Raw genomic sequence first — 57,671 nt, 5'->3', positions numbered from 1 at the left:
AGGTGCTGATGGAGATCGCGGGCGATGCGGCCTCGATCCTGATGGGTGAACGGGTGGCGCTCAATTTCGCGGGGCGGCTCTCGGGCATCGCCAGCCAGACCGCCGATTTCGTGGCCGAGACAAGGGGCACGCGGGCGCGCATCACCTGCACCCGCAAGACCACGCCCGGTCTGCGCCTCGTCGAGAAGCAGGCCGTGCTGCACGGCGGCGGCTTCAACCACCGCTTCTCGCTGTCCGACGCGATCCTGATCAAGGACAACCACATCGCCGCCGCTGGCGGTATTGCGCCGGCGCTCACGGCGGCGAAGGCCAGCGCCTCGCACATGATGCGGGTGGAGATCGAGGTCGACCGTCTCGACCAGCTCGCCGAGGTGCTGGAGGTCGGCGGCGCCGACGCGGTCCTCCTCGACAACATGGAGACCGCGACGCTCACCGAGGCGGTCAGGATGGTCGCCGGCCGGCTGATCACCGAGGCCTCGGGCAACATGGCGCTCGGCCGCATCGCCGAGGTCGCGGCGACCGGCGTCGATTACATCTCGGTCGGCGCGCTCACCCATTCGGCGCGCACGCTCGACCTCGGCCTCGACTTCTGAGCCTCAGCCGACCGCGATCCGCGGCCGGCCCTGCGCGGTGACGCGGAGCCGCGCTTCGATGAACATCGGCTGGCCCTCGACCTCGATCTCGGAAAGCTCGCGGTCGACGGTGATCCGCATCTTCTCGACCCCGGCAAGCCGGGCGCGGCCCTCGGCATCCTCGGTCAGCGCGGCTTCGAGGACGGCAAGCGCGGTGTCGCGGTCGTTGAAGCGTTTCGGCCCCTCGGCCAGGTGGGCGGAGAAGAGGCCGGGGCCGGGGCTCGTCACGATGCCCTCGGCATGCATGGCGATCTGCCCGACGACGGCGCCGATCGCGTTCGCGACGCCGGCATGTTCAGGCAGCACCATCCGCGTGCCGACCCGGTCGCCCACCGCACCGTAATAGGACGGCGCGGAGGCGCCGAGGCCGATCACCGGCACGCCGAGACTCGCCTGCAGCTTCACGATGCCGGAATGACCGTCGAGCCCGGCGCGCATCAGCGGATGGCGGGCGAGCCCCTCGGGCACCTCGCCCCAGTCGCGGCTGTCCTCGGCGAAGGCGGCCTCCAGAAGGCAGTCGACGGTCTGCGCGGTGAGCTGGTCGATGACCGCCTCGGCCAAGGCCTCCGGACCCGCCGCGATCCGGTCGCCGCGCCCGTTGCGGCGCCGGGCAAAGAGCGTCACTGCCTTGCGCGCGGCGCCGGCATCCCAGCTGTCGAGCCGGCCCAGAACATGCGCCGCGTCCGAGGGCGTGACGCCCGCGATCATCACATGGCCGCGCGCCACGAGCCGGTTCAAGGCTGGCAGTTCCAGCCGCGTCCGCACGCAGTCGGTCACCCGGCGCGGCCCGGCCAGCAGCCGCTCCACCACCGCGCCCTCGCGCCCCGTCAGCCCTTCGGGCGGCGAGTCGCGCCACATCGGGATCGCGAAGCGCCCGTCATGCTCTCCGACCGCGTCGAGCGCGAGCCAGCCATCGAGCGCGTCATGGACGATCCCGGGGTAGTCCCGCGCCGCGAGCGAGACCGGCACCAGCCGCCTCGGTCCGAGCCTGAGGCTGGTCACCAGCCCTTCGATCAGGTGCAGTTCGCTGTCGCCGCCAAGACCGGTCGTGCGCATCGCCACCGCCTCGACCATGGTGCGGAACTCGCCAACCCGCGCGCCCATCGGGTCGATCATCGGCTTGCCGTCCTTGAGAAGGCAGACATCCGTCGTCGTGCCGCCGATGTCCGACACCAGGGCGTCGGTCTCGCCCGTGAGCCAGCTCGCCCCGGCGATCGAGGCGGCGGGACCGGAAAGGATCGTCTCGATCGGCCGGTCGCGGGCAAGGTCCGCGGAAACCAGCGCGCCGTCGCCGCGCACCACCATCAGGGGCGCGTCGATGCCGAGGCTTGCCATATGCGCCTCGCAGGCGGTGATGAGCCGGTCGATCATGCCGATGAGGCGGGCATTCAGCACCGCCGTCAGCGCCCGGCGCGGACCGTTGAGCCCGGCGGAAAGCTCGTTCGAACAGGTCACCGGCTTGCCGGTTTTTTCACGAATCAGTTCACGCGCCGCGTTCTCATGCGCGGGGTTGCGGGTGGCAAAGCTCGCGGCGACGGCGAAACCGGTGATGTCGGCGCCTAGGGTGGCGATTTCAGTCTCTAACCTTGCCAGATCGAGCGGTGCGACCTCGCCGCCGCCATGATTGTGCCCGCCCGCGAGGCGGATCACCGGATCGCCCTTCAGCGCGTCGGTCAGCCCGGCGCGGGCCAGCTCGGATTCCTCGAAGCCGATGAAGACCAAGGCCACGCGCCCGCCCTGCCCCTCGACGAGCGCGTTGGTGGCGAGCGTGGTCGAGAGCGAGACCATTGCGACCTGCGCGGCCTTCACCCCGGCCTTCTCGATCGCCGCGTCGATGGCGCGGCCGACGCCAAGTGAGAGATCGGGCCGCGTGGTCAGCGATTTTGCCGAGGCGATGACGCGGTCCTCGCGCTCGTCGAGGATCACCGCGTCGGTATACGTGCCGCCGGTATCGACGCCGAGAAGGTAAGCCATGATCGTCCCCTAGTTCCGGCCCGACAGGATGCGTTCGGCGCCCATCCAGCCCATGAGAATGCTCGGCGCATTGGTATTGCCGCCGATCAGCGTTGGAAAGGCCGAAGCGTCGCAGACCCGGAGCCCCTCGACGCCGCGCACCTTCAGATCCGGGTCCGCCGCCGAGGTCGCGGGGTCCGCGCCCATCCGGACCGTGCAGGACGGGTGGAACACGGTGCCCGACCGGGCGCGGAAGTCAGCGATGAGGTCTTCGTCGGACTTGACCTCCGGCCCCGGACGCAGCTCCTCGGCGATGAGCGAGCGCATCGGCTCCTCGGCGGCGATCCGGCGCAGGTACTTCACCGCCGCCAGCATCTCCTGGACGTCGTGGTCGGTGGAAAACGCGTTCGCCACGATCCGCGGGGCGGCGAAGGGATCGGCGGAGTGAAGCGTGATCTCGCCCCGGCTGGTCGGGCGGCAGTTCGACAGTCCGATGGAGAGGCCCGAGAACGGGTCGGGGGTCAGCAAGGGCCGCTCGCCCTCGCGCGGGATCAGCGTCGAAAACGCCTGGAAGTAGAGCTGCATGTTCGGGCGCGCGAGCTCCGGCGCGGTGCGGAAGAAGCCGCCGCCGTGGTTGATCGACTTCGCAAGCGGCCCCTTGCCGCCCATGAAGTACCTCATGCCGACGATCATCTTGCCCCACCAGGGCCGCAGGATGTCGTTGTAGGTCGGCACGTTCATCCGCCAGGTGTAGTTGACGCCCTGATGGTCGTTGAGGTTCCGTCCGACCTGCGCGTTGTCGGCCACGACCTCGATCCCGTGGCGCTTCAGATGCTCCGCCGGGCCGATGCCCGAGAGCATCAGAAGCTGTGGGCTGTTGATCGCGCCGCCCGCGAGGATGACCTCGGAAAAGGCTCTGACCCGGCTCAAAACGCCCTTCCGGGAATATTCGACCCCGACTGCTCGGCGGCCCTCGAACAGAACACGGGTCACATGGGCATGGGTCAGAACGGTGACGTTCGGCCGTTTCATCGCGGGCCTCAGGAAGGCGCGGGCGGCGGAGTTTCGGCGCGCACCCTTGATCGTCATCTGGTAGACGCCGACGCCTTCCTGCTCGGCGCCGTTGAAATCGGCGTTGCGGGGCAGGCCGGTCGCTTCGGCCGCGCCGATATAGCTCTCGACCAGAGGATGGAGGTCGCGGCCGTTGGCCGAGATGAAGAGCGGGCCGCCGGTGCCGCGCAGGTCGTTGCCGCCCGCCTCGTTGTCCTCGATCGCCCGGTAAGCCGCGCGCGCGGCCTCCCAGCCCCAACCCGGTCCGGCCTCGGCTTCCCAATCGTGATAATCGCTCTCGTGGCCCCGGATCCAGACCATCGCGTTGATCGAGCTCGACCCGCCGAGGATCTTGCCGCGGGGCCAGAAATCGCGACTTCCGGCAAGGCCCGGATCGGGCTCTGTCCGGTACATCCAGTTCACCGCCGGATCGAAGAAGAGCTTGCCGTATCCGAGCGGCAGATGGACGTAGAAGCGCCGGTCGGTTCCGCCCGCCTCCAGCACCAGAACCCGGTGCCGGCCGCTGGCCGAAAGCCGCTCCGCCAGCACGCAGCCTGCGGATCCCGCGCCGACGATGATGTAGTCGTATCCGTCCATGCCGCCCTCATGAAAAGCGCCCCGCCCTGATGCCTCAGGCGGGGCGCGTCGTCAGCCCGTTCCGCGACGGAATGCGTCGTTTCGGGACTATTCCAGCCGCGCCGGGAAGCCCGGCGCGCGCAGATCGGTGCCGAGCTGGTCTTCGAGAAGCTTGGCGATCATCGGCGACTGCGCGTCGCCGCCATAGGCGGCCTTCGCGGCGACATAGGTCTGGTTGGTCATCGAGGCGAGCTCCAGCGGCACGCCGAACTCCTTGCCGAAGTTCAGCGCGAAGCCGAGATCCTTCAGCGCGAGGTCGATGTTGAAGGCAATGTCGTAGGAGCCGTTGAGGATCAGGGCACCTTCCGTCTCATGGACGAAGGAATTGCCCGACGAAGCGGCAATAGCGTGCCAGGCCTGCCCGAGGTCGAGCCCGCCGCGTTTCGCGAGCATCAGCGCCTCGCCGCAGGCCTTGAGATGGATGAAGGCCAGCATGTTGGTGATGACCTTGATGATCGAGGACGACCCCAGAGGCCCCATGTGGAACACCCGGTTGCCCATCGCCTCGAAGGCCTTCCAGTGCAGGTCCACGGTCTCCTTGTCGCCACCCGGCAGCATGGTGATCTCGCCCCGATAGGCGAGGTGGACGCCGCCGGTGACCGGCAGTTCCAGCATGTGGATGCCGTGGGCCTCGGCGACCTTGGCGAAGGCCAGCACGTCGTCGCGGCCAAGCGTCGACATCTCGATCCAGGTCGCGCCCTTCTTCATCTTCGGCAGGATCTGCGCCAGCACCTTTTCGGTGACCGCCGGCGAGGGCAGGCAGGTGATGACGTGATCGACCGAGGCCGCGACCTCCTCGGCGCTGTCCGACCAGGTCGCGCCCGCCGCGATCAGGGGTTCGGCCAGCTCTTTCTTGAGGTCCGTGACCGTGACCTTGAAGCCCGCCTTCAGAAGGCAGCCCGCGCAGGCCGCCCCGAGATTGCCGAGGCCGATGTAACCGTAATGCATGGAGAGTCTCCCTTGGCGCCTCAGGCGCCGTATCCGATGATGCCCTTGGTCTCGCAGAAGTCGTGGATGCCCCAGTCGGCATATTCACGGCCATTGCCAGATTGCTTGTAACCGCCGAACGGGGCGAAGGTGTCCCAGTCGGGGTAGTTGATCTGCACCTGCCCGGTGCGCAGGCGCCGCGCCACCGCGCGGGCCTCGGTGATCTCGCCCTGCACATAGCCGCCGAGACCGTAGACGCTGTCATTGGCCATCGCGACGGCCTCGTCCACGCTGTCATAGGGCATGATCGCGAGCACGGGCCCGAAGATCTCCTCGCGCGCGATGGTCATGCCGGGTGTGACATTGCCGAAGATGGTGGGGCGCACGAAATGGCCCCGGTTGAGGCCATCCGGCCGGCCGAGCCCGCCCGCGACCAGAACCGCGCCCTCGTCGATGCCGGTCCGGATCAGCCCCTGGATCTTCTCGTATTGCGCCCGGCTGACGACCGGGCCGATCCCGGTCTCCGGATCGGTCGGATCGCCGACGCGGAGGCTCGCGGCCTTAGTCCCGGCGATGCCCAGCGCCGCCTCCTGCACCGCGCGCGGCACGAACATTCGCGTCGGCGCGTCGCAGCTCTGGCCGGTGTTCGACATGCAGGCCTCGACACCGCCCTCGACCGCCGCCTTCAGATCGGCGGAGGCGAGGATGATGTTGGCCGACTTGCCGCCCAGTTCCTGCGCCACCCGCTTGACCGTCGGCGCGGCGGCCTGAGCCACGAGGATCCCGGCCCGGGTCGAGCCGGTGAAGGAGACCATGTCGACCTCGGGATGCGAGGAAAGCCGCGACCCCACGCCCGGCCCGTCGCCGTTCACGAGGTTGAAGACCCCGGCCGGAACGCCCGCCGCGTCCATGATCTCGGCGAAGATGAGCCCCGACAGCGGCGCGATCTCGGAGGGCTTCAGAACCATCGTGCAGCCCGCCGCGAGCGCCGGGGCGACCTTGCAGACGATCTGGTTCATCGGCCAGTTCCAGGGCGTGATCAGCCCGACGACGCCGATCGCCTCGCGCTGAATGAGCGTGGTGCCGCGCAGCTCCTCCCAGGGGAACCGCTCGGCCGCCTCGATGGTGGCGGCGAGATGCACGTCGCCCGCCCAGACCTGCGCCTCGCGGGAAAAGCCGATCGGCGCCCCCATCTCGACCGACATCGCCTGCGCGAGGTCCTCGGCGCGGCTGAGATAAACTTCGCGCACCCGCTTCAGGAGCGCGATGCGTTCGGAGGCGGGCTTGACCGAGAAGGCGGGAAACGCCGCCCGTGCGGCGAGGATCGCCCGGTCGGCATCCTCCGCCGAGCCGATGGCGACCTCGCCCACGATCTCCTCGGTCGCCGGGTTCTCGACCGGCATGGTTCTCGCCCCGGCGCCCGGGCCGACCCAGGCGCCATTGATGTAGAACTGCCCCAGACGCGCAAGAACAGACACTATTTCAGCCCGAAATAGATGTTGTAGTCCTTGCGGATCGCCGCATCGAGCTGCGGGTCGACCTGGATCCCGGCCTTGGACAGGATCTCGTTCTTGCGCGCGATCGCCTTGTCGAGAAGCATCGGCCGGTCGGCCTCGACCCATTCCTTCGGGCTCATCCGGTTGCCGAGCGTCGGGTAGACATATTCCGTCTGCATCAGCTGCAGCGTCTGGTCCGAGCCAAGGTAATGGCCGGGACCGCCAAGGCACACCGCCTTCATCGCCTCGATCGAGGTCGAATCCTCGGTCACGTCGATGCCGCGCACGGTGCGCAGCACCTGGCCGAGGATATCGTCGCCAAGCACGAGGCTTTCGAGACAGAAGCCGAGAAGCGAGGCATGCATCCCCACCGATTCATAGACCATGTTGAGGCCCGACAGCCCGGCCAGCACGTTGGTGATGCCCTGCTCCCACCCGGCCTGCATGTCCGGCAGCTTGGCATCCGAGATCCCCGCCGCCGCGCCGCCGGGCAGGTTGTAGAACTTGTGCATCTGCGAGCAGCCCGCCGTCAGCAGCGCCTGCTCGGCCGAGCCGCCCGACATCGCCCCGGTGCGCAGGTCCGACACGAAGGGCCAGGTGCCGAAGATCGCCGGATGACCCGGCTTCATCGCGTTGACGTAGACGACGCCCGCAAGGCATTCCGCCACCGCCTGCACGATGGCGAGCGCGATCGGCGCCGGTGCGGTCGCGCCCGCCTGCCCGGCCGACAGGAGGAGAACCGGCATCCCGGCGCGGATGCAGTGCTCCATCGCCACGCAGCTCTCCTCGGCGAACTTCATCGGCGGCACGACGAAGCAGTTGGAGTTCGAGATGAAGGGCCGCGCCCGCCACGCCTCCTCGCCGCCCGCGAGCCGGTGAATGAGACCCATGCAGGGCTCGACATGGCTCGGGTCGGAGAAGGAGGTGCCGATATGCTTGGTCGTCGCCGAGACGCAGGCATAGATCGTGTTGAGGTCCATCTCGAGATTGTCCAGCACGTCCCGGCAGACCATCGCCCGCTGGAAGAAGTGCACGTTGTCGAGATTGTGGGTGATCCGCGCCGCGTCGAAGAGGTCCTGCGCGGTCGAATCGCGGTAGGTGTTGGTCTCCAGATCGACGATGTGAACCGCCGCCCCGGCCGTGCCGAAATGCACATTGGTCCCGGTCAGGTGCAGGTCGTGCTTCGGATCGCGGCCGCAGAGCGTGATGTCGCGCGCCGCCTTCGCCAGCATGTCCTCGACCAGCGCGCGCGGGAACCGGAGGCGCCCATCATCGCCCTGTATCGCGCCAGCCTTGGTCATGATCTCGACGCCGGATGCCGGCGCCTGCGAAAGCCCGATCACCTCCAGCGCGTCGAGCGCCGCCTGATGGATCTTCGCCATCCCCGCCTCGGTCAGCGGCTTGTATTGCCCGCCCGGCAACCCGGCCCGGATCGGCCGCATACCCTCGGCCAGGGGCGCCGCCCGCGCTGCCCGGCGCGCCTCGCGCCCGCCGGCCCGTGCCGCCCGCCGCGGTTCGCAGTTCGTGGATTCGTCAGACATGCCGTCTCTCCTGAAATGCCAATTGGCATCTTCTTTTCAGAAATATCCTCGGGGGGTCCGGGGGGCAGACAGCCCCCCGGCGCTCACTCACATGCGCACGCGTTCCGATTTCGGGTCATACATCGGCGCCAGCGACGCCTCTGCCTTCACCCGCCGACCGGCCACCTCGACCTCATAGGCCGATCCCAGCACGTCCGCGGCCGTCTCGCCCTTGCAGGGCACATAGCCCATGCCGATCGCGGCACCCAGATGATGACCATAGGCGCCCGACGAGAGATAGCTCACGATCTTGCCGTCGCGGATCAGCGGCTCGTTGTGATAGACCATCACCCCGGGATCGGAGAGCCTGAACTGCAGAAGCCGCTTCTCCAGCCCCGCCTCCTTCTTCCGCAACACCGCGTCGCGGCCGATGAAGCCGGGTTTCGCGGTCTTGACCGCAAAGCCAAGCCCCGCCTCCAGCACATGGTCCTCGCAGGTGATGTCATGGCCGAAATGGCGGAACGCCTTCTCGATCCGGCACGAGTCCATCATGTGCATGCCGCAGAGCTTCAGCCCCATGCCCTGACCGGCCTCCCACAGCGTCTCGAAGACGTGGCCCGCCATGTCGGAGGACACATAGACCTCCCAGCCGAGCTCGCCGACATAGGAGACGCGATGCGCCCGCGCGAGGCCCATGCCGATCTCGATCTCCTGCGCGGTGCCGAAGGGGTTCGCCTCGTTCGAGAAGTCGTTCGGGCTCACCGCCTGCATCAGCTTGCGCGCATTCGGCCCCATCACCGCCAGCACGCCCTCGCCCGCCGTCACATCGGTGAGGACGACGTTGAACACGCCGATGTGCCGGCGCATCCAGACCTGGTCCTTGAGCCGCGTCACCGCCGGCGTCACCACCAGATAGGCGGTCTCGGAGAGCCGCGTGACGGTCACGTCGGCCTCGATCCCGCCCGCCCTGTTCAGGAACTGGGTATAGACGATCTTGCCGGGCGCCACCGACATGTCCGCGCCCGAGATATGGTTGAGATAGGCCTCGGCATCGCGCCCCTCGACCCGGATCTTGCCGAAGGACGACATGTCGTACATGCCGACATTGGTTCGGACCGCCCTGTGCTCGGCGGCCTGGTTGGAAAACCAGTTCTGCGGCCCCCAGCTGTACTGGTAGTCCCGCTCCTGGCCCTCGTTCGCGAACCAGTTCGCCCGCTCCCAGCCGCCGATCTCGCCGAAGACCGCGCCGTTGGCCTCCAGATGCGCATGGAACGGCGTCCGCCGCACCCCGCGCGCGGTCGCCTTCTGGCGGTACGGATAGTGGTCGGCATAAAGCAGGCCGAGCGTTTCCTTCGACCGTTCGAAGAGGTAGTGCCTGTTGCCCTGGAACGGCTGGTTGCGACCGACATCGACATCGCCGAGATCGAACGGCTTCTCGCCCGTCTCCATCCACTGGGCAAGCGCCATGCCCGCGCCGCCGGCCGACTGGATGCCGATCGAGTTGAACCCGGCCGCGACCCAGTAATTGTCGACCTCGAGCGAGAGCCCGAGATTGTAGGCATCGTCCGGCGTGAAGCTCTCCGGCCCGTTGAAGAAGGTATGGATGCCAGCCTCGGCCAGCATCGGCAGCCGGTTCACCGCGCGTTCGAGAATCGGCTCGAAATGATCGAAATCCTCCGGAAGCTGGTCGAAGCAGAAATCCTCCGGGATGCCCTTCATGCCCCAGGGCTTGGCGTTCGGCTCGAAGGCGCCGAGAAGGTACTTGCCCGCATCCTCCTTGTAATAGGCGCATTCGTCCGGCACCCGCAGCACCGGCATCTGCGTCAGGCCCGGGATCGGCTCGGTCACGATGTAGAAATGCTCGCAGGCATGCAGCGGCACATTGACGCCCGCCATGCGGCCGACCTCGTGGCCCCACATGCCGGCGCAGTTGACCACGTGATCGGCCTCGATGACACCCTGTTCGCCGTTCTGCTCCCACGAGACCGACTTAGCCCGACGGCCTTCCACCGCGATGCCCGTCACCTTTACGCCCTCGGCCACGACCGCGCCGCGCTGGCGGGCGCCCTTGGCCAAGGCCAGAGCGATGTTGGCCGGATCTCCCTGCCCGTCCGTCGGCAGCCAGACACCCGCCTTGACACCCTCGATGTTGAGATGCGGATAGCGTTCCTTCACCTCCTGGGGCGAGATCTCCTCCACCGGCACGCCGAAGGCCCGCGCCATGGAGGCGCCGCGATAAAGCTCCTCCTTGCGCGCCTCGGTCAGCGCCACGGAGATCGAGCCGACCTGCTTCATCCCGGTCGCAAGCCCCGTCTCCGCCTCGAGCCCGCGGTAGAGATCGGCGGAGTACTTCGCGAGCCGCGTCATGTTGGCCGAGGCGCGGAGCTGGCCGATCAGCCCCGCCGCATGCCAGGTCGTGCCGCAGGTGAGCTGCTTGCGCTCCAGCAGAACGACGTCCTTCCAGCCGAGCTTGGTCAGGTGATAGGCGACCGAACACCCGACCACGCCCCCTCCGACGATCACGACCCGAGCTTTTTTTGGCAGGTTAGTCACTGTTCTGACCCTTCATCTTGCTGAAAATATCCTGGGGGTCCGGGGGTGAAACCCCCGGCCTCCGCCCGTCACGCGCGGATCCGCGCGTTTTCCGGATCCCAGAGCGGCTGGTCTTCCTCGACCACCGCGCGGCACCTATCGCCATAGATCTCGACCTCGATCTCGGTGCCGGGCACCGCGAGATCGCTCCGCAGCATCCCGAGCGCGATCGACTTTCCGACCCGGTAGCCCCAGGCGCCCGACGTGGTCTCGCCCACGACCTGGCCATCGTGCCAGAGCGTCGACATGTAGGGCGCATCCGCCTCGCCGGCCTCGACGGTCAGCGTCACGAACCGCTTCTTCGATCCTTGCTGCTTCTCGGCCAGCAGGGCCGCCTTGCCGGGGAAGTCCTGCGGCTTGTCGAACTTGACGAACCGCTCCAGCCCGCCTTCCAAGAGCGAGTAATCGGTCGAAAGATCGCCCTTCCAGGCCCGGTAGCCCTTCTCCAGCCGGAGCGAGTTCAGCGCCCACATGCCGAAGGGCTTCGCACCGGCGCCGAGCACCGCGTCATAGATCGCCGGCATGTCGGCGACCTTGGCATGAACCTCCCAGCCAAGCTCGCCCGCGAAGCTCACCCGCGCCAGCATCGCCGGCTTGCCCGCGACGCTGCCGGTCTGGATCGACAGCCACGGCAGCGTCAGATCGGCCTCGCCGATCGCGGCGAAGAGATCGCGCGCCTTCGGACCGGTGACGATCAGCGTGTCGTATTCGGTGGTGTGGTCGGTCAGCGTCAGGCCGGGCGCGAGGTTCTTTCTCAGATGCTCGCCGTCATGCCACTGGGCGGTGGCGGCGGTGATCAGCGTGAATTCCTCCTCGCCGTGGCGCAGGATCGACATCTCGGTCAGGATCCGACCGCGATTGTCGGGGAAATAGCCGAGGTTCATGCGCCCGACCTTCGGCAGCGCGCCCGAGATCATGCCGCGCAGCCAGTCGGCCGCGCCCGTCCCGGAGAGGTTGAAGCGCGAGAAGCCTGGCAGGTCGAGCACGCCGACCCCGTCGCGCACCGCCTCGCATTCTTCCTTGATCCGCTGTTCCCACGGGCCGGAGCGGCCCCAGGTATGCGTCGCCTCCTCCGAGGTGTCGTCGCCGGGTCTGGCGAACCAGGTCGCGCGTTCCCAGCCGTTGTAGACCCCGAACTGCCCGCCAAGCGCCTTGACCCTGTCATGCACCGGCGAGAGCTTGCGGTCCGGCGCGGCCGGCCAGCGGTGCCAGGGGAAATGCATCGCGTATTCGTGGCCGTAGGTCTCCATGCCCTTGGCAACGCAGTAGTCGCGGTCGGTGTAGTCGGTATAGCGGCGCGGATCGACCGCCCACATGTCCCATTCGGTCGCGCCTTCGGTGATCCATTCCGCCATCACCTTGCCGGCGCCGCCCGACTGGGCGATGCCGAAGGTGAAGACGCAGGCCTCGAAGGCGTTCGGCACGCCCGGCATCGGCCCCATCAGCGGCAGACCGTCCGGCGCATAGGGAATCGGCCCGTTGATGACCCGGCTGATGCCCGACGAGCCCAGAAGCGGCACCCGCGCCATCGCGTCCTCGATATACCATTCCAGCCGGTCGAGATCGTCCGGGTAGAGCTGGAACGAGAAATCCTCCGGGAACGGGTCGTTCGGCGTCACCCAATGCGCCTTGCAGTTGCGCTCATAAGGGCCAAGGTTGAAGCCGGTCTTCTCCTGCCGCAGGTAGTAGGAGGTGTCGACGTCGCGCAGGAGCGGCAGCTTGCGGCCGTTCTCCTTCGACCAGGCCTCGAGCTCGGCCACCGGCTCCGAGAGCAGGTACTGGTGGCTCATCACCATCATCGGCACGGTGCGCCCGCCATAGGGCTTGAACCACTCGCCGACCTTCTGGGCGTAGTAGCCGGCGGCGTTGACGACGTATTCGCAGCGGATGTCGCCCTTCTCGGTATGGATGATCCATTCGCCGTTCTCGCGGCTCACGCCCGTCGCCGGGGTGAAGCGCAGGATCGTCGCGCCGAGGTCGCGGGCGCCCTTGGCCAGCGCCTGCGTCAGCTGCGCGGGGTCGATGTCGCCGTCGGTCGGATCGTAGAGCGCGCCTTTCAGGTCATGCAATTCGATGAACGGATACTTGCCCTGGATCTCGTCCACCCCGAGCATCTCCATGTCGATGCCCTGGTAGCGGCCCATGCCCTTCGCGCGCTCGAATTCCTGCATCCGCTCCTTGGAATGGGCAAGCCGGATCGAGCCGGTGACATGGTAGTTCATCGGATAGTCGACCGCCTCGCCGAGGCCGCGATAGAGCTCGGTCGAATAGCGCTGCATGTTCATGATCGACCACGACGTCGAGAAGGTCGGCACGTTGCCCGCCGCATGCCAGGTCGATCCGGCGGTCAGCTCGTTCTTCTCCAGCAGCACGCAGTCGGTCCAGCCCGCCTTGGCCAGATGATAGAGGGTCGAGACGCCGACGGCGCCGCCCCCGATGATGACCACGCGCGCTGTTGTCGGAATCTCGGCCATGACGCCCCCCAAGGTGATTTGCGGCCGGAGTATCGGGGCAGTTCACCCTGCTTTCAATTCGTCAGGTGTCGTATTATTGATCGGAAATATCGATTAGCGGAATCACATCATGTCCGATCCCCTGTTCCACCGATCGAAGTCGTTTCTCGCGGTGATCGACGTGCAGAAGCTCTTTGTCGACAAGCTCGCACCCGAGGCGCGCGCGCCTCTCGTGGACCGGATCCGCTGGCTGATCGGCACCGCCCGGCGACTCGGCATCCCGGTTCTGGCCATGGCCGAGGATATCGCCCGGAACGGCCCGCCCCTGCCCGAGATCGTCGCGGCGCTCGGTGCGGACGTACCGGTCCACGACAAGCGGGTCTTCGGCCTCGCCGGCCAGCCCGACATCCTCGCCGGCGCCCGCGCCTTCCAGCGACCGCAGGCGGTGCTTGTGGGGCTCGAGACGGATGTCTGCGTCGCACAGTCGGCGCTCGGGCTTCTCGCGGCCGGGTTCCGGGTCGCGGTGCTGGTCGACGCGACCGGATCGCCGGGCGATTGCCACGGGGCCGGGCTCGACCGGATGCGCGATGCCGGGATCACCGTGACGACCGTGAAGGGCATCTTCTACGAATGGGTGCGCGATCTCGACACGCTCGCGACGGTCCGCGCGGATCTCGGCCCCCTTCCCGACGGGATGACGCTCTGATGCAGATCGAGCTCATCGAGACCTTCCTCGACCTCTGCACCACCCGGAGCTTCAATCGCACCGCCGACCGGCTCGGCATCACCCAGTCCACCGTGTCGGGACGCGTCCGTTCGCTCGAGGCGACGCTCGGCCACCGGCTCTTCATCCGCTCGCGTTCGGGCACCGAGCTCACGACCGAGGGGTTGCGCTTCGCGCCGCACGCGCGGGCGCTGCTGCACGGCTGGACCGAGGCGCGCCACGCGATCGGTGAAACCGGCTCTGGCGCGGTGACGATGCGGATCGGCATCCAGCATGACCTCGTCGGCATCCACTTCTCCGAACTGATCAAGGATTTCCGCGCCGCGCTGCCCGGCACGTCCTTCCTCTTCGAGGCCGATTATTCGGCGCAGATGAGTTCCGACCTCTCCACCGGTGTCGAGGATTTCGCGATCCTCTTCACCCCGCGCTTCCACCCCGACCTCTATTTCGAGACGCTGGGCGAGATCACCTATCTCATGGTCTCGACCGAGACCGACCGGCTCGGCGAGGTGAACGCCGAGACCTACATCATGCCGCATTACTCCGACGCTATGCCGCAGATTCATGCGCAGATGCATCCGCGGCTGGCCTCCGCGAGCCTGTCGATCGGCCAGAACGCGGCGATGGTCGCGCTTCTGGGGTCGCTCGGCGGGACGGCCTATGTATTGCGCCAGTCGGCCACCGACCTCATCCGCGCCGGCACCTGCCGCTTGGTCGGTGATGCGCCGCCGATTCCGCAGCCGATCTATGCCGGCCTGCATATCCGCAACCGGCACCGCTCGATGCATCGCCGGCTCTTGCAGATCCTGCGCAACCGCTTCGGACCCTCGGGGCCGAGCCTCGCCCGCCGCCGGGTCGGCTGAGGCGCCGGGTCTCAGAACCCCGGCAACGGCAGCCCCTCGCCGAGCGCGAAGACGAGAATTGGCACCGGTGCGACCGCGAGCGCCACGGTCAGAAGCGTCACCGGCGCCGCGAAGAGGCGGCTGCATCCCGCGACCATGAGGATGCCGCCGCCGCCGCCGATCACCGAATTGCCCGGCAGGTTGATCAGAAGCGCCAGCAGGAGATAGCGGTAGTTCCGCGCCAGCGGCGCCAGCCAGCCCGGCAGGTGGCTTCGCAAGTGGTCAAGCCGCGCCTCGCGGTCCAGGGGCTCGATCTGCGCCACGAGCTCGGCCGCGCGGCAGAGGCGGAGATCGGCGAGCGTGCGGCGCAGGGCCGGGTAGGGCAGGGCCAGCCCCACCAGGAACGAGAGCATCAGCCCGGCGAGCGTCGCCCCCCAGATGAAGGGCGCGATCCAGCCGCCCTCGACCATCAAGAGCGTCAAGCCAAGCTCCACCCCCGGCACGAACGGCAGCGCGATGAGGAGCGCATAGGCGACGAGCAGAAGCACCAGCACCCACAGAGCCGGGATCTCGCCGCCCTTGAGGGCCTGCGATTCCGCCATCGTCCAGCCGATCAGCCCATGCGCGACCCAGACGAGGAGCAGAAGCACCGCGATACGCCGGCCGAGCCGCGCGCTCCGCCCGCCAATGCGGCCGGCCCGCTCACCGTTGCCGGGGCGGTCTGGCACGATCTCCCGGTCGTCACTCACGTCATTTCCTTCCGGCGCTCCCGGTTTCCGATCCAAGGTCCGCTTCAACCGGCTCGCTGCGAGTTGAGGCCAGTTGATGACCACGAACCTGCCACGCATCATATCCTATTCCAGACCCCGGTAAGGAGGAATCCCGGTGGCAGACCCAAGCGCCACCGGGCGATCAGTGCGACCTGAGCCCGGATCAGGATGCGGAGGCGGCGATGAATGACACGTTTTTGGCTGGAACAGACACAATTCTGGATCGTCTCGGCCGCGCGATGGCGCGGCGGCTGACCAAGCAGGTCTCCGGCTACGAACCTTACACGCCGTCCGACTTCGGCAGCCTCTGCCGCACCCTCGTTCCCGGTGATGTTCTGCTCATTGAGGGGTCCGAGCGGGTGGCGACCGCGATCAAGTACCTCACCCAGTCGACCTGGAGCCATGCCGCGCTCTATGTCGGAGACGTGCTGCCGAAGCCGGAGGAAGGCGGCGAACGGCCGCGGCTGATCGAGGTCAACCTCGGCGAGGGCTGCGTCGCGCGGCCGCTCAGCAAGTACGCGAGCTACAATACGCGGATCTGCCGCGCCGTCGGGCTGAATGCGGACGAACGCGCGAAGGTGGTGGACTACATGCGCCACCATCTCGGCCTGCGCTACGACATGCACCACATCTTTGATCTCTTGCGCTACTTCTTCCCGACCCCGCCGGTGCCGGTGCGCTGGCGGCGGCGGATGATCGCCTTCGGCTCGGGCGACCCGACGCGGGCGATCTGTTCCTCGCTCATCGCCCAGGCCTTCCAGTCGATCCGCTACCCGATCCTGCCCGAGGTCGAGGTCAGGACCGGAAGCGCCTATGCGCGGCGCGAGATCTACCACATCCGCCACCATTCGCTGTTCACGCCGCGCGACTTCGACCTGTCGCCCTATTTCGCGGTGGTCAAACCGCATCTCCAGGGCGGTTTCGACCACCGGCTTCTGCGCTGGAGCGACGACGCGCCTTCCGGGGAGGAGGCTACAGGCTGACCACCGGGCCGCCGGCGGCTTCTGCATCGGCGGCGTCGTGGGTGACCATCAGCACGGGAATGTCGCGGTCGCGGACATGGTCGAAGACGAAGCGCCGCAGTTCTTCGCGCAGCGCCGGGTCGAGCTTCGCGAAGGGCTCATCGAGCAACAGCGCGCATGGCTCGGCCAGAAGCGTCCGCATCAGCGCCACCCGGGCGCGCTGGCCGCCCGAGAGCGTCGCGGGATCGCGTGCCGCGAAGCCCGGAAGCCCGGCCTGATCGAGAGCCATTGCCACCGCGGCAGTACGCGCCGCGCGGCCCCTGACATGCGCGGCGAGCCCGAAGGCGAGGTTGTCGCCGACCGAGAGATGCGGAAAGAGCGCCGCGTCCTGAAACAGGATGCCGATCCGCCGCGCCTCGGCCGGCAGGCGGGTGACGTTGCGGCCGTCGAGGATCACATCGCCCGAGGCGCGAAAGCCGCGCGGCAGATGGCCGCCGATGAACTCCATCAGCGTCGACTTGCCGATGCCCGAGGGGCCGACAATGGTCGTGACGCTGCCCGGCGCGACCGCGAGTGAGAGCGGCGAAAAGAGCGGTTCTGCGCCATTTTCCGCCTGAATAGATACTGATTTAAGCATCAGACCCCTCACGCGGCACCCCCTGACAGCCCGGCCCGGTGGCGGTGTAGAATCGCCGGTACGCCAAGCGCGGCGAGATAGGCGAGGAACGGCAGCGCCGCCTGCAGAACGGCATAGACGCCGGTGACCCGGCGGTCGGAGCCTGACGAAAGCGTCACCGCCTCGGTCGTCAGCGTTGCGACCCGGCCTGCGCCCATGAAGAGCGTCGGCAGGTATTGCGCGACCGAAACCGCGAAGCCGATCGCCGCGGCGGTCAACAGCGGGCGCAGCAGGATCGGCAGCTTGACCGCGAAGAGCCGTCGAACCGGTCCGGCGCCGAGCGCCGCCGCCGCACGTATGTACGCCGGATCGAGCGCACGCCACGGATCGGAGAGCGCGATCATCACATAGGGAAAGACGAAAAGCGCATGCGCCCAGATCACTGCACCGATCCCGCCGCCGATCCCGGCTTTGAGGAAGACGACGTGGAGCCCGTAGAGGAAGGCGATCTGCGGCACGAGCAGCGGGAGGTAGATCAGCGCCTCGGCCCAAGTGGCGCGGGGCAGGTGGTCGCGGTCCTCGCCCTCGAGCCAGGCCACGGCGAGGATCAGCGCCAGCGCGGTCGTCGCGACGCCGATGATCACCGTGCTTTCGACCGCCGTTCCCCAGCCTGCGGCCGAACGGCCCCAGGCGGCGAGGCTCCAGCTTTCCGGCAGGGCGCGCGGATAGGACCAGCGCCAGGCGACCGACCAGACGGCGAGTGCCATCAAGGCGCCCGCGCCGAGCGCCATCAGCCCGGTGACCGCCGCCCCGGCCGCGACGAGCCCCGGTTCGGCCGAGACCCCGCGCCCGCCGCGCCGGATCCAGACCCGGCCGATCCGCGCGAGCGCCCGTTCCGCGGCCCACCAGAGGCCGATGCCGCCCGCCACCACCGCGCTTTGCAGGAGGGCCGCCGCCGAGGCGGGCAGGATCAGCGTCGTCTCGGCGGCGAGGAACCAGCGCGTGACCGCCACCGCCAGCACCGGCGGGTTCGAGGGGCCGAGCACGATCGCCATGTCGACGATCGAGAGCGCGAACGAGAGGACCACGTAGACCGGCAGCCGGATCAACGGGTAGAGCTGTGGGCCGATCACTTTGATCCAGACCACGCCGTGCCCGTAGCCGAGCGCGCGGCCCGCCTCGAGGTGGCGGCGCACCGGCAGTTGCGACAGTGCCGCAAGGATTACCAGGAGGAAGAACGGCACCTCCTTGACCAGGAGCCCGAGGATCAGCGCGAGTCCCGCCGGATCGTTGACCGTGGCGAGGTCGGGCGGCAGGTCCCAGCCGGTCGCCCAAGGGCTGAGGAGGCGGGAGATCCAGCCAGAAGGCGCAATGAGGAAGGCAAGGCCGATCGCCAGCGCCGCATGCGGCGTCGCGAGAAAGGGCGCCAGCAGCCGGGCGCCGCCGCGAAAGCCCGCCCGGTCGTACATCGCCGCGGCTAAGCCGACCGCGAGCACCAGCGCCAGCGCGGTCGAGGCAAAGCCGGTCCAGAGCGTCAGCGTCAGGCTGGTGCCGAAGCCCGGCAGGTCGAAGAGTCGTCGCCAGGGGTCGAGCGAAAGCCCATCTGCCCCGATGGCCGGCAAATGGCCGAAGGCCGCCCGCGCGGTCTCCCAGAGCCCGGCGAGGATCGGCAGCACGAGGCCGCCCGCAACCGCACCGAGCACCAGAAGCCGGAGCAGGCGGCCTTCGGGCGCCGTCATTCGGTGTAGCGCCGCGCCCAGTCCTCGGCGAGACGGGTCATCCAGCTCGGATGCGGCTCGCCGAGGGTCGGGCCGAGGGCCTCGTTTGAGGGCAGGGCAGGGGAGTCGGGCAGGGCGTCGAAGGCCGCCTTCGCCGCGGCGTCGAGCTTCGCGGGGTCGAGCACCGAGTAGCTGCCGAGGACGGTGATGTCCTGCGCCCGCGCCTGCACCGCGGGGTCGAGGAGGAAGTTCGCCACCACCATCGCGCCCTCCTTGTGGGCGGCGTTGAACGGAATCGCGACGAAGCTGATGTTGCCGATCGAGCCCGCCTCGGGCGCGTAGCTCCGCACCGTCTCGGGCAGAAGGCCGCGTTCGACCGCCGCCGCCGCCGCCGCCGGGTCGAAGGCCATCGCGAAATCGACCTCGCCGTCGTTCAGCATCTGCTGCAGCACGCTCTCGTTCTCGGGGAAGGTCACGCCCTCGCGCCAGAGATTGGGACGAAGCGCGTCGTACCAAGTCCAAAGCGGCTCTGTTGCGGCCGAAAACGCCTCATCCGTGGCTTCGGCCTGCAGTACCGAAGGGTCCGGTGCAAGCTCGATCAGCGCCTGCTTGAGGAAGGTGGAGCCCATGAAGTTCGTCACCGCCGGGTGGGTGAAGCGGCCGGGATTGGCCTTGGCCCAGTCAAGGAGCGCCGCCATCGAGCGCGGCGGCTCGGCCACCCGTGCGCTGTCACGGGTCAGGACGAACTTCGCGAGCCGCCAGGGGCTCTCGTAGCCCTCGGTCGGGATCGTGAAATCCACCACCGCCGCGGAGCCCTCCGAGAGGTCGAGATAGCGCGCGTTCGGCAGGTTCTGGAGGAACGGGCCGTGCAGCAGACCCTGCTCCTTCATCGACAGGAAGTTCGCCCCGTTGATCCAGATGAGGTCGACCGAGCCGTCCTCTGCCTGCCCGGCCGCCTTCTCGGCGATCACCCGCGTCACCGCCTCGGCTGTGTCGGAGAGCTTCACGTGGTTGATGGTCACGCCGTACTGCGTCTGAAGCGCGCCGCTCGCCCAGGCGATGAAGTCGTTGGTGCGCTCGTCGCCGCCCCAGGCGTTCCAATAGACGGTCTGGCCACGCGCGGCGGCGACGGTGTCGTCCCAGCCGCCGGCGAGGGCGGGGGCGGCGAGGCCGAAGGCCAGCGTTGCGAGTAGGGGAAGGCGCATGTTGGTTCCTGTTCTGAGTCAGCTTGGTTCGGTCGGGGAAAAGGCGGTCCAGCCCTGGTGCCAGCGGCTGAGCGTGGTGATGGCGCAGAGCGCGGCGAAGCTCCAGGCGAGCGTCGGGAAGGCGGCGGGCCAGAGACACATCGCGGCGAAGACCGCGATGGTTTCGGCGCCTTCGGTCAGGCCGCCGAGGTAATAGATGCCCTTCGCCGGATAGGCATCGGCGGAAAGCCCGCGCCGCGCCGCGATGGCGGCGAAGGCGAGGAAGCTCGATCCGGTGCCGACGAAGGCGGCGATGAGTGCCGCCGCCGCTAGCGCATTGGCGCCGGGGTCGACGAGCGCGAAGCCGAGCGGCACCAGCGCGTAGAAGACGAAGTCGAGCGCGACGTCGAGAAAGGCGCCGCGCTCGGTCGGACCCACCTCGCGCGCGACCGCGCCGTCGAGCCCGTCGGCGAGCCGGTTCATCGCGATAAGAAGGAGCGCCAGTCCGAACCATCCCGCCACCAGCGCGCCCACCGCGAGGAGCCCGGCCGCGAAGCCCGCGAGCGTCACCTGATCGGCGCCGACACCGCGCCGGACGAGCGCCCGCGCCGGGCGGATAAGCGCCGCGCGCTGCAGCGGCAGGAGGTAGCGGTCGATCATTCAGCCTCTCCGCCAGGCATGGAACCGCTCCAGAAGCCGCAGCGCGGTCGGGTTAACATGCGCCTTGCGCCACTCCCCGGCGGCAAACTTGTTCGCCTCTGCCAGGGTCGGATAGATGTGGATCGTCGAGAGGATCTTGCCGAGCCCGTGGCCCTGCTTCATCGCGAAGACGAACTCGGCGATGAGGTCGCCCGCATGTTCGCCGGCGATGGTGACGCCGAGGATCTCGTCCTTTCCCGGACGGGTCAGCACCTTGACGAAGCCCTGCGCCGCCGCATCCGCGATCGCCCGGTCAAGGTCGTCGATGCCGTAGCGCGTGATCTCGTAGGGGATCTTCCGCTCGCGCGCCTCCGCCTCGTTCAGCCCGACGCGGGCAATCTCGGGGTCGGTGAAGGTGGCCCAGGGAATCACCCGGTAATCGGCGCGGAACCGCTTGAACTTGCCGAAGAGCGCGTTGACGGTCGCGAACCAGGCCTGATGCGCGGCGGTATGGGTGAACTGGAAGGGTCCCGCCGCGTCGCCCGCAGCGAGGATGTTGGGGTAGAGCGTCTCCAGGTATTCGTTCGTCTCGATGACCTTCCCGGTCGGGATGCCCAGTTCCTCGAGCCCGTAGCCGTCGAGCCGCGCCGCGCGCCCGACCGCGACGAGGAGATCGTCGAAGGCGATGCGCCGGGTCTTTCCCCCGGCCTCGACCTCGATCCACTTCTCGCCATCGGTGATGCCGCAGGCCCGCGCCCGGTGCCCGGTCAGCACGGTGACCCCGTCGGCCTCCATCGACGCCTTGACCAGCGCCGAAACCTCCTCGTCCTCGCGGATCAGAAGGCGCGGCAGCATCTCGACCTGTGTGACCTCGGAGCCGAGCCGCGCGAAGCTCTGCGCCAGCTCGCAGCCGATCGGCCCGCCGCCGAGCACCACGAGCCGCTTCGGCCCGGCCTCTCGCTGCGCCATCTCCTCCCAGAGCGTGTCCGAGGTGAGATAGCCGACCGCGTCGAGCCCCGGCAAGGGCGGCACGAAGGGCGCGGCGCCGGTGGCGAGGATCACTGCGCGGGTCGTGAGCCGTTCGGCATTGCCGGCGTCATCGGTGATCTGGACCGTCCAGGGGTCGATCAGTCGGGCATGGCCGCGCCGCACGTCGACGCCTAGACCTTCGTAACGCGCGACGCTGTCATGAGGCTCGATCGCGGCGATCACCGCCTGGATACGTTCGAAGATGCCACGGAAGGAGAATTCCGGCCGCGTCGCCGCCAGCCCGTAGCGGTCGGCATGGCGCATCTGATGCGCGAGCTTGGCCGAACGGATCAGCGCCTTCGAGGGCACACAGCCGTAGTTCAGGCAGTCGCCACCCATCTTGTGGGACTCGACCAGCGTCACCTTCGCCTTCACCGCCGCCGCGATATAGGCGGAGACCAGACCGGCGGCACCGGCGCCGATCACCACGAGGTTGCGGTCGTAGCGCGCGGGGCGGCTCCAGCCGGCATGGGCGCGCCGCCGCTTCACGAGCCGCAGGGCGAATTTCGCGATCCAGGGAAAGAAGCCAAGCAGCAGGAACGACAGGATCAGCGGCGGCGACAGGATGCCCGACAGGCTTTCGAGTTGGGCAAGCTGGGTGCCCGCGTTCACATAGACCGCGGTGCCGGCGAGCATGCCGATCTGGCTGACGAGGTAGAAGACCCAGGCCTTGATCGGCGTCAGTCCCATCAGGAGGTTGATGGCGAAGAACGGCACCGCCGGGATCAGCCTGAGCGTGAAGAGGTAGAAGGCGCCGTCGCGCGTCATCCCCTCGTCGATGGCCTGCAGGCGGTTGCCGAATCTTCCATGCACCCAGTCAGAGAGGAGATAACGGGCAGCAAGGAAAGCGAGCGTCGCGCCGATCGTCGAGGCGAAGGAGACGAGAACGAGCCCCCAGCCGAAGCCGAACAGCGCGCCCGCCGCGAGCGTCATCCACACCGCGAGCGGCAGCGACAGCGCGGTGACCGCGACATAGGCTGCGAAAAAGAGTGCGGCGACGAGCAGGGGCCGCTCGACGCGCCAGGCGTCGAGGTCGATCAACTGTTCACGCAGCATGTCGAGATCGGGCGGATTGCGGCCGATCAGCCAGATCAGGGCGGCGATGACGACGGCGAGAGCGAGAAAGAGCGCCGGCTTTCTCATGTGCGCCGGGCCCGGTCGTTGCTGCCGGTGGCCGGTGCCGCGCGACGGTTCATGTTCGGTCCGGTCATGCGATCCCCAGTCATTTCCGACAGTTGTGCAACGAAGGCCGGGGCCGCGCCAAGACCGTTACAGAAATGTCCGCATCTCGTGAACGCGCCGGTCAGGCGGCACACATGAAAAGGGCGCCCCAAACGGGGCGCCCGAAACGTGGCGCGATCGGGTCAGTTCAGCACCGAGCGGATCTGGCCGCCGCGTGCATCTTCTTCGCTCGACAGGATCGAGCGGATCGCGTCGGCCTGCGCCGAAGTCAGATTGTCGAAGTTGCCGTTCGGAACGAGGCGCTGGGCCTCCATGCGGGCGGGCCCGCTCAGTTCGCTCGGGTCGGTGACGGCCGAGGCGGTGCCGGCGGCGGCAAGAACGAGTGCGATTGCGATCATCAGGCGTGTCATCTTCGGTCCTTTCGACGGGTTCGTGTTTCGACTGATCGGGCCGGGTGTGCCCTGTGACACCAACATGCGTGCCGGGCGCCGCTAAAGGAAATCACAGTCGGGTCGCGTCGGCTCACGCGGAATTGCCGGACCGTGCCCGTGATGTTTCGGGGAGTCACAGTCGTGCGATGGGTTGACGCAACCCGCTGTGGTTCGAAAGAAAACACCGTGAAGTGGCGCCGCCGGGCCCGGCCGCCGCTCACGGCGGCGTAGGCCGGAACGTTTCAGAGGTGGGGTCCGGGCCGTGCACATAGCTTGTGCGCTCTCGCACATCGCGGAGAACCCCGGTGCGGGGACAGGCGTGGGGGATACTCCCGGCTCAATGTCCGCCCGGATCACGCCGCGACGGGGATTCGGACCCTTCCCTGCCGCAGTAATCCGGGCCGTCGATCAGTGCCGTCGGCCGGGCAACCGCCGTCAGGGCGTCGAAATCGGAGATCGTCACGTGCTGGCCTTCCACCGCGACGCCGTCGTCGCGCAGCGAGCGGAGGGCGCGCGACAGGTTCTCCGGCGTCATCCCGAGATAGGAGGCGAGCAGCCGCTTCTCGATCTGCAGGTCGAAGTCCAGCGCGCCGTGGGCGGGTACGTGGCGCAGGAGATAGGCGGCAAGCCGTTCGCGCGAGGCGCGCAGCTTCAGATCCTTGGCATGGCGCACGACGCTGCGGTAGCAGCTGGCGAGTTCGCCGACGATCGCCTTCGCGAAGGCGGGATCCTTGGTGAAGGCGGTGCGCAGGTCGGAGCCCGGGATCAGCGCGACCCGCGACGGCATCAGCGTTCGCGCCGACATCAGGTAGGGCGCATCGTTGATGCAGGCCGCGAGGATGAAGGTCGAGACCGGGCGCACCACCGACATCGTGGTCTCGCGGCCTTCCCAGCGGGCGTACATCTCGACCGCACCCTCGGTGACGACATGCAGGAAGTCGGCCGCCTGCCCCTCCTCGATCAGCGTGACCTGGGGCGGAAAGGACTGGTGATAGGCGCCGCGCATGAGCGCGGCGAAATGCGCGTCATCCATGTCGCGGAAGAGCGACAGGTCGCGGATCTCTTCGAGGTCGGCGTCGCGCATGAATCACCAGAAGCGGAATTGTCGGCTTGATAAATGTTAAGGCTTGCGGCGGCAAGTGTCGATCCGCGCAATGGAATTTGTCCGAGCGCCGGGCGAACGATTTCTCCGCCTGACCGGACATTCTTCATAAGAACCTGAATTTTCCGGGAAAATCGCAAGAATTTGACCTCGATCAAACCTTGGGAATCGACGTGGTGGTTCTTTGCCGCCAATCGCGGGGGCCCTTGCCACCCGTGCCACCACTCACGGAGGCGACAATGCTTGATGGCTCGCATGTGTCGAAGGGCGATCAGACCCGCGCCCTAGCACTCAGCACCATTGCGTTCACGGTCTGCTTTGCAGTCTGGACGATCTTTTCCATCATCGGCGTCGCGATCAAGAAAGAGCTCGGGCTCTCGGAGTTCGCGTTCGGCCTTCTGGTCGCGACCCCCATCCTCACGGGCTCGCTCACACGCCTGATTCTCGGCGTCTGGACCGAGAAATACGGCGGCAAGATCGTGTTCTCGCTGCAGATGATCCTGACGGGTCTCGCGACCTGGGCGCTGACGCTCGCCGACAGCTACGTCATGTACCTGATCGCCGCGCTGGGCATCGGCCTCGCCGGCGGCTCGTTCATCATCGGCGTCGCCTATGTCTCGCGCTGGTACGGGCCGGGCAAGCAGGGCACCGCGCTCGGCATCTTCGGTGCCGGCAACGTCGGTGCGGCGGTGACCAAGTTCCTCGCGCCCTTCGTGATGGTGGCCTATGGCTGGCAGGGCGTGGCGCAGGTCTGGGCCGTCGGCATCGCGCTCATGGGCGTGATCTTCTTCATCCTTGCCAAGGACGACCCGATGCTGGTCGAGCGCCGCAAGACCGGCGTCAAGGCGCCGAGCCTGCGTGAGCAGTTCGCGCCCTTGCGGAACCTCCAGGTCTGGCGCTTCTCGCTCTACTACTTCTTCGTCTTCGGCGCCTTCGTGGCGCTGGCGCTGTGGATGCCGCACTACCTGATCGACGTCTACGGCGTCGACGTGAAGACGGCAGGCATGTCGGCGGCGGCCTTCTCGCTTTCCGCCTCGCTCTTCCGCGCCTATGGCGGCCACCTTTCGGACCGCTTCGGCGCCCGTTCGGTCATGTACTGGACCTTCGGCTTCTCGCTGGTCTTCCTCTTCATGCTGTCCTACCCGCCCACCGACTACGTCATCCAGGGCAAGGACGGCCCGATCACCTTCTCGACCGAGATGGGGCGCTGGCCCTTCGTCGTGACGCTCTTCTGCCTCGGCTTCTTCATGTCCTTGGGCAAGGCCGCGGTCTACAAGCACATCCCGGTCTACTATCCGAAGCACGTCGGAGCGGTCGGCGGCCTCGTCGGCATGATCGGCGGCCTCGGCGGCTTCATCCTGCCGATCATGTTCGGGGCGCTCCTCGACCTGACCGGCATCTACACGAGCTGCTTCGCGCTGCTCTTCATCCTCGTCGCGATCGCGCTCGCCTGGATGCACATGTCCATCCGTCAGATGGAACGTGCCGCCATCGGCAAGACGCTCGACGAGCTTCCGGGCCTGCCCGAGATGCAGCCCATCCACATTCCTGGAAAGACGGTAATGACCACGCATACACTTGACGACTGGCGTCCCGAGGACAAGGCGTTCTGGGACGAGAAGGGCCGCAAGATCGCGCGCCGCAACCTGTGGCTGTCGATCCCGGCGCTGCTCCTGGCCTTCTCGGTCTGGATGGTGTGGTCGATGGTTGTCGCCCGGCTCCCGGCCATCGGCTTCGACTTCACGCCCGGCCAGCTCTTCTGGCTCGCCGCGCTGCCCGGCCTTTCGGGTGCGACGCTGCGGATCTTCTACAGCTTCATGGTGCCGATCTTCGGCGGCCGGCTCTGGACGACGCTCTCGACCGCATCGCTCCTCCTGCCGGCCATCGGCATCGGCTATGCGGTGCAGAACCCCGAGACGCCCTACCTGATCTTCATGGTGCTGGCGCTCCTCTGCGGTCTCGGCGGCGGCAACTTCGCCTCCTCGATGGCCAACATCGCCTACTTCTTCCCGAAGGCTGAAAAGGGCAACGCGCTCGCCCTGAATGCGGGCCTCGGCAACCTCGGCGTGTCGGTCATGCAGTTCCTCGTGCCGATCGTCATCACCATGGGCGTCTTCGGCGCCATGGGCGGTGCGCCGGTGCAGCTGGCCGATGGCGGCGAGCTCTGGATGCAGAACGCGGGCTTTGTCTGGGTGCCCTTCATCATCGTCGCCACCATCGCGGCCTGGTTCGGCATGAACGACATCGCCGACGCGAAGGCCTCGTTCCGTGACCAGGCGATCATCTTTACCCGCTTCCACAACTGGATCATGTGCATCCTTTACACCGGGACCTTCGGCAGCTTCATCGGCTACTCGGCGGGCTTCCCGCTCCTGACCAAGCTCATGTTCCCGGAAGTGAACGCGCTGCAGTACGTCTTCCTCGGCCCCCTCGTCGGCGCGCTCTCCCGCGCGGCCACCGGCTGGGTCTCGGACAAGTTCGGCGGCGGCCGGGTCACCTTCTGGACCTTCCTCGGCATGATCGTGGCGGTCTTCGGCGTCATCACCTTCCTGCCGACGGACGGCACGGGCGGTTCCTTCGCCGGCTTCTTCGCCTGCTTCATGGCGCTGTTCATGCTGACCGGCATCGGCAACGCCTCCACCTTCCAGATGATCCCGGCGATCATGGGCCGCGAGATCCCGCGTCTCATGCCGAACCTCGACGCCGCCGCCAGCCGCAAGCAGGCGGAGCGCGAGAGCGCCGCGATCATCGCCTTCACCTCGGCGATCGCCGCCTACGGCGCCTTCTTCATCCCGAAGGCCTACGGCACCTCGATCGCCATGACCGGCGCCCCCTTCATGGCGCTCTGGGGCTTCCTGATCTTCTACGCGGTCTGTGTTGTCCTGACCTGGGTCTACTACACGCGGCCCGGCGGTCTTCTCCATGACCTCGAGCGTGGTCGGCCTTCCGCCGCCCCGGCTCAGGCCTGAACTGTAAGGAGAGCAAGATGAGCCATCTTCTCGACCGTCTGAACTTCCTGAAATCCGTCCGCAAGGATACCTTTGCGGACGGCCACGGACAGACCACAATCGAAAACCGCGACTGGGAGGACACCTACCGGAACCGGTGGCGCCACGACAAGATCGTGCGCTCCACCCACGGGGTGAACTGCACCGGGTCGTGCTCCTGGAAGATCTACGTCAAGTCCGGGATCGTGACCTGGGAGACCCAGCAGACCGACTATCCGCGCACCCGCGCGGACCTGCCGAACCACGAGCCGCGCGGCTGTGCGCGCGGCGCCTCCTACAGCTGGTATCTCTACTCCGCGAACCGGGTGAAGACACCCTTGGTGCGTGGCCGGCTGATGCGGATGTGGCGTGACCTGCGCAAGTCCAAGAGCCCGATCGAGGCCTGGAAGGCGATCCAGGCCGATCCGGCCAAGCGCGCGGATTACACCAGGATCCGCGGCAAGGGCGGCTTCGTCCGCGCGACCTGGGACGAGGTGACCGAGATCACCGCCGCCGCCAACGCCTATACGGCGAAGACCTACGGCCCCGACCGGGTGTTCGGCTTCTCGCCGATCCCGGCGATGTCGATGGTCTCCTACGCGGCGGGCTCGCGCTACCTCAGCCTTCTCGGCGGCACCTGCATGTCGTTCTACGACTGGTACTGCGATCTGCCGCCGGCCTCGCCGATGACTTGGGGCGAGCAGACCGACGTGCCGGAATCGGCCGATTGGTACAATGCGGGCTACCTGATCCTCTGGGGCTCGAACGTGCCGCAGACCCGGACCCCGGACGCGCATTTCTACACCGAGGCGCGCTATCGCGGCACCAAGTCGGCGGTCGTCAGCCCCGACTATTCCGAGGCCGCGAAGTTCTCCGACATCTGGCTCAACGCCAAGCAAGGCACGGATGCCGCGCTCGGCATGGCGATGGGCCACGTAATCCTGCGCGAGTACCACCTCGACCGGCAGGCGGAGTATTTCGAGGACTACTGCCGCAAGTACACCGACATGCCGATGCTGGTGAAGCTGGAGCCGAAGGGCGACGGCTATGTGCCCGGCAAGCAGCTTCGGGCCTCCGACTTCGACAAGTCGCTCGGCCAGTCGAACAACCCCGAATGGAAGACGGTCGCGATCGACGAGAAGTCGGGCAGCATCGTGGTGCCGAACGGCTCCGTGGGCTTCCGCTGGGGTGAGACCGGCAAGTGGAACCTCGAGGAGAAGGCCGAGGGCAAGGATGTCACGCTCAAGATGAGCCTCGTCCTCGACACCGACCGCGATGACGTGATCGGCGTCGACTTCCCCTATTTCGGCGGCGCGGCCACCAATGGCTGGGAGAACGACGCGCGCGGCGAGGTGCTGACCCGCAACGTGCCGGTGAAGAAGATCAAGCTCGCGGACGGCGAGGAGCATTACGTCGCCACCGTCTTCGACCTCTTCTGCGCCAACTACAGCCTCGACCGCGGCCTCGGCGGCGATCATGTCGCGAGCGACTTCAATGCTGACGTGCCCTTCACCCCCGCCTGGGCGGAGAAGATCACCGGCGTGAAGCGCGACCGGATCATCCAGGTCGCACGGGAATTCGCCACCAATGCCGAGAAGACGAACGGCAAGTCGATGATCATCATCGGCGCGGCGATGAACCACTGGTACCACATGGACATGAATTACCGGGCCGTCATCAACATGCTGGTGATGTGCGGCGCCGTGGGTCAGTCCGGTGGCGGCTGGGCGCATTACGTCGGCCAGGAAAAGCTGCGTCCGCAGACCGGCTGGACCGCGCTCGCCTTCGCGCTCGACTGGGCGCGTCCGCCGCGGCACATGAACTCCACCTCGGCCTGGTACGCCCATACCGACCAGTGGCGCTATGAGACGGTGTCGTCGTCCGAGATCCTCTCGCCGACCGCGCCGGACGGCGACTACAAGGACCTCAGCCTGATCGACTACAACATCCGCGCCGAGCGGATGGGCTGGCTGCCGTCGGCGCCGCAGCTCCGCACCAACCCGCTCGAGGTGGGCAAGGCGGCGAAGGCGGCGGGCAAGACCATCCCGGAATACGTCGCCGAGCAGTTGAAAGCGGGAACGCTGGAAATGTCCGCCGAGGATCCGGATGCACCGGAGAACTGGCCGCGCAACCTCTTCGTCTGGCGCTCGAACCTTCTCGGCTCGTCGGGCAAGGGGCATGAATACTTCCTCAAGCACCTTCTCGGCACCGATCACGGTGTTCTCGGCAAGGATCTGGGCGAGGAAGGCCGGACGAAGCCCGTGGAGGCCCGCTGGCACGACAAGGCGCCAGAGGGCAAGCTCGACCTCCTCGTCACGCTCGACTTCCGCATGTCGACGACGGCGGTCTATTCCGACATCGTGCTGCCGACCGCGTCGTGGTACGAGAAGGACGACCTCAACACCTCCGACATGCACCCGTTCATCCACCCGCTGCAGGCGGCGGTGGACCCGGCCTACGAGTCGAAGTCGGACTGGGAGATCTTCAAGTCGATCGCGAAGAAGTTCTCCGAGGTCGCGCCCGAGATCCTCGGGGTGGAGACCGACGTGGTGCAGCTGCCGCTGCAGCACGACAGCCCCGGCGAGATCGCGCAGCCGATCGTCCAGGACTGGAAGAAGGGCGAATGCGACCTCGTTCCGGGCAAGACCGCGCCGGCCTATATCGCGGTCGAGCGGGACTACCCGAACCTCTACGCTCGCTTCACCTCGCTTGGGCCGCTCATGGAGAAGGTCGGCAACGGCGGTAAGGGCATCGCCTGGGACACCAAGGTCGAGGTGCATCACCTCAAGGACCTGAACGGCACCCATGTGACCGGCCCGACCGAGGGCATGGCGAAGATCGAAACCGCGATCGACGCGGCCGAGGTCATCCTGATGCTCGCGCCGGAAACCAACGGCGAGGTGGCGGTCAAGGCCTGGGACGCGCTCTCGAAGGCCACCGGCCGAGAGCACGCCCACCTGGCCGAGGTCAAGGAAGACGAGAAGATCCGCTTCCGCGACATCGCCGCGCAGCCGCGCAAGATCATCTCGTCCCCGACCTGGTCGGGCATCGAGAGCGAGGAGGTCTGCTACAACGCCGGCTGGACCAACGTCCACGAATTGATCCCGTGGCGCACCGTCTCGGGCCGCCAGCAGCTCTACCAGGACCACGAATGGATGCAGGCCTTCGGCGAATTCTTCGTGACCTGGCGGCCGCCGGTCGACCTCAAGACGATCAACGCCTCGGCGACCGGTGCCCTGGGCGCCAACGAGAAGCACGTCGTCCTGAACTTCATCACTCCGCACCAGAAATGGGGCATCCACTCGACCTATTCCGACAACCTCCTGATGCTCACGCTGAACAGGGGCGGTCCGGTCGTCTGGGTCTCGGAGAATGATGCGAAGACGGCGGGCATCGTCGACAACGACTGGATCGAGGTCTTCAACTCGAACGGCGTTCTGACCGCGCGGGCCGTCGTGTCGCAGCGTGTGAAGGACGGCATGTGCCTGATGTATCACGCCCAGGAGAAGATCGTGAACACGCCGGGCTCGAACATCACGCGGAAACGGGGCGGTATCCACAACTCCGTCACCCGCGCGATCGTGAAGCCCACGCACATGATCGGCGGCTATGCCCAGCAGAGCTACGGGTTCAACTATTACGGCACCGTCGGCTCGAACCGCGACGAACTCGTCGTGGTCCGCAAGATGGATACGGTCGACTGGCTCGACCGGCCGGCTTCGAAAGTGGAGGCTGCGGAATGAAAGTACGCGCACAAATCGGCATGGTGCTGAACCTCGATAAATGCATCGGGTGTCACACCTGTTCCGTCACCTGCAAGAACGTCTGGACCAGCCGCGACGGCGTCGAATACGCCTGGTTCAACAACGTCGAGACCAAGCCCGGCATCGGCTATCCGAAGGACTGGGAGAACCAGAAGCGCTGGAACGGCGGCTGGGAACGCACTGCTTCGGGCGGTCTCAAGCCCAAGCAGGGCGGCAAGTGGCGGATTCTCGCGAACATCTTCGCCAACCCCGACCTGCCGGAAATCGACGACTTCTACGAGCCGTTCGACTTCGACTACGATCACCTGAAATCGGCCCCCGAAATGGAGGCCTTCCCCACCGCGCGTCCGCGGTCGAAAGTCTCGGGCGAGCGGATGGAGAAGATCGAATGGGGTCCGAACTGGGAGGAGATCCTCGGCGGCGAGTTCGAGAAGCGTGGCAAGGACTACAACTTCGAGGGCATCCAGAAGGACATCTACGGACAGTATGAAAATACGTTCATGATGTATCTGCCGCGTCTCTGCGAGCATTGCCTCAACCCGGCCTGCGCCGCGTCGTGCCCCTCGGGCGCGATCTACAAGCGCGAAGAGGACGGCGTGGTGCTGATCGACCAGGAGAAGTGCCGAGGCTGGCGGATGTGCGTCTCGGGCTGCCCCTACAAGAAGATCTACTACAACTGGTCGACGGGGAAGTCGGAGAAGTGCACGCTCTGCTATCCGCGCCTGGAATCCGGCATGCCGACGGTCTGCTCGGAAACCTGCGTGGGCCGGATCCGCTACATCGGCGTGATGCTCTATGACGCCGACAAGATCGCGGAGGCCGCGGCGGTTTCGGGTGAAAAGGACCTCTACGACGCCCAGCTCGGCGTGTTCCTCGACCCGAACGACCCGAAGGTGATCGAGGCCGCCCGCGCCGAGGGCGTGCCGGAGGACTGGATCGCCTCCGCCCGCAAGTCGCCGATCTGGAAGATGGCGATGGAGTGGAAGATCGCCTTCCCGCTGCATCCGGAATACCGGACGCTGCCGATGGTGTGGTACATCCCGCCGCTGTCGCCGATCCAGAACGCCGCGGCGGCCGGTCAGGTCGCGGTTCAGGACGACATGCCGGACGTGAAATCGCTCCGCATCCCGGTCCGCTACCTCGCCAACATGCTGACCGCGGGCGACGAGGCGCCGGTGATCTCCGCGCTCGAACGGATGCTCGCGATGCGCTCCTACATGCGGTCGAAGACCGTGGACGGGGTCGTCAACATCGGCGTCGCCAAGCGTGTCGGGCTCACCCCGCATCAGATCGACGAGATGTACAAGGTCATGGCGCTCGCCAACTACGAGGACCGCTTCGTCATCCCGACGACGCACCGGGAACTCGTGGAGGACGCCTACGACCTGCGCGGCGGCTGCGGCTTCACCGACGGCAACGGCTGCTCCACCGGCACCACCGGCGGCAAGCTCTTCGGCAGCCGCAAGTTCGTGACACCTGCGGAGGGCTGGAAATGAAGACCTTCAAGGCGCTCTCCGCGCTCCTTTCCTACCCGACGGCGGACCTCCAGTCCGCCGTGCCGGCGATCCGCGACGTGCTGGAGGCCGAAGGCCTCCTGCATCTCGGCCAGCGCCTCGCGCTGGAGCCGCTGCTCGCCGGGATGGAAGAGGGCGACATCTACGACCTGCAGGAGCGCTATGTGCTCCTGTTCGACCGCTCTCGCACGCTCTCGCTCAACCTCTTCGAGCATATCCACGGCGAAAGCCGGGATCGCGGCGGCGCGATGGTGGATCTGCTGGAGACCTACCGTACCGGCGGCTTCGACCTCACCGGGCCGGAGCTTCCCGACCACCTGCCGGTGCTCCTGGAGTTCCTCTCGACCCGTCCCCTGACCGAGGCGCAGGAGATCCTCGCCGACGCCGGCCACATCATCGCGGTCCTCGCAGAACGCCTGACCCGGCGTGACACGCCCTACGCGGCGGTCCTGACGGCGCTGGCGAAAGTCGCCAACGCCGGCACCGACAGCCCCGAGGCCGAGGCGCTCCTGTCCGAGAAGGACGACGACCCCGAGGATCTCGAGGCGCTGGACGCCGTCTACGAGGAGGCGCAGGTTACCTTCGCCCCCGACCCGAACGCGGGCTGCCCGATTTCGCGCGACATCCTCGCGCGGATGGACCTGCCCAGAAACCCGGCCGCCGCCGGGCCGGCCCAGTAAGGAGCGCTCACGATGCACGAATTCTTCTTCGGAACCTATCCCTACATCGCGCTCTCGGTGCTCCTCCTGGGCTCGATCGCGCGCTATGAACGCGACCCGTTCACCTGGAAATCGTCCTCGTCGCAGCTCCTGCGCCGCAAGCAGCTGGTGATCGGCTCGAGCCTCTTCCATGTTGGCGTGCTGATCATCTTCTTCGGCCACCTGATCGGGCTCCTGACGCCGATCGCGATCTTCGACGCCTTCGGCATCGGCCACGGCTTCAAGCAGACGATGGCAGTCCTCGTCGGCGGCGTGGCCGGGATCATGGCGCTCGCGGGCGGAGCGATGCTGCTCCATCGCCGGCTCTACGATCCGCGCATCCGGGCGAACTCGACCTTCGCCGATACCGGCATCCTGATCCTCCTGATGGTGCAGCTCGTGCTCGGGATCCTGACGATCTTCGTCTCGCTCCAGCATCTCGACGGCCACGAGATGACGAAGTTCATGGCCTGGTCCTTCGGCATCTTCACCTTCGACGGTCAGGCGGCGAGCTACATCGCCGACGTGAGCCCGCTCTTCAAGCTGCACATCTTCCTCGGGCTGACGATCTTCCTGCTCTTCCCGTTCACGCGGCTCGTCCACATGCTCTCGGCGCCGATCCGCTACATCTGGCGGCCCGGCTACCAGATCGTCCGGACGAAGAAGCGCGGGGCCTGAGATGGGACCGCTCCTGAGCGACATCACGGTGAACGGCGAGGTCATCCCCGCCGCCACCATCGCCGCCGAGGCGCAGATGCACGAAGCGCCCAAGGGCAAACCGGGCATCGCCTGGCGCGCTGCGGGCCGTGCGCTGGCGGTGCGCGCCCTCCTCTTGCAGGAGGCGCGCGCCCGGAGCCTCACTCCGGAACCGGTGACCGAGGGCGACCGCGCCGAGACCGAGGAGGAGGCACTGATCCGCCAGCTCCTCGACGAGGCGCTGACCCCCGAGGCGCCGAGCGACGACGCGGTGCGCGCCGTCTACGACGCCGATCCGGCGAAGTTCCGCGCGCCGACCCTCTACGAGGCCGCGCATATCCTCTTCCCGGTCCGTCCCGGCGACGACGCCGCGCTCGAGGCCGCGCGCGAGAAGGCCGGCGCCGTCCTCGCCGACCTCGCGAAGACCCCGCGCGAGTTCGACCGGCTCGCGCGCGAGTTGTCCGCCTGCTCGTCCCGCGATGCCGGCGGCCGGCTTGGGCAGATCGCGACCGGCGACACCGTGCCGGAATTCGAAGCCGTCCTCGACCGCCTCGCCGAGGGCGAGATCGCGGCCGAGCCAGTGGCGACCCGCTACGGGCTCCACATCATCCGGCTCGACGCTCGCGCGCCGGGCGCAATCCTTCCATTCGAGACCGTCGCTCCCCGCATCCGCGCGATGCTGGCGAAGGCCGAATGGGCCAGGGCGGCCCGTGACTTCATTGAAACCCTCGCCGACAAGGCGGAGGTGACGGGCGTCGATCTGAAGGCGGCATGACATGGCACACGTCCTCGAAGCTCTTCTCGAACGCAACCGCGAGTGGTCGGCGCAGATCCGCGCCGAAAGCCCGGACTACTTTGACGGCCTCGCCGAACAGCAGGCCCCAGAGTTCCTTTGGATCGGCTGTTCCGATAGCCGGGTGCCGGCGAACGTGATCTCCGGCCTCGCGCCGGGCGAGGTCTTCGTCCACCGCAACGTCGCCAATGTCGTCCATTCGTCCGACATGAACCTGCTCTCGGTGCTCGAATTCGCGGTCGACGCACTGAAGGTCCGTCAGATCATCGTCTGCGGCCATTACGGCTGCGGCGGCGTGCGCGCGGCGACCGAGGAGGACATGCCGCACGGCCTCGCCGACCACTGGCTGGAGCCGATCCGGCGGCTCGCGAAGCGCCATGCCCATGAACTGGCGCGGATCGAGGACCTCGAGATGCGCCGCGACCGGCTGGCGGAACTCAATGTCCTTGAAAGCGTGGCCCGCGTGGCCGAAACCCCGATCCTGCGCCGGGCCTGGGCGAAGGGCGAATATCCGCTCCTGCACGGCCTCATCTACGGGATCCGCGACGGGGTCCTGAGAAACCTCGACTGCACGATCAGCGGCGCCGACGCCCGCTGAGAAAGGAAGACCCATGCGCCTTGCCTATATCACCGCCGCCGAAAAGGGCCTGACCGACCGGGTTCTCGCCGAGGCGGCCGACCTTCTCGCAGAGCGCGGCCTGCGCCTGGCCGGCGTGGTGCAGACCAATGTCCAGCGCCCGCAGCGCTTCCACTGCGACATGGACCTCCGGATCCTGCCTGATGGCCCGGTGATCGGCATCACTCAGAACCTCGGCGCCAATGCGCGTGGCTGCCGGCTCGACCCCGGCGCGCTGGAAGGGGCGGTGGCCGATGTTTCGGCCCGGCTCGGCGCGGGTGCCGATCTCCTCATTCTCAACAAGTTCGGCAAGCACGAGGGCGAGGGCCGCGGCTTCCGCCCCGTCATTGCCGAGGCGCTGGCGATGGACCTGCCGGTGATCCTCGGCGTCAATGCGCTCAACCTCGACGCCTTCCACGCCTTCACCGAAGGTCTGGCCGAGGAACTGCCAGCCGATCCGAGAACCATCGCCGACTGGTGCGCGCTGTCGCTGGCCGAGGCCGCCTGATAGGATCCTGCGCGGGAGGATCCCCAATGACCGGAGACGATGACCGCCGGAGCTACGCTTCGCCGCCCTGCTTCCTGCACGAGCTGAGCGCGGAGGAAGGCGGCGTACCGGGCGCCGTGGACGCGGTGCAGGCCCGCGACGTCGCGCGCTGGCGCAAGGCTGAGCGCGCCCGGCTTCTTGCAGAGCGTGCGGCGTTGAGCGTGTCGGAGCGCAAGGCCGCTGCGGAGACGGTGGCTCGCCATCTCGACGGGCTTCTCGGCGACATATGCGGCAAGGCCATTTCCGCCTGGTGGCCGATCCAGTCCGAGCTGGACCTGCGCTTCTGGCTGGCGTCGCTCGACGCCCGCGGCGCGAGCGCCGCCCTGCCGCTCGTGACCGAGAAACACGCGCCCCTGCGCTTCCGAATCTGGACCGCCGATGCGAAGATGGAGCGCGGCTTCTGGAACATCCCCGTTCCTGCGGCGGGCGATTGGGTCACGCCTGACATCGCCCTCGCGCCGCTCGTCGGCTTCGACGCGGCGGGCTACCGGCTCGGTTATGGTGGCGGCTACTTCGACCGGACACTTGCCGCCAACCCCGGGATCCACGCCATCGGCATCGGCCTTTCGGCCGCCCGCCTCGAGACAATCTTCCCGCAGGCGCACGACATCCGGATGCGGGCGATCGTCACCGAAAACGGCATCGCCTGACATTCCGTCCTTCGGAATCGCTGACGCCGAAGGTGTTCGGCTCAGCCGCGCGAAAGCAGGTCGAGCAGGTTTGCCTTCGCGCCGAGGATATGGCGGCGCGTCAGCTCCGCAGCCCGCGCCGCATCGCCCGCCTCGCAGGCGGCGAGGATCGCCTCGTGTTCGGCATTCGCCCGCGCCACCCCGTTCGACAGCGAAAGCTGCGCGCGCAGGTAGCGGTCCACCCTGTCGAGCGTCTTCTCGACGATGCCGAGATGGTAGGCGAGCGCGCTGTCGCGGTAGAGCGTCGTATGGAAATGCCGGTTGTGGTCGCCCCATTCCACCGGGTTCGCCGCATTCGAGAAGGCCTCCAGATGCGCCCGCGCGGCGGCGAGCGTCTCGGGCGTCATCCGCGGGACGGCCATCTCGATGACGCGGCCCTCGACCAGCGCGCGGAAATCCCAGATCTCGGCCGCCTCGTCGGGCGAGATCCCGGCGACGACCGCGCCTTTGTAGCGCTGGGTGGCTACCAGTCCCTGCTGCTCAAGCATGGTCAGCGCCTCGCGCACCGGGATGCGGCTGGTGTTGAACATCCGCGCGATCTCGTCCTGGCGCAGCGGCTCGCCATCCTTGAGCTGACCCTCGATGATCGCCTTCTTCAGGGCCTCGTAGATGATCACCGCCGCCGAGGCGGTCTGGCCGATATTCACGCTGTCGATCTGCACGTCGCCTCCGGTCGCAGATTGGATCCAATTTCCTCTTGCATATTGTATCCAATAACCGATAACCAAGTCACGCAGATTCTGCCGATGCCCGCCGCACCGGCCCCATCCCAGGAAAGGACCGCCCATGTGGAGTGGAATGATGCCCGCCGTGACCACCAAGTTCACCGCCGGGGGCGAGCTTGATCACGCCGAAATGGAGCGCTGCTTCGCGCTCCAGATCGAGGCCGGCAATGCCGGGCTCATCACCTGCGGAACGCTCGGCGAGGGCAACATGCTGTCGCCCGACGAGCGGCTCGAGGTACTGAAAATCGCGAAATCGGTGGCCGGCACGAAGCCTGCGCTTCTGACGATTTCCGAAGCCGGCACCCGCGAGGCCTGCGCGCTGGCCGCCCGCGCCGCGAAGGCCGGGGCCGACGGGCTGATGATCGTGCCCTCGCCGATCTACCACACCAACCGCGCCGAGACGATCGCCAACCTTAACGCGATCGCCAACGCCGGCGGGCTGCCGGTGATGATCTACTCGAACCGCGTCGGCTACCGGGTCGACGTGACGCCAGAGATGATGGTGGAGCTTGCCGAGAACCCGCTGATGGTCGCGATCAAGGAAAGCTCAGACGACATCCGCCGCTGCACCGAGATCTTCAACACCGTGGGCGGCCGGTTCAAGGTGCTGACCGGGGTCGACAACCTCGGGCTGGAGGCGCTTTTGATGGGTTGCGACGGCTGGGTGTCCGGCGTCTCCATCGCGTTCCCGAAGGAAAACCAGGCGATCTACGATCTCGCCAAGGCGGGTCGGATCGTGGAGGCGCGCGAGATCTACCGCTGGCTGCGCCCGCTTCTCGACCTCGACGTCTCCACCTTCCTCGTCCAACAGATCAAGCTCGCCGAGGCGATGGCGCTCGGCTCGACCGAGCATGTCCGCGCCCCGCGCATGCCGCTCACCGGCGAGCACCGCGCGCGGGTCGAGGCGCTGATCGCCGAGCGCATCGCTTGCCGCCCGGACCTCGCCAAGTTCGCCAAGGCTGCCTGATGGAATACCCGGTCCCCGGTTGCGCGTACCACTTCCGAGCCAATGCGGAGGCCGCTATGGTCGTGGTCAACCTGCGCACGGCCGGGTTCCACGCGACCGTGAAAACCGACTGTCTCATGGCATGACCTTTTAGGAAATGGGCCCGAATTGACCACCACCACCCGCCCCGCCGATCCGACCTCACCTGCCGATCTGGTCGTGATCGGCGCGGGCGTCATCGGCCTCTCCGTCGCCAATGCCGCGCTGTCGCGCGGGCTCACCGTCCGCGTGATCGACCGCACTGGCCCCGCCTCCGGCGCCTCGGCGGGCAATGCCGGTGGCTTCGCGTTTTCCGAGATCCACCCGCTCGCCTCGCCCGACACGCTGCTCGCCTCGCCGAAATGGCTGCTTGACCCGCTCGGGCCGCTGTCGATCCCGGCGCGTTATGCGCCGAGCATCGTGCCCTGGATGCTGCGCTTCGCGAAGGCGAGCCTGCCGGGCCGCGTCGCTGCCTCCACGCGGGCGCAGGCGGCACTCATGGGCCACGCGAAAAAGACGCTTGAACCCTTCATGGCGCTGACCGGCACCGCGGCGATGCTGCGCAAGACCGGCCAGATTCAGGTGCTGGAATCGGCTCGTGCCTTCGACGCCGCGCGACGCGAGTGCGAGGAAGCAGGGCATTTCGGTTACGGTCACCGGACGCTCGTCGGCGCCGACGCGATCGCCGAGGTGCAGCCCGGGCTCTCGCCGCGGTTCACCCACGGCATCGCGACCGAGGAATGGTGGGCCATCGCGGATCCGAAGCTCTACACGCTGGCGCTTGCCGAGGCGCTGATCCGCAAGGGCGGATGGATCGACACCGCCGAGGCGCGGGCGGTCGAGACCGGCCTCGAGGGCGCGGCGATCCATCTCGCCGACGGTTCCACGATCACGGCTTCCCGCGTGGTCATTGCCGCCGGCGCCCATTCGCACCGGCTTGCGGCGAGCCTCGGCGATCGTATCCCGCTCGAGACCGAGCGCGGCTACAACACCACGCTGCCGCCGGGCGCCTTCGACCTCCGCCGCCACATCACGTTTTCCGAACACGGCTTCGTCGCGGCGCCCCTGTCGACCGGCATCCGCATCGGCGGCGCGGTGGAGCTTGGCGGGCTCGACCTGCCGCCGAACTACGCCCGCGCGCGGGCGATGCTGAAGAAGGCCGCGGGCTTCATGCCCGGTCTGAAGACCGAGGGCGGCACCGAATGGATGGGCTTCCGGCCGTCGCTTCCCGATACGCTGCCGGCCATCGGCCGGGCGAGCCATGCGCGGAACGTGATCTATGCCTTCGGCCACGGCCATCTGGGGCTCACGCAGTCCGCGGCCACCGCCGATCTGGTCGCCGACCTCCTGACCGGCGCGACGCCGGCCATCGACCTCTCCCCCTTCGCCCCGGACCGTTTCAAGGGCCTCATATGACCAGCCACACCTTCCTCTGCATCGATGGCCATACCTGCGGCAACCCGGTCCGCCTCGTCGCCGGCGGCGCGCCGCAGCTTCAGGGCGCGACCATGCTGGAGCGCCGCGCGCATTTCCTCGCCGAGTACGACTGGATCCGCACCGGGCTGATGTTCGAGCCGCGCGGCCATGACCAGATGTCGGGTTCGATCCTCTACCCGCCCACGCGCGAGGATTGCGACGTCGGCGTCCTGTTCATCGAGACCTCGGGCTGCCTGCCGATGTGCGGCCACGGCACCATCGGCACGGTCACGACCGCCATCGAGAACGGTCTCGTCAGTCCCAAGACGCCGGGCGTCCTGCGGCTCGACACGCCGGCGGGGCTCGTCATCGCCGAATACCGGCAGGAGGGGCGCTTCGTCGAGGAAGTGCGGCTGACGAACGTGCCCGCCTTCCTTCACGCCGAGGGGCTGACCGCCGAGGTCGAGGGTCTGGGCGAGATCACCGTCGATGTCGCCTATGGCGGCAACTTCTATGCCGTTGTCGAAAGTCAGGCGAATTTCCGCGACATCGAAGACAACCGGGCCCTTGATCTCGTCGGCTGGAGTCCGAAGCTGCGCGCCTCGCTGAACGCGAAATACGAGTTCGCCCATCCCGAGAAACCCGAGATCAAGGGGCTGTCCCACATCCTCTGGACCGGCGCGCCGAAGCATGCCGAGGCCACCGCCCGCAACGCGGTCTTCTACGGCGACAAGGCCATCGACCGCTCGCCCTGCGGCACCGGCACCTCTGCGCGGATGGCGCAGTGGGCGGCGCAGGGGCGTCTCAGCGAGGGCGAGGACTTCGTCCACGAAAGCATCATCGGCTCGCTCTTCAAGGGCCGGATCGAGGGGCGGACGAAGGTCGGCGAGCGCGACGCGATCATCCCCTCGATCGCCGGCTGGGCGCGGGTCACCGGCTACAACACGATCTTCATCGACGACCGCGACCCGTTCGCGCATGGCTTCGTCGTGACCTGAGCGAAAGGGATACGTGATGGCCACGAGCATCATCGCCGCGAAGGCCGAAGGTCCAGTCGTCGCGCTCGCCGAAGGGTTGAGCTTCTGGGGCGGCGTCGATCCCGTTACCGGGCGGGTGATCGACGCCCACCACCCGGCCTGCGGCACGGCGCTTGCGGGCCGCATCGTGATGATGCCGACCAGCCGCGGCTCCTGCTCGGGCAGCGGCGTGCTGCTGGAACTGGCCCTGAGCGGCCACGCCCCTGGCGCACTGATCTTCCGCGAGGCCGAGGACATCCTGACCCTCGGCGCGCTCATCGCGGCGCGGATGTATGATCGGCCGCTCGCCGTTGTCCGGCTCGATGCCGACAGCTACGCGGCGCTGGCCTCGAAACCGGCGGCGCGGCTCACTGGAACCAACATCGAGGCCGAGGGCCTGTCGCTGTCGGTCACGCCGCTCTTCGCGGGTGATCTCGCGCTGACGTCGCGGGACCACGCCATGCTTGCGGGGGCGGAGGGCGAGGCGGCGCGGCTCGCGATGGAGATCATCTGCACCATGGCCGCGGTGCAAGGCGCGACGGGGCTGATCGACGTGACCCGCGCCCATATCGACGGCTGCATCTACGCGAGCCCCGCCAATCTCACTTTCGCCCGGACCATGGCCGAGATGGGTGCGCGGGTGCGGATCCCGACAACGACCAACGCGATCTCGGTCGATCACGCGAACTGGCGCGCGCAGGGCGTGCCGCCCGCCTTCGGCGATCCGGCAGCACGGCTCGCCGATGCCTATGTCGAGATGGGCGCCGCCCCGAGCTTCACCTGCGCGCCCTACCTGCTCGACGCCGCCCCGGCGACCGGCGAGGCCATTGCCTGGGCGGAGTCCAACGCCGTCCTTTACGCCAATACGGTGCTCGGCGCGCGTACCGTGAAGCACCCGGACTTCCTCGACCTCTGCATCGCGCTGACCGGTCGGGCACCGCTCTCGGGCGTCTATCTCGAAGAGAACCGCCGCGCTGGCCGCGTGATCCGGGTGGAGCTGCCCGAGGCGCATGACGATGCGCTCTGGCCGATGCTCGGCTATCTCGCGGGGCGTCTCGCGCCCGACCGCATCCCGCTCCTGGCCGGGCTCGAGGGCACGACCCCCTCCACCGATGACCTTAAGGCGCTCTGCGCCGCCTTCGGCACCACGTCGGCCGCGCCGATGCTGCATGTCGCGGGGATCACGCCCGAGGCCGGGCTTGCCCCCGCGCCCGGCGCCGACACGGTGCGGATCACCCGCGCCGACCTCGCCCGCAGCTGGGCAAAGTTCAACTCCGGCCCCAGCGAGGTCGACCTCGTCGCCTTCGGTTCGCCGCATTTCTCCGCCGCCGAATGCCGGAAACTGGCTGATCTTGTCGACGGGCGCCACTGCCATCCCGGCACCGCCGCGATCGTGACCCTCGGCCGGGACACGCTCGCCGCAACCCGGGCCGACGGCACGCTCGGCCGGCTCGAAGCGGCGGGCATCCGCATCGTGCCCGACCTTTGCTGGTGCTCGATTTCCGAACCGGTCTTTCCGCCGGCCGCCCGCACGCTGATGACCAATTCCGGCAAATACGCCCATTACGCCCCGGCGCTCTCCGGCCGCGCCGTCCGCTTCGGCAGCCTTGCCGATTGCGTCGCGGCGGCGCTGACCGGCAGGGCGTCCGACACCCCGCCCGACTGGCTCACCTGACAAGGACGACCCCGATGCGCAGCACCAAGACCATCCACGTCATCTCCGCCCATACCGAGGGCGAGGTCGGCGACGTCATCGTCGGCGGCGTGGCCCCGCCGCCCGGCGCCACGCTCTGGGACCAGCGCCGCCACATCGCCGAGGACGGGGCCTTGCGCGCCTTCGTGCTGAACGAGCCGAGGGGCGGGGTCTTCCGCCATGTCAACCTGCTGGTGCCGCCGAAGGATCCGCAAGCGCAGATGGGTTTCATCATCATGGAGCCCGAGGACACGCCGCCCATGTCCGGCTCGAATTCGATCTGCGTCGCGACGGTGCTTCTCGATTCCGGCATCCTGCCGATGACCGAGCCCGTGACCGAACTGACGCTCGAAGCGCCCGGCGGCCTCGTCCGGGTCCGCGCCGACTGCCGGAATGGCAAGGCCGAGCGGATCACGGTCAGGAACCTGCCCTCCTTCGCCGACCGGCTGGATGCCAAGCTGGAGGTCGAGGGGCTCGGCACGCTCATGGTCGACACCGCCTTCGGCGGCGACAGCTTCGTGATCGTCGACGCCGCGGCGCTGGGCCTGAAGATCGCGCCCGACGAGGCGCGCGACATCGCCCGGCTCGGCACCCGCATCACCAATGCCGCGAACGCCCAGCTCGGCTTCGCCCATCCCGAGCGGCCCGACTGGGATCATATCTCCTTTTGCCTTTTCGCCGGGCCGCTCGGACCCGACGCGACCGGCTTCACCGCCCGCTCCGCCGTCGCGATCCAGCCCGGCAAGATCGACCGCTCGCCGACCGGCACCGGCGTCTCGGCGCGGATGGCGGTTCTTCACGCGAAGGGCGTGATGGCAGAGGGCCAGACTCTCACCGCGCGCTCGATCATCGACAGCACCTTCGCCGGGCGCATCGCGGCGCTCGCGAACGTCGCCGGCCGGCCCGCCATCGTGCCCGAGATCAGCGGCCGCGGCTGGATCACCGGCATCCACCAGCACCTGCTCGACCCCGACGATCCCTGGCCGCAGGGCTACCGGCTCAAGGATACCTGGGGCGCGGGAGACTGATCCGCGATCCTTTTTGTTGGACGCATGGGAAAACATGCGGTTAGCTTCATTCATCGATGTGAATGTGAAGGGAGCCGCCCGCCATGGATCCGATGACGTTGGGTGTCGGCGCACTGTTCGTTTTCGGCACGATCGCTGTCGCACTCCTTGCCTATTCCGCGATGCGCGCCATCGTTGGCGGCGACTACGGCTCTGAAACCCAGGATCTCGCCGGGTCGGTGATCTTCCGGGTCTCGGCGCTGCACGGCCTGATCCTCGCCCTGATCTTCGCGCAGGAGATCCAGAACTATAATCTCGTGCGCAACGACCTCGTCGACGAGGCCACGGCGATCGCCGACATCTATAACGACATCCACCGCTATGGCGCCGAAAGCGAGGGCGAGGTCCATGCCGCGCTCTCGGCCTATGTGCGGGTGGTGGTCGACGAGGAATGGCCGCTTCTCGCGGAATCCGACCGGCTCGCGCCCGAGGGCTGGCGCCTGCGTGAGATCGTCTATCAAGCGGTGCTCGACCTCGTGCCTAGTACACCGCGCGAGGAGGCGCTCAGGCACCATATGATCGACCGGGCGCAGGCCATCGCCACGCTGCGGCAGGAGCGCGAGAACAGCGCGCTCAACTCCCCGAACGGGCTCTTCTGGTTCGCGGCGCTTTCAGGCGTGGTGCTGGTGACGCTGCCCTATTTTATCTTCTCGCCAACCCGGCTGCACCTGATGCTGCTCAGTGTATATGGCGGCTTCAGCGGCATCGTGATGTTCATCATCTACGCGATCTCCGACCCGTTCTCGGCCCCGGGCGCGCTGGCGCCGGTCGCGTTCGAGCGCCTGCTCGAAACCGAGATCGGCGACGGATGAGCCGCTCGTCCGGTTCAGTCCGTGGGCGCTGACGCGACGACCGCTGCGGGCGCGAGTTCCCGCAGCAGCTTTTCGCGGATGGCGGTCTTGTAGTCGGAGAAATCCCAAGTCGGAATCGCGAAGGCGCCGACGCCTCTGATCACTCGCGTCTCGTAATAGCGCATGAGTTCTGGCCGGGCCCGGCCGCCGATTACCAGCGCGTTCACCGTCGTGGAATCGAAGTCGCGCACAAGGTAGACGGCTTCAGGCTCCGGTCCACGGTTGTTGTAGCCGTCGCTCGACAGGTCGATCGTCTGCCGCGCGCAATCCGGCATCCTGGCAAGCTCCGCATGAGCGAATTCCAGCGCCGAGCCGACGGCGGTGCGCCGGCCCCGGCCGGTACGCTCATGCCGGTCGAGCCGCGCGGCGATCCCGTCGAGGTCGGCCCCGGTCTCCGCCAGCGTCCAGTCGGCGATCACTTCGTGGTGGGTCGCATCGCTCCACTCGAAGACGGTGATGGCGACCGGCTCGTCCGGTTCGAGGATCGTGGCGCGGACATCGGGGTCACGCAGCGCCGCCGCAAGGCCGCCGAACTGGAGCCTGTAGTCACGCCCGTCGACGCTTTTCGAGACATCCATCGCCAGAACCAACGCCAGCCGACAGGCCGCGGCGCCATCCGGCGCCCCGAAAGCCAGCGCGAGGGCCAGCGTTGTCCGAAGCCAGATCGGGTGGCCCATGTCGCTCCCCGTGTCGGTGCCGCGCCGCGAACAAGCCGCGGCGATCCGGCATGATAGCACGGATCGCCACCGCCGTCGCCGGAGCTTCCCGGCGGGTTCAGGGCATGTGGTAGCCCGGTGTGGAGAGCGAGATCTGCCGCTCCTCCTCGTCCATGTCCTCGGGAATGCCCTCGAAGAGCGGTGTCGTCAGATACCGCTCGCCGGTATCGGGCAGCATCGCGAGGATCACCGACCCCGGCGCCGCCTTCTCGGCGATCCGCATCGCGACCGCGAAGGTGGAGCCGCCGGAAATCCCGGTGAAGATCCCTTCCTTCTGGGCGAGCTTCCTGGCCCAGGCGACGCCCTCGGGACCGGGAACCGGGATCAGCTCGTCATAGAAGCCCTTGTCGAGCGCCTCCTGCAGCACGAGTGGGATGAAGTCCGGCGTCCAGCCCTGGATCGGATGCGGCTCGAAGGCCGGGTGGCTCGCGGCCGGCGATCCGTCGGCCCCGCGCTCCTGCTTGGTGCCGGAAGAAACAAGCGCGGCATTCGCGGGTTCGGAGAGGATGAACTTGACCTCGGGCCGCTCGTTGCGCAGCACCCGGCCCACCCCGGTCAGCGTCCCGCCGGTGCCGTAGCCGGTGACGAAGTAGTCGAGCCGCTTGCCCGCGAAATCGCCGAGGATCTCGCGGGCGGTGGTCGCCTCGTGGATATCGGCGTTGGCCGCGGTCTCGAACTGGCGGGCGAGGAACCAGCCGTGCTTTTCGGCGAGCTCCACCGCCTTGTTGTACATGCCGGTGCCCTTCTCGGTGCGCGGCGTCAGCACCACCTTGGCGCCGAGTATCCGCATCAGCCGCCGCCGCTCGACCGAGAAACTGTCGGCCATGGTCACCACGAGCGGATAGCCCTTGGCCGCGCAGACCATCGCAAGCCCGATCCCGGTATTGCCCGAGGTCGCCTCGACCACGGTCTGGCCGGGCTTGATCTTGCCCTCGCGCTCGGCGGCCTCGATGATGTTCACCGCGAGCCGGTCCTTGACCGAGGCGGCGGGGTTGAAGGCCTCGGCCTTGACGTACATCGTCACATGGTCCGGCCCGAGGTTGTTCACCCGGATCACCGGCGTATCGCCGATCGTGTCGAGAACGCTGTCGAAAAGGCGGCCCCTGCCGTTGGTTGTTCTGATGGCCATGTATCCCCCCTGAGTTATGTGGTCGGGGCCCGAAGCCCCGGTCGGACCCCGTGACTATACCAGCCCCGCCGGAATCCTCACCCGGTCTTTTCAGTATCGGTTTCCCGGTTGCTCGACCGACCGGCGCAACCCATTGATGTTCGACAGATCCGCAAATCCTGTTGGTCCGCATTGCGGGACGGAGCGGTCATTTGACCAGCCAGCGTTTGGGGCCGCATTTCGGAACACCTGCACTCAAGAATGGATGATATGGTCTCTCGCCATATGGGGGAGATACGAGATTCGCGGCGGCGCGCTCGAGTGCATCGTGGTCGGTGGCGGCTGGGCTGGGCTAGCCGTCAGCGGTGAACTGACCGCCCGGGGCATCCAGCATCGCCTGTTCGAACGACACCGTATTGCCGAGACCTGGCGCACCCAGAGGTGGGACTCCTTTAGAATAAACACTCCAAGGCATCAGACCGTCATGCCGGGCGAACGCGACACCAGCGGCGACCCTGACGGTGCCATGCCCGTCGCGGAATTCATCGCCCTCATGCAAGATTACGCGGGACGTCGGGGTCTGCCGGTCGAGTGTGGCCGGGAAGTGCGCAGGATCGAGCCGCACGGGCGCGGTTATCGTATCGAGTTGGACAGGGAGACGGTGCTGTCCCGATGTGTCGTCGTCGCCAGCGGTGATCAGAACGTGGCCGTCCGTCCTGCGCTGGCAGCCAACGTCCCGGACGCCGTGGCACAATACGACGCGACGAGCTACCGCAATCCCACGTCAATGCCCGAAGGCGCGGTGCTGGTGGTCGGAAGCGGCCAATCGGGTGGTCAAATCGCCGAGGACCTTATCCGGGCCGGCCGCGAAGTCTATCTCTCGACGAGCCGCGTGGCGCGGCAGACCCACAGCTATCGCGGCCGCCACAGTATGGCATGGATGGTCGACACCGGCATCATGGACATACCGAAGGCCAATTTGCTGGCAGCGGGCCCGATTCCGACGCGAGCGCTGGTTGGTGCCGACCACACGATCAGCCTACAGTCACTGAGCGCACAGGGCGTGCAACTGCTAGGACGACTGACTGCTATCGACGCAGGCAGGGCGCACTTCGACTCAGATGTGAGCGTCAATGTCGCCTTTGGGGACACGACTGCCGCGGAGACGAAGGCACGGATCGATGCGTGGCTGACGGCCAATGGCATCATGGCACCGGCGGCCCGAACGGATCCTGCCGAGACCGTAGTGCCGACTCTCCCCGATCCGGCGATACTGGAACTTGACCTGACGCAGAGCGTCGGATCAGTGGTTTGGTGCACAGGCGTGCGGGGTGACTACACTTTCCTGCGGGTGCCCGCCGTACTGGACAATCGAGGCGCCCCTATTGAATCTGGCGGGCTTACCCGCGTTGCCGGGCTTTGCATCGCAGGCGTGCCCTATTCCGTTTCCCGTCGTTCCGGCACAATCCTTGCCGCCGCCCCGGATGCGGAGCGCATGGTCAACCACGTAGAAATGGTTCTCAGGAGCAATTAGATCAGTCGCTCCCGGCCAATCACCGGCGGAAAAAAACGGACCAATTCAAGCAGTGTTCGTGACGCCGCAACGGAGGCGGTTGTGCTTGGAGCGAGGATGCGGAGGACAGCTACTCGCTTCGCCCCGCAGAACGGTGGGGCAGTGCGGCGAGAGTCCGTTCGGCGCAGTCAGCATGACGGTCGCGCGAGGGCGGGCAGCAGAAGTTCGCTGTGGCGAGAGCGTACGGCGGGTTTGGTCTCGAAGCGGACCAACACGATGTGCTGACACACTCTTGATTCTCAGCGCATCACAGCCGCCGCGTTCAGTCCGGCAGCCCGGCCTTCCTGAGCCCGCCCACTAGATGCTCCCAATCGCTCGGGTCGCGCCACATCGCCCGGTAGGCGCCGGCGAGGCTCTCGACCGTATCGTTCTCTATGGCGATGTTCCGGCTCGCGAATTCCCGTCGCCGCATGCGGATGAACTCCGCCAGGGCCGTTCCCGCCTCGTCTGTCTGGCCGAGATGGGCATAGGCGCTGACCAGGAAGGCATGGGCGAGCGAATTGAGAAGCGCCTCGCCGATCAGCACCTGCACGACCTCCCCGTAGTCGCCCGCGAAGAAGTGGATCTGGCCGAGGATCCAGTCGATCGAGGGCGAATGCATCGGATCGAGCCGGATCGCCTCGAGCACGACCTCGCGTGCTTTCTCGCGCCGGCCGAGAAGCAGGAACGCATAGCCGCACCAGGCCATCGATTCCGCCTCGTTCACGATCTTCGACAGGGTCTTGTCGAACTGGACCTCGGCCTCGTCCCAGAGCCCCTCGCACAGGAATGCGTAGCCGAGCTGGTCCTGGATATAGACGTCGGTGTTGTCGAGCCCGGCCCCCTTGCGCGACAGCGCGAGCGACTTGCCCGAGGCGCCCTCCTCGGCCAGGCCGAGCCATCCATCGACGACATAGGTATCCGCGAGGTACATGTAGGCGCGGGCGTAGCGCGGGTCGAGCTCCAGCGCCTTGTTGAACAGCTCGCGGGCCTCGGCGGTGTCCTCGGCATTCAGCCCGTCGCGCAGCGACTTGCCCCTGAGCATGTATTCGTAGGCCTTCATGTTCTCCGTCGGCATCCGCGAGGCGCGTTCGGCCACGTCCTCCTGCACCCGTCCGGGCAGGACGGCGACGATGCTGCGCGTGACCTCGTCCTGCACGGCGAAGATGTCGTCGAGCTCCCGGTCATAGCGCTCCGCCCAGACATGGTTGCCGGTCAGGGCATCGGCAAGCTGCGCGGAGATGCGGACCTTGCTTCCGGCGCGGCGCACGCTGCCCTCGACCACATACTGGACGCCGAGCCTCTGGCCGATTTCCCGGACCCCGAGATTCTCGTCGCGGAACGCGAACGAGGAATGGCGCGCGACGACGAACAGGGTCCGGAACCGCGACAGGCCGGTGATGATGTCCTCGGTAATCCCGTCGCTGAAGTAGTCCTGTTCGGGATCGCCGCTCATGTTGGTGAACGGCAGCACCGCGACCGAGGGCTTGTCGCGAGGCTTGGCGGCTTCGACCATCGGTCGCGCCGGGGTGTCGGAGGTGGATGGACCGTCGGCGCCCGTCCGGATGCGCCCGATCAAGGCGGTGGTTGCCGGTCCCGGCTGAATGCCGAGCTCATCCGAGAACAGGTCGCGCATCGCCTCGTAGTGTCGCAGCGCCGAGGCGATTTCCCCCTGCGCGTGGAGGATCCGCAGCACCAGCCGATGCGCCGCTTCGTTGAACTCGTCGAGCTCAAGGAGCTTGCGGGCCGCCGTGGACGCGCCGGAGAGGTTCTCCGTGCCGATCAGCGCCTCGGCGATCTGGGCGAGTTCCGACGTCACGAGGGCTGCGACCCTCGCGCGTTCGGCCGTCAACCAGTCCTCGAACGGCGGCTCGTTGACCGACAGCCCGGAAAGCAGCGTCGACGCCGCCGCGAGGTGGTCGAGCCGCTGCCCGGCGGTTCGCGGCGGGGCATCCTTGCCGAGCGCGTCGATATCCAGGTCGACCGCATCGAACCGCAGCCCGAGCATCGGCCCCCGGGTTTCGATGACATCGGCATCCGCGCCAAGCGCCCTGCGCAGGCTCGCGAGCGATTGGCGGAGATTGGTGCGCGCCTGCGTCTGGCCGCTGCGGCTCCACAAGAGGTCGGCCGAGGTGTCGCGGTGCAGCCCGCCGGGTCCGGCCAGCGCGATCATTGCCAGCAGCGCCTGGGATTTCTGCGTCGGGAAGGATACGGGCGTCCCGTCGCCGCTTGTGGCCGATAGCGGACCCAGAAGCCGGAGGTGAAGGCGGTTGCGTCTCGTCAATATTCCAGCCCTCGGATGCCGCGGTCGATTTTGCGGGAGGCGGCGACGATTTCACGCCCCCGTCACGCCGGGTCGTACGGATCCCGAGCGCCCTACCAGCATCTTAGGTGCATCGACCCGCAATCCAAGAACGGAAAGGACAGACCATGTGCTTCGATGTGAACCCGCTGGCCCACGAGATGTATCTGCGTAACCTGACCCGCGATCCCCGGGCCGGTTATGACCACGCCGCCGGCCCGCTGACCGGCTGGCGCGCCGAGCGGCTGCGCGGCCTTATGGAGGGGGCCAGGCGGGTGCGGCGCCGGGGCGGCATGTGGACCCCGGTCACCGCAATGCGGGCCTGATCCGCAGACGCCGGCGGACCTCTCCGGGGGGGCGGTTTCCGCCCCCCCGGGCGTCGGCGGTTCAGCCGTGCCGGCCCTTGTGGCCGATGTTGTAGTAGTTGCCGGTCCGGGTCTCGAGATAGGGCGTGAGCGGAATTTCCTCCTGCTTGAGGAACCCCTGCTGCGGCAGCCTGCCCGCCCGCACCATCTCGATCACGGCAACGACCGAGGCCGAGGTCGTCCAGGCGATCGCGGTCCGCCGCTTGCCGCCGATCTCCAGGGGATAGTAGGCGCGGACGAATTCCTTGCGCTTCAGCTGGCCTTCCACCCAGCCCTCGGCGGCGACATGGACATAGACCACGTCCTCGTCCACGGGGGGCTTCGCGTGGGTCAGGATCTTGCCCGCCGCCTCGCGGTTTTCCCGCATCAGGAGCTCGTGGAAGAAGAAGTTCATCAATTCCACATGGCCGGGATAGCGCATGGTCTTGTAGTCGAGGTTCTCGATCTTGTCGGCATAGGTCTCGCACATCGTGCCGAGCCCGCCGGAGGTGGTGAAGGCCTCAAGCTTCACGCCGTCGATATAGATCGTCTCCAGCCATTCCATCGCCGAGACGGTCTTGTGCACGCCCTCCTCGATCACCTCGCAATCGTTGAGGTACTCGTTGACGACGCCCTCGGGCGACCAGTTGAAGGCGTAGCCCAGGAGGCCAGTCGGGTTCTGCGGCAGCGCGCCGACGCGGAGCCGGATCGAGCGGACCTTGTCGAACATGTCCGCGAGATGCGCGCCGACGATGCCGACGAAACCGGGGGCGAGGCCGCATTGCGGCGCCATGACGCCCTTCGCGGTCGTCGCCAGTTCGCGGATATGCTTCGTCGTCGGCACGTCCTCGGTGAGGTCGAAATAGTGGAGCCCGAGCCCGTGGGCGACGGTCGAGACGCCGATATTGAGGTGATAGGGCAGGCAGGACAGCACCGCCTCCTGGTCCCTGAGGATCGCCCGCAGGGCGTCCTTGTCGGTGAGGTCGGCGGTGCGGACCGGGAACGGACAGCCCGAGACCTCGCGCGCATCGACGCCGGTGACGGCAAAGCCCGCCTCGGCCAGAAGCTCCGCCGCAAGGTGGCCCACCTTGCCAAGACCGAGAACCGCGACTCTGGTGAACGACATTCCCGATTTCCTTTCGTTATTTTGGAATCCGGCGTGACGCCGGTTGCGCCCAACCTGCCCCGGCCCACGGGCGATTTCGCCAGCCATTCCGGCGGTTTCAGGCCTCGGGTGTAAAAAAGTGCCGGGGTGGTCGGTCATTCTGCCGGGGGTAGGTGCTGATTTCCATCTACAGGTCCGATGTCTACCTTAAGCCCCTGGCGGCGAAATGATCGCGGCATCCAGGCAACCCCCGGTTCCTTCAAACGGCCACAAAGTGTCGTATTGTGGTGTAGTCCCGTTTAGTGGAGTTTTTTGGGGTGAAATGGAGCAAACTCAAACAGCGCATCGAAGACTGCTTCGCCGACAGCGTTCGGGGACGCGTCGAAGTGTGGACCACCAGATATCGGCATGCTCACGACGCTGTCGGCGAGGGTTGGATCACGGTCGACAAGATGCGCGTCCACAGCATGGGAACACTTACATACTGGAAGAAATTATATACCGGGAGCGCAAAACTTCAGGCGGAGTGGGATCGCCAACATCCTGAAGAATCGGCGCACATCGGAGGATGCTTAGCGGCGAATGACGAAACGGAAATAATGCTTGAATCAACGGCCGCAATTTCCCTGTGTAACTTCAACGATGCCCTTTTCGAGTATCTTAACCTGTCAATTGACCAAATCCTCAACTCCGACAAGACGATCATTCGAGCGCTGGGAATGTTCGACCGCAGGCTCGGAAAGCGACGGCTCCGTGCGCTTGACATGAACAGTGAACAAGAACTCGTGAGGCGTTTTTTTGGGATAAGATGCGAAGCCGAAGGCGTATCTCAATGACCCGCTAGCGGGACTGCGGTTCGTACCCAGAAGGAGCATTGGGAGCGGACCATTCGATTGGCATTGCACCGACTTTTGTGACCTGAATCGACGAAGCCCCGGACTTGATCCGGGGCCTCTTGGGTCTGTCGCGAGGTCCCGGATCAAGTCCGGGACCGGGTTCCGTGCGGTCAGAAGTCGAACTTCACGCCCTGCGCCAGCGGGAGTTGCGCGGAATAATTGATCGTGTTCGTCTGCCGCCGCATGTAGCCCTTCCAGGCGTCCGAACCGCTTTCGCGCCCTCCGCCCGTCTCCTTCTCGCCGCCGAACGCGCCGCCGATCTCGGCGCCCGAGGGGCCGATATTGACGTTGGCGATGCCGCAGTCGGAGCCGGCGGCGGAGAGGAACGCCTCGGCCTCGCGCATGTTCAGCGTGAAGATGCAGGACGACAGCCCCTGCGGCACGTCGTTCTGGATCGCGATGGCTTCGTCCAGCGTCTCGTAGCCCATGACATAGAGGATCGGCGCGAAGGTCTCGGTGCGGACGGTGTCGGTCTGCTCGGGCATCTCGGCGATGGCCGGGGTGACATAGGCGCCGCCCTGCGGCACGCCCTCGGCCACAACCTTGCCGCCGTGGACGGTGCCGCCCTCGGACTTCGCCTTCTCCAGCGCGGCCTGCATCCGGTCGCGCGAGGCATGGTCGATCAGCGGACCCACGAGCGTGGTGCCCTTGCGCGGATCGCCGATCGGGAGCGAGGCATAGGCCTTGGTCAGCTTCGCGACGAGATCGTCCTTGATCGAGGTGTGCGCGATGAGCCGGCGGAGTGTCGTGCAGCGCTGGCCCGCCGTGCCGACGGCGGAGAAGACGATGGCGCGCACCGCCATGTCGAGATCGGCCGAGGGCGCCACGATCATCGCGTTGTTGCCGCCAAGCTCGAGGATCGGCCTTCCCCAGCGCGCCGACACTTTCGGTCCGACGATGCCGCCCATCCGGGTCGAGCCGGTGGCCGAAACGATCGGCACGTCCTTCGAACTCACCAGTGCCTCGCCGATCGCGGGGCCGCCGATCACCAGCTGGCAGAGACCCTCGGGCGCGTCGCCGAAGCGCTTCAGCGCGCGGTCCATGATCTTCATCGTTGCGATGGCGGTCAGCGGCGTCTTTTCCGACGGCTTCCAGATCACCGGATCGCCGCAGACGAGCGCGAGGGCCGTGTTCCAGCACCAGACCGCGACCGGGAAGTTGAAGGCGGTGATGATCGCGCAGGGCCCGAGCGGATGCCAGGTTTCCATCATCCGGTGGCCGGGGCGTTCGGAGGCGATGGTGAGCCCATAGATCTGGCGCGAGAGGCCGACCGCGAAGTCGCAGATGTCGATCATCTCCTGCACTTCGCCGAGGCCCTCGGAGGTGATCTTGCCCGCCTCCAGCGTCACGACGGCGCCGAGTTCCTCCTTGGCCGCCCGCAGTTCCTCGCCGAGAAGCCGCACCAGCTCGCCGCGGCGCGGCGCCGGCACGGTGCGCCAGGCCTTGAAGGCTTCCTGCGCCTTGGCGATGACGCGGGGCATGTCGGCCGGGTCAGTCTCGTGAACACGCGCCACTTCCGCCCCGTCGATGGGCGAATGCACCGCGAGCGTACCGCCGCTCAACTCGTCTTTGGTCAGGCCCGCGGCCTTGAGGATGTCGTCATGGGTCATCTTGGCTCTCCCTTCGTGACGGTGGCCCGCTGATCGTCCATGCCCATGGAGATCAACAGAGGCTCCGCCTGTTGCCGTGTCTGGAATTCGGTTTTCGAGCCCATGCTACGCCAATCCGCGAGGATCAGCGACTGGGCAACCGCGCCGCCGAGCGTGGTGCCGGGGCCGGTGACGAGGAAGAGATCGGGCGCGAATTCCCGCGCCGCGATCCGGATCGCATGGGTGAAGTCGTAGGTCTCGGTCACCTGGTGGCCGAGCGTATAGTCCCAAAGCGCGTGGGTGTCGGTGGCACCAGGCCACCAGATCGCACCGCGCCCGTCGATCATCGGCAGCTTCGGCTGGCTGAAGAGCGCGGGCGACAACCGCGAGCGGCCACGCTCGGCGACCGGCGCCTGAAGGCTCGAATGGAACGCCGCGTGGTTTGCGAGCCGTATCGGGAATCGACCCTGTACCGGCGGAACCGCGGCCTCAAAGGCCGCGAGCCCCGCCTCGTTCCCGGCGATGACCAGCATGCCACCGAGGTCGATCGAGAGCGTCAGCACATGGTCCGCGCGGGCGGCAATCTCCGCGATCAGCGCCATCAGCTCGGCCTTCCGCGCCGGATCGGGCCGCCAGTCCTCGCCCACGAATGGGTAGATGAGCTGGCCGCCGATCAGCGCCTCCTGCATCAGCGTGCCCATCGTGTTGACGACCTCGAACCCCGCCTCGGCCGTCAGCGCCCCGCCGCAGGCGAGCGCCGAATACCAGCCCATCGAGTTGCCGGTGACCGCGACGACCTCGACCTCGTCGCCGTCGATGGCGCGAAAGTCACCGAGCGTCGCGGCGTAGATCAGGGCGCTCGCATTGTCGCCACGGGTGTGCTTCGCCACCGAATAGGAGGCGGCCCCGTCGAGCGCCGACAGCGTCTCCTGCCCGAGCGCGGCGCGCGTCGCGTCAAAGGCGCCGAGCAGCGCGCGGTCCCCGAAATGCCGCTTGAGATAGCCGAGCTCGGTCTTGGTATAGGTGCCCCGACCGGGGCAGATGACGACGGCGGTCTTCATTTCGCACCCCCGATCAACGCCATCGCGGCGTCAAAGATGCTGTCGGCCGACGGCATCGTCGCGGCATAGGCGGGGCCGGTCGCGATGAAGCTGTCCTCCGCGGTGAGCCGCGCCACCGGCACGTCGCCGCGCTCCGCGAAGAGCGCCATCAGCGCCTCGGCAACGCCGCCCGAGTGGCGGGTTTCGTCGACGATGAGGACGCGATTCGCGCCCTTCGCGGCGTCCACCAATGTGTCGGCGGGCAGCGGCGAGAGCCAGCGCATGTCGATGACGCGCGTCTTGACGCCCGCCTCGGCCAGCCGCTTTTCCGCCTGCCGCGAGAGGTAGGTGCCATTGCCGAAGGTGACGATGGCGAGATCCTGGCCGTCACCGTGGACGCCCACCTCGCCAAACGGAATCAGCTCGTTTCGGGCGGGATAGACACGCATCCAGCCGCCGTCCCTCTCGCCGTGAAGATCGCGCATCGGGTAAAGCGCGATGGGTTCGAGGAACACCACGACGCGCTGCTCCTCCTGCGCGAGCCGCACGCATTCGCGCATCATCTTCGCCGCGTCGGCCCCGTTCGACGGGCAGGCGAGAATCACGCCCGGAATGTCGCGAAGGACCGCCACCGAGTTGTCGTTGTGGAAATGCCCGCCGAAGCCCTTCTGATAGCCCAAGCCCGCGATCCTGAGCACCATCGGGTTGGTGTACTGCCCGTTCGAGAAGAACGGCAAGGTCGCCGCCTCGCCCCTGATCTGGTCCTCGGCATTGTGGAGATAGGCGAGGAACTGGATTTCGGGCATCGGCACGAAGCCGTTCTGCGCCATGCCGATCGCAAGCCCGAGGATCGACTGCTCGTCGAGAAGCGTGTCGATCATCCGGTCCGGCCCGAACCGCTGGGTGAGTTTCTGGGTGACACCGTAGACGCCACCCTTGCGGCCGACATCCTCGCCCATCATGACGATCTCGGGATGCTCCAGCATCAGGTCGGTGAGCGCCCAGTTGATGAGCCGCGACATGATCTGTGGTTCGTCCATCGCCTTCATGTCGGATCCGAAAGCCGCCGCCCGCGCCTCGGCCGAGGGGCCGTTCGTCGGCTTGCAAGGCCGTTTCGGCGGGATGATGCTCGCCATGACGTCTTCGGCGGTCTTCAGCCGCGGCCGCTTCACGGCCTCGCCGGCGATCCGCGCCACCCGGGCGTTGGTCTCCTCGTAGATCGCGAGCGCCTCGGCGGGCTTGAGCGCCCCGGCCTCGCCCAGCAGCCGCACGGAATGAAGGAGCGGGTCATTCGCCTCCTCGGCCTCGACCTCGTCACGGGAAAGGTAGGTGGTGGGCACATCCGCCCCGGCATGACCGTAAAGCCGGATCGTGCCGACATGGAGGAACGCGGGTTTCTTCCGCGTGCGCACGTAATGCGCGGCTTCCTGGGCAACGCGGAAGGTCTCGTAGATGTCGAGCCCGTTGCAGTGGAAGTACTTCAGCCCCGGCCGGTTCGAAAATGTCGCCGCGATCCAGCCCTTCGGGGTCTTGGTCGAAATGCCGATGCCGTTGTCCTCGCAGACGAAGAGCAGGGGCAGCGGGATCGACTGATAGGAGGTCCACCCTGCCGTGTTGAACGCACCTTGCGCCGTCGAATGGTTGGCCGAGGCGTCGCCGAAAGAGCAATAGACGATGGCGTCGTCTGGAAGCGCCTTGTGCTCCGGCGCATGACGTCGGGCCGCACCGATGGCATAGGCCGCGCCCACCGCCTTCGGCAGATGCGAGGCGATGGTCGAGGTCTGCGGCGGGATGTTGAGCGCCTTCGAGCCCAGAACCTTGTGCCGTCCGCCCGAGATCGGATCCTCCGACGAGGCCGCGAAGCTCAGAAGCATGTCCCAGGCAATCGACTGGCCCGGCACCTGCGCCGCACGCGCGATCTGGAAGGCGGCGTCGCGGTAATGCAGGAAGGCCATGTCGGTCGGGCGAAGCGCGGCGGCAACCGCCGCCAGCCCCTCATGCCCCGAGGACCCGATGGTGTAGAATCCTTGCCCCGCCTTCTGCATGGCGCGGCTCTGCCGGTCGAGCGCACGGGACAAGCACCCCGCGCGATAGACGGAAACCGCCTCGGCCGCCGATAGCGGCCCGACCGGCGCGGCACCACCGGGCAGATCACCCGAAGCGACGCGTCTGAGGAAGTTGTCATGAACGATATCGGCGCGATCCATGATCCAGAACTCTTTCGCTCTTCTTCTTTTTCCAAACATCCCCGCCGGAGGCATCCAGCGGATGGGCCGGGAGCCTCCGGCGGGGATATTTTCGAAAAGAAGAAATCAGAAGAAGGCCTGCAGCCCGGTGATCGCGCGCCCGAGGATGAGGGCGTGGACATCGTGCGTGCCTTCGTAGGTGTTGACGGTCTCGAGGTTCATCGCATGGCGCATGACCTGGAATTCTTCCTGGATGCCGTTGCCGCCATGCATGTCGCGCGCCATGCGGGCGATATCGAGCGCCTTGCCGCAGTTGTT

Annotated in this window: 46 protein-coding genes (1 of these 46 running past the window's edge); 22 read left to right on the top strand and 24 right to left on the bottom strand. The window is 67.3% G+C overall.

What is annotated here, in order from left to right:
• A protein-coding gene (gene nadC / locus OM960_RS16705) for a carboxylating nicotinate-nucleotide diphosphorylase (protein ID WP_264772757.1) crosses the window boundary here: on the top strand, nt 1-593 show its 3' portion. 250 nt of this gene lie to the left of the window's left edge; only the last 593 of its 843 coding nucleotides appear in the window; the start codon falls outside the window, past its left edge; the stop codon is at nt 591-593.
• A gap of 3 nt (nt 594-596) precedes the next feature.
• Here nadC and OM960_RS16700 read toward each other — a convergent pair whose 3' ends face one another.
• The 7 genes from OM960_RS16700 to OM960_RS16670 form a co-directional block, all read right to left on the bottom strand.
• Nucleotides 597-2,606, bottom strand: a complete 2,010-nt coding sequence (locus OM960_RS16700; protein WP_264772756.1) for a hydantoinase/oxoprolinase family protein — start codon at nt 2,604-2,606, stop codon at nt 597-599.
• Nucleotides 2,607-2,615: 9 nt separating this feature from the next.
• Complete coding sequence (locus OM960_RS16695; RefSeq protein WP_264772755.1) at nt 2,616-4,232, bottom strand: GMC family oxidoreductase; 1,617 nt, start codon at nt 4,230-4,232, stop codon at nt 2,616-2,618.
• Between the two features lie 87 nt (nt 4,233-4,319).
• Complete coding sequence (locus OM960_RS16690) at nt 4,320-5,219, bottom strand: NAD(P)-dependent oxidoreductase (protein WP_263339307.1); 900 nt, start codon at nt 5,217-5,219, stop codon at nt 4,320-4,322.
• Nucleotides 5,220-5,239: 20 nt separating this feature from the next.
• Nucleotides 5,240-6,676 carry an aldehyde dehydrogenase family protein gene (locus tag OM960_RS16685; RefSeq protein WP_264772754.1) on the bottom strand — a complete coding sequence of 479 codons (1,437 nt, stop codon included), beginning with the start codon at nt 6,674-6,676 and terminating at the stop codon, nt 5,240-5,242.
• The gene (locus OM960_RS16680) at nt 6,676-8,235 is read right to left on the bottom strand and encodes a trimethylamine methyltransferase family protein (protein WP_264772753.1); all 1,560 of its coding nucleotides are present in this window, start codon (nt 8,233-8,235) and stop codon (nt 6,676-6,678) included. The genes OM960_RS16685 and OM960_RS16680 overlap by 1 nt, the downstream gene beginning before the upstream one ends.
• Nucleotides 8,236-8,322: 87 nt before the next feature.
• Nucleotides 8,323-10,767 carry a GcvT family protein gene (locus OM960_RS16675; protein WP_264772752.1) on the bottom strand — a complete coding sequence of 815 codons (2,445 nt, stop codon included), beginning with the start codon at nt 10,765-10,767 and terminating at the stop codon, nt 8,323-8,325.
• Between the two features lie 68 nt (nt 10,768-10,835).
• Nucleotides 10,836-13,280: a GcvT family protein gene (locus OM960_RS16670; protein ID WP_264772751.1), complete on the bottom strand. Its 2,445-nt coding sequence runs from the start codon at nt 13,278-13,280 to the stop codon at nt 10,836-10,838.
• 109 nt (nt 13,281-13,389) lie between these two features.
• On the opposite strand from OM960_RS16670, the gene OM960_RS16665 reads away from it, so the two are divergent.
• On the top strand, nt 13,390-13,965 hold the full coding sequence (locus tag OM960_RS16665; protein ID WP_264772750.1) for an isochorismatase family protein: 576 nt from the start codon (nt 13,390-13,392) through the stop codon (nt 13,963-13,965).
• The gene (locus tag OM960_RS16660) at nt 13,965-14,846 is read left to right on the top strand and encodes a LysR family transcriptional regulator (protein WP_263339293.1); all 882 of its coding nucleotides are present in this window, start codon (nt 13,965-13,967) and stop codon (nt 14,844-14,846) included. The genes OM960_RS16665 and OM960_RS16660 overlap by 1 nt, the downstream gene beginning before the upstream one ends.
• Nucleotides 14,847-14,857: 11 nt before the next feature.
• On the opposite strand, the gene OM960_RS16655 is transcribed toward OM960_RS16660, so the two are convergent.
• Complete coding sequence (locus OM960_RS16655; protein ID WP_264772749.1) at nt 14,858-15,574, bottom strand: hypothetical protein; 717 nt, start codon at nt 15,572-15,574, stop codon at nt 14,858-14,860.
• Between the two features lie 203 nt (nt 15,575-15,777).
• On the opposite strand from OM960_RS16655, the gene OM960_RS16650 reads away from it, so the two are divergent.
• Nucleotides 15,778-16,578 carry a YiiX/YebB-like N1pC/P60 family cysteine hydrolase gene (locus tag OM960_RS16650; RefSeq protein WP_264772748.1) on the top strand — a complete coding sequence of 267 codons (801 nt, stop codon included), beginning with the start codon at nt 15,778-15,780 and terminating at the stop codon, nt 16,576-16,578.
• On the opposite strand, the gene OM960_RS16645 is transcribed toward OM960_RS16650, so the two are convergent.
• From OM960_RS16645 to OM960_RS16615, 7 genes are all read right to left on the bottom strand, one after another.
• Nucleotides 16,568-17,194, bottom strand: a complete 627-nt coding sequence (locus OM960_RS16645; RefSeq protein WP_263339288.1) for an ATP-binding cassette domain-containing protein — start codon at nt 17,192-17,194, stop codon at nt 16,568-16,570. The genes OM960_RS16650 and OM960_RS16645 overlap by 11 nt on opposite strands.
• 8 nt (nt 17,195-17,202) lie before the next feature.
• Entirely contained in the window at nt 17,203-18,912 is a 1,710-nt protein-coding gene (locus OM960_RS16640) for an ABC transporter permease (protein WP_264772747.1), read from the bottom strand.
• A complete protein-coding gene (locus OM960_RS16635) occupies nt 18,909-20,096 on the bottom strand; it encodes an ABC transporter substrate-binding protein (RefSeq protein WP_264772746.1) in 1,188 nt (395 codons plus the stop codon). Before OM960_RS16635 ends, OM960_RS16640 begins: the two co-directional genes overlap by 4 nt.
• A gap of 18 nt (nt 20,097-20,114) precedes the next feature.
• On the bottom strand, nt 20,115-20,735 hold the full coding sequence (locus OM960_RS16630) for a CDP-alcohol phosphatidyltransferase family protein (protein WP_264772745.1): 621 nt from the start codon (nt 20,733-20,735) through the stop codon (nt 20,115-20,117).
• On the bottom strand, nt 20,736-22,886 hold the full coding sequence (locus tag OM960_RS16625) for a dihydrolipoyl dehydrogenase family protein (protein ID WP_264772744.1): 2,151 nt from the start codon (nt 22,884-22,886) through the stop codon (nt 20,736-20,738). It lies immediately after the preceding gene.
• Nucleotides 22,887-23,107: 221 nt separating this feature from the next.
• On the bottom strand, nt 23,108-23,335 hold the full coding sequence (locus OM960_RS16620) for a hypothetical protein (RefSeq protein WP_263339277.1): 228 nt from the start codon (nt 23,333-23,335) through the stop codon (nt 23,108-23,110).
• A 358-nt stretch (nt 23,336-23,693) separates the two neighbouring features.
• On the bottom strand, nt 23,694-24,440 hold the full coding sequence (locus tag OM960_RS16615; RefSeq protein WP_263339276.1) for a helix-turn-helix domain-containing protein: 747 nt from the start codon (nt 24,438-24,440) through the stop codon (nt 23,694-23,696).
• A 257-nt stretch (nt 24,441-24,697) separates the two neighbouring features.
• On the opposite strand from OM960_RS16615, the gene OM960_RS16610 reads away from it, so the two are divergent.
• The 9 genes from OM960_RS16610 to OM960_RS16570 are packed head-to-tail and all read left to right on the top strand — an operon-like array spanning nt 24,698 to nt 36,723.
• The gene (locus tag OM960_RS16610) at nt 24,698-27,427 is read left to right on the top strand and encodes a nitrate/nitrite transporter (protein ID WP_264772743.1); all 2,730 of its coding nucleotides are present in this window, start codon (nt 24,698-24,700) and stop codon (nt 27,425-27,427) included.
• Nucleotides 27,428-27,444: 17 nt separating this feature from the next.
• Complete coding sequence (locus OM960_RS16605; RefSeq protein ID WP_263339272.1) at nt 27,445-31,188, top strand: nitrate reductase subunit alpha; 3,744 nt, start codon at nt 27,445-27,447, stop codon at nt 31,186-31,188.
• Nucleotides 31,185-32,705: a nitrate reductase subunit beta gene (narH, locus tag OM960_RS16600; RefSeq protein WP_263339269.1), complete on the top strand. Its 1,521-nt coding sequence runs from the start codon at nt 31,185-31,187 to the stop codon at nt 32,703-32,705. Before OM960_RS16605 ends, narH begins: the two co-directional genes overlap by 4 nt.
• Entirely contained in the window at nt 32,702-33,403 is a 702-nt protein-coding gene (gene narJ / locus OM960_RS16595; protein ID WP_264772742.1) for a nitrate reductase molybdenum cofactor assembly chaperone, read from the top strand. The genes narH and narJ overlap by 4 nt, the downstream gene beginning before the upstream one ends.
• A gap of 12 nt (nt 33,404-33,415) precedes the next feature.
• Nucleotides 33,416-34,099: a respiratory nitrate reductase subunit gamma gene (gene narI / locus OM960_RS16590; protein ID WP_263339263.1), complete on the top strand. Its 684-nt coding sequence runs from the start codon at nt 33,416-33,418 to the stop codon at nt 34,097-34,099.
• A gap of 1 nt (nt 34,100) precedes the next feature.
• Nucleotides 34,101-34,892: a peptidylprolyl isomerase gene (locus tag OM960_RS16585; RefSeq protein ID WP_264772741.1), complete on the top strand. Its 792-nt coding sequence runs from the start codon at nt 34,101-34,103 to the stop codon at nt 34,890-34,892.
• A gap of 1 nt (nt 34,893) precedes the next feature.
• Nucleotides 34,894-35,508: a carbonic anhydrase gene (locus tag OM960_RS16580; protein ID WP_263339257.1), complete on the top strand. Its 615-nt coding sequence runs from the start codon at nt 34,894-34,896 to the stop codon at nt 35,506-35,508.
• A 13-nt stretch (nt 35,509-35,521) separates the two neighbouring features.
• The gene (locus OM960_RS16575) at nt 35,522-36,034 is read left to right on the top strand and encodes a DUF2478 domain-containing protein (RefSeq protein WP_263339255.1); all 513 of its coding nucleotides are present in this window, start codon (nt 35,522-35,524) and stop codon (nt 36,032-36,034) included.
• Nucleotides 36,035-36,060: 26 nt separating this feature from the next.
• Entirely contained in the window at nt 36,061-36,723 is a 663-nt protein-coding gene (locus OM960_RS16570; RefSeq protein WP_263339252.1) for a 5-formyltetrahydrofolate cyclo-ligase, read from the top strand.
• A gap of 41 nt (nt 36,724-36,764) precedes the next feature.
• Here OM960_RS16570 and OM960_RS16565 read toward each other — a convergent pair whose 3' ends face one another.
• On the bottom strand, nt 36,765-37,424 hold the full coding sequence (locus OM960_RS16565) for a GntR family transcriptional regulator (protein WP_263339250.1): 660 nt from the start codon (nt 37,422-37,424) through the stop codon (nt 36,765-36,767).
• A gap of 139 nt (nt 37,425-37,563) precedes the next feature.
• Between OM960_RS16565 and OM960_RS16560 the strand changes: the two genes are divergently transcribed.
• The 6 genes from OM960_RS16560 to OM960_RS16535 all read left to right on the top strand — a co-directional run bounded on the left by OM960_RS16560 (nt 37,564) and on the right by OM960_RS16535 (nt 44,476).
• On the top strand, nt 37,564-38,454 hold the full coding sequence (locus OM960_RS16560; RefSeq protein WP_264772740.1) for a dihydrodipicolinate synthase family protein: 891 nt from the start codon (nt 37,564-37,566) through the stop codon (nt 38,452-38,454).
• 147 nt (nt 38,455-38,601) lie between these two features.
• Complete coding sequence (locus OM960_RS16555) at nt 38,602-39,888, top strand: NAD(P)/FAD-dependent oxidoreductase (protein ID WP_264772739.1); 1,287 nt, start codon at nt 38,602-38,604, stop codon at nt 39,886-39,888.
• Nucleotides 39,885-40,886: a 4-hydroxyproline epimerase gene (locus OM960_RS16550; RefSeq protein ID WP_264772738.1), complete on the top strand. Its 1,002-nt coding sequence runs from the start codon at nt 39,885-39,887 to the stop codon at nt 40,884-40,886. Before OM960_RS16555 ends, OM960_RS16550 begins: the two co-directional genes overlap by 4 nt.
• Nucleotides 40,887-40,902: 16 nt before the next feature.
• Nucleotides 40,903-42,579: a cis-3-hydroxy-L-proline dehydratase gene (gene lhpI, locus OM960_RS16545; protein WP_264772737.1), complete on the top strand. Its 1,677-nt coding sequence runs from the start codon at nt 40,903-40,905 to the stop codon at nt 42,577-42,579.
• Nucleotides 42,580-42,593: 14 nt separating this feature from the next.
• Nucleotides 42,594-43,625 (top strand): trans-3-hydroxy-L-proline dehydratase, encoded by a 1,032-nt coding sequence (locus OM960_RS16540; protein WP_264772736.1) that lies wholly within the window; start codon nt 42,594-42,596, stop codon nt 43,623-43,625.
• A gap of 83 nt (nt 43,626-43,708) precedes the next feature.
• Entirely contained in the window at nt 43,709-44,476 is a 768-nt protein-coding gene (locus tag OM960_RS16535; protein WP_263339238.1) for a bestrophin-like domain, read from the top strand.
• Nucleotides 44,477-44,490: 14 nt separating this feature from the next.
• Here OM960_RS16535 and OM960_RS16530 read toward each other — a convergent pair whose 3' ends face one another.
• Nucleotides 44,491-45,192 carry a DUF1194 domain-containing protein gene (locus OM960_RS16530; RefSeq protein WP_263339235.1) on the bottom strand — a complete coding sequence of 234 codons (702 nt, stop codon included), beginning with the start codon at nt 45,190-45,192 and terminating at the stop codon, nt 44,491-44,493.
• Between the two features lie 97 nt (nt 45,193-45,289).
• Nucleotides 45,290-46,360, bottom strand: coding sequence for a cysteine synthase A (cysK, locus tag OM960_RS16525; RefSeq protein ID WP_264772735.1), 1,071 nt, complete (start codon nt 46,358-46,360; stop codon nt 45,290-45,292).
• 136 nt (nt 46,361-46,496) lie between these two features.
• Here cysK and OM960_RS16520 point away from each other — a divergent pair, with 136 nt between their 5' ends.
• Nucleotides 46,497-47,873 carry an NAD(P)-binding domain-containing protein gene (locus tag OM960_RS16520; protein WP_264772734.1) on the top strand — a complete coding sequence of 459 codons (1,377 nt, stop codon included), beginning with the start codon at nt 46,497-46,499 and terminating at the stop codon, nt 47,871-47,873.
• A gap of 301 nt (nt 47,874-48,174) precedes the next feature.
• On the opposite strand, the gene OM960_RS16515 is transcribed toward OM960_RS16520, so the two are convergent.
• Nucleotides 48,175-50,175 (bottom strand): BTAD domain-containing putative transcriptional regulator, encoded by a 2,001-nt coding sequence (locus OM960_RS16515; protein ID WP_264772733.1) that lies wholly within the window; start codon nt 50,173-50,175, stop codon nt 48,175-48,177.
• A 146-nt stretch (nt 50,176-50,321) separates the two neighbouring features.
• Here OM960_RS16515 and OM960_RS16510 point away from each other — a divergent pair, with 146 nt between their 5' ends.
• Nucleotides 50,322-50,519 carry a hypothetical protein gene (locus tag OM960_RS16510; protein ID WP_264772732.1) on the top strand — a complete coding sequence of 66 codons (198 nt, stop codon included), beginning with the start codon at nt 50,322-50,324 and terminating at the stop codon, nt 50,517-50,519.
• 61 nt (nt 50,520-50,580) lie between these two features.
• Here OM960_RS16510 and OM960_RS16505 read toward each other — a convergent pair whose 3' ends face one another.
• Nucleotides 50,581-51,663, bottom strand: coding sequence for a saccharopine dehydrogenase C-terminal domain-containing protein (locus OM960_RS16505; protein WP_263339222.1), 1,083 nt, complete (start codon nt 51,661-51,663; stop codon nt 50,581-50,583).
• Nucleotides 51,664-51,959: 296 nt separating this feature from the next.
• On the opposite strand from OM960_RS16505, the gene OM960_RS16500 reads away from it, so the two are divergent.
• Complete coding sequence (locus OM960_RS16500; RefSeq protein ID WP_264772731.1) at nt 51,960-52,478, top strand: SF0329 family protein; 519 nt, start codon at nt 51,960-51,962, stop codon at nt 52,476-52,478.
• A 170-nt stretch (nt 52,479-52,648) separates the two neighbouring features.
• On the opposite strand, the gene amaB is transcribed toward OM960_RS16500, so the two are convergent.
• The 4 genes from amaB to OM960_RS16480 form a co-directional block, all read right to left on the bottom strand.
• Nucleotides 52,649-54,148 (bottom strand): L-piperidine-6-carboxylate dehydrogenase, encoded by a 1,500-nt coding sequence (amaB, locus tag OM960_RS16495; protein WP_263339218.1) that lies wholly within the window; start codon nt 54,146-54,148, stop codon nt 52,649-52,651.
• Nucleotides 54,145-55,188: an ACP S-malonyltransferase gene (locus OM960_RS16490; protein WP_264772730.1), complete on the bottom strand. Its 1,044-nt coding sequence runs from the start codon at nt 55,186-55,188 to the stop codon at nt 54,145-54,147. Before OM960_RS16490 ends, amaB begins: the two co-directional genes overlap by 4 nt.
• On the bottom strand, nt 55,185-57,374 hold the full coding sequence (locus OM960_RS16485) for a dehydrogenase E1 component subunit alpha/beta (protein WP_264772729.1): 2,190 nt from the start codon (nt 57,372-57,374) through the stop codon (nt 55,185-55,187). Before OM960_RS16485 ends, OM960_RS16490 begins: the two co-directional genes overlap by 4 nt.
• A 105-nt stretch (nt 57,375-57,479) precedes the next feature.
• A partial coding sequence (locus tag OM960_RS16480; RefSeq protein ID WP_264772728.1) for an acyl-CoA dehydrogenase family protein occupies nt 57,480-57,671 on the bottom strand: 192 nt, incomplete at its 5' end.

Source organism: Defluviimonas salinarum (assembly GCF_026013545.1).
Classification (GTDB): domain Bacteria; phylum Pseudomonadota; class Alphaproteobacteria; order Rhodobacterales; family Rhodobacteraceae; genus Albidovulum; species Albidovulum salinarum.
This window is presented reverse-complemented; position numbering and strand designations above follow the sequence as displayed.

Coding starts and splice junctions, on each gene's coding strand:
- OM960_RS16535 (WP_263339238.1), top strand. CDS start 43,709: ATGGATCCGATGACGTTGGGTGTCGGCGCACTGTTCGTTTTCGGCACG.
- narI (WP_263339263.1), top strand. CDS start 33,416: ATGCACGAATTCTTCTTCGGAACCTATCCCTACATCGCGCTCTCGGTG.
- OM960_RS16575 (WP_263339255.1), top strand. CDS start 35,522: ATGCGCCTTGCCTATATCACCGCCGCCGAAAAGGGCCTGACCGACCGG.
- OM960_RS16540 (WP_264772736.1), top strand. CDS start 42,594: ATGCGCAGCACCAAGACCATCCACGTCATCTCCGCCCATACCGAGGGC.
- amaB (WP_263339218.1), bottom strand. CDS start 54,148: ATGACCCATGACGACATCCTCAAGGCCGCGGGCCTGACCAAAGACGAG.
- OM960_RS16665 (WP_264772750.1), top strand. CDS start 13,390: ATGTCCGATCCCCTGTTCCACCGATCGAAGTCGTTTCTCGCGGTGATC.
- OM960_RS16650 (WP_264772748.1), top strand. CDS start 15,778: ATGAATGACACGTTTTTGGCTGGAACAGACACAATTCTGGATCGTCTC.
- OM960_RS16570 (WP_263339252.1), top strand. CDS start 36,061: ATGACCGGAGACGATGACCGCCGGAGCTACGCTTCGCCGCCCTGCTTC.
- OM960_RS16640 (WP_264772747.1), bottom strand. CDS start 18,912: ATGACGGCGCCCGAAGGCCGCCTGCTCCGGCTTCTGGTGCTCGGTGCG.
- OM960_RS16620 (WP_263339277.1), bottom strand. CDS start 23,335: ATGACACGCCTGATGATCGCAATCGCACTCGTTCTTGCCGCCGCCGGC.
- lhpI (WP_264772737.1), top strand. CDS start 40,903: ATGGCCACGAGCATCATCGCCGCGAAGGCCGAAGGTCCAGTCGTCGCG.
- OM960_RS16670 (WP_264772751.1), bottom strand. CDS start 13,280: ATGGCCGAGATTCCGACAACAGCGCGCGTGGTCATCATCGGGGGCGGC.
- OM960_RS16560 (WP_264772740.1), top strand. CDS start 37,564: ATGCCCGCCGTGACCACCAAGTTCACCGCCGGGGGCGAGCTTGATCAC.
- OM960_RS16695 (WP_264772755.1), bottom strand. CDS start 4,232: ATGGACGGATACGACTACATCATCGTCGGCGCGGGATCCGCAGGCTGC.
- OM960_RS16610 (WP_264772743.1), top strand. CDS start 24,698: ATGCTTGATGGCTCGCATGTGTCGAAGGGCGATCAGACCCGCGCCCTA.
- OM960_RS16615 (WP_263339276.1), bottom strand. CDS start 24,440: ATGCGCGACGCCGACCTCGAAGAGATCCGCGACCTGTCGCTCTTCCGC.
- OM960_RS16550 (WP_264772738.1), top strand. CDS start 39,885: ATGACCAGCCACACCTTCCTCTGCATCGATGGCCATACCTGCGGCAAC.
- OM960_RS16585 (WP_264772741.1), top strand. CDS start 34,101: ATGGGACCGCTCCTGAGCGACATCACGGTGAACGGCGAGGTCATCCCC.
- narJ (WP_264772742.1), top strand. CDS start 32,702: ATGAAGACCTTCAAGGCGCTCTCCGCGCTCCTTTCCTACCCGACGGCG.
- OM960_RS16530 (WP_263339235.1), bottom strand. CDS start 45,192: ATGGGCCACCCGATCTGGCTTCGGACAACGCTGGCCCTCGCGCTGGCT.
- OM960_RS16635 (WP_264772746.1), bottom strand. CDS start 20,096: ATGCGCCTTCCCCTACTCGCAACGCTGGCCTTCGGCCTCGCCGCCCCC.
- OM960_RS16505 (WP_263339222.1), bottom strand. CDS start 51,663: ATGTCGTTCACCAGAGTCGCGGTTCTCGGTCTTGGCAAGGTGGGCCAC.
- OM960_RS16645 (WP_263339288.1), bottom strand. CDS start 17,194: ATGCTTAAATCAGTATCTATTCAGGCGGAAAATGGCGCAGAACCGCTC.
- OM960_RS16630 (WP_264772745.1), bottom strand. CDS start 20,735: ATGATCGACCGCTACCTCCTGCCGCTGCAGCGCGCGGCGCTTATCCGC.
- OM960_RS16700 (WP_264772756.1), bottom strand. CDS start 2,606: ATGGCTTACCTTCTCGGCGTCGATACCGGCGGCACGTATACCGACGCG.
- OM960_RS16605 (WP_263339272.1), top strand. CDS start 27,445: ATGAGCCATCTTCTCGACCGTCTGAACTTCCTGAAATCCGTCCGCAAG.
- OM960_RS16690 (WP_263339307.1), bottom strand. CDS start 5,219: ATGCATTACGGTTACATCGGCCTCGGCAATCTCGGGGCGGCCTGCGCG.
- OM960_RS16510 (WP_264772732.1), top strand. CDS start 50,322: ATGTGCTTCGATGTGAACCCGCTGGCCCACGAGATGTATCTGCGTAAC.
- narH (WP_263339269.1), top strand. CDS start 31,185: ATGAAAGTACGCGCACAAATCGGCATGGTGCTGAACCTCGATAAATGC.
- OM960_RS16485 (WP_264772729.1), bottom strand. CDS start 57,374: ATGGATCGCGCCGATATCGTTCATGACAACTTCCTCAGACGCGTCGCT.
- OM960_RS16520 (WP_264772734.1), top strand. CDS start 46,497: ATGTTCGACAGATCCGCAAATCCTGTTGGTCCGCATTGCGGGACGGAG.
- OM960_RS16580 (WP_263339257.1), top strand. CDS start 34,894: ATGGCACACGTCCTCGAAGCTCTTCTCGAACGCAACCGCGAGTGGTCG.
- OM960_RS16680 (WP_264772753.1), bottom strand. CDS start 8,235: ATGTCTGACGAATCCACGAACTGCGAACCGCGGCGGGCGGCACGGGCC.
- OM960_RS16625 (WP_264772744.1), bottom strand. CDS start 22,886: ATGAGAAAGCCGGCGCTCTTTCTCGCTCTCGCCGTCGTCATCGCCGCC.
- cysK (WP_264772735.1), bottom strand. CDS start 46,360: ATGGCCATCAGAACAACCAACGGCAGGGGCCGCCTTTTCGACAGCGTT.
- OM960_RS16660 (WP_263339293.1), top strand. CDS start 13,965: ATGCAGATCGAGCTCATCGAGACCTTCCTCGACCTCTGCACCACCCGG.
- OM960_RS16490 (WP_264772730.1), bottom strand. CDS start 55,188: ATGAAGACCGCCGTCGTCATCTGCCCCGGTCGGGGCACCTATACCAAG.